Source organism: Ruegeria sp. P8 (assembly GCF_056534665.1).
In genome coordinates this window covers 1-56,541 of the sequence record NZ_JBQERC010000020.1, presented here as the reverse complement: position 1 = coordinate 56,541, position 56,541 = coordinate 1, and the positions used below count along the sequence as shown (strand labels likewise).

Below are 56,541 nucleotides of genomic sequence, written 5' to 3'. Positions count from 1 at the left end.
TCAGGACGAACACGGCCGCCGCCGCAACCAGAGAACCCGCAGCGCCGGAAACCGGAACCCATCCTTCAAACACCGAAGCAATCGCTGCGGCCACGGTGATGGAAAGAGACGTCGCCAACGTCACCACCATTGACGGAACCTGGGGCGACATGCGTCGCGTCACCAGATCGCGAACCGTGATCGAAGCCACTGCTATCAGCGCGTAGATGGAATACAGGCTGAAGCCGTCAGGACCGGGTCTGACGATCAAAACCATGCCACCAAAACCAATGGCAATCGCCAATATGCGCCGCCAGCCGACCTGTTCGGAGAAGACCAGCGCCGCGCCCAGCGTCACGGTCAGGGGCAGCGCCTGCAGAATGGCCGTCACATTGGCAAGCGGCATGTTCTTGAGCGCTGTCAGGAAAAAGAAGGTGGCCGACAGTTCGGCCAGACTGCGCAGCGCAACCAGCCACCGGTCGTGGTTTGAGAAATTGAGGTGCAGCGCGCCCAGATAGCGGGCAAGACCGTAGACAAGGAAAACGGCCAGAACGCCCCGCATGGCCACCAGTTGGAACAATGGCAGATCCCGAAGCGCGACCTTGACCAAAGTGTCGTTCAGGGTGAAGGCCGCCATGCTGCCCATCATCAGCAAGGCACCTTTGGTGTTTGGGTTCATGTCAGATTTGGCCCTGCGCAGAGTGATCGGGCCATTGGCCCAACCGGACAGCCGCCTGTCAACGCATCAAATCAGATCAGCGCAAGAATTACGCTCCGACGCGTTGGGAGCGGGCCGAAAACGCCTTCTGAGCCCCCATCATAGACCAGAGACCCGACCGCCTCCGATACCTTCCACAGCCACCCCGGCGCTGAGCGTGTGCGTTGCGATCAACCCGCCGGACATGTCCAGAACGCCAAGCTGGTTGCCGTTCTGAAGCGCAACATAAAGCTCGCGGCGTTTGGAATTGATGCCAAGGCCAAAGCGTTCGATCTGCACCGCTGCGCCGACCGATGGATTGGTCGCCCGGATTGTCCTAAGCACCGTGCCGTTCAAATCCACCTCGGCGATCAGGCGATTTCGGATGAACAGCACATAAAGCGTGCCGGTCGTTTCGTCAAAGGCCAGCCCGCCAATCGGCCCCTGTGGCTGGCTAAGGGTTATGTTGCGCACGAATTGCCCGTCGCGGGTCAGTTCCGCGATCATCACCCCGTTCGGATGGTCGAGGAACAGATGGCCGTCGCTACCCCGAATGGCCAACCCGCATTCCTTGATGGGAAACTCGTCAGGTGTGATGCCACCGCATCCGGCCGGAACCCGCTGTGCCGCAAAGGTACGCAGGACACGGCCATTTCGGTCCAACTCCTGTAGTTGGGTGCCGGGAAGATTGCGCAGGAAGATTCGCCGTCGCGGCTCATCATATGCCAGCCCGACGATCGAGCCGGATATCGGGATCAGGCGCGTCGTGCCGTTCGGGATCACGATCTCACGCGATGGCTGGCCCGGCGGCATCCCCACATAGGCATAATCCGTGCAGGCGGCCATCAGGCCCAGACCGAAAACCGAAAATACGCGCGACAGCTTTGTGACATTTCTCATCATCCACCCCCGTCACCTGTGTGAATTCAAGGCGGATGGTAGCACAGTTTAGGCTAAATCAGAAAAACCCTGCTGTTATTGAAGGTCTCATACGGCGAGCGCGATATGCCAGTGGTCTGGAACCGCCCTAAGCGTGGTGCGCGTTTCAACCCTGCAAAAACGAAAGGCCCCGCGAAATCGCGGGGCCTTCCTTAACTTGTCAATAGGGCGATTACTCGCGGCTTTCGGGTGTTTCCACCAGAACGTCCAGCTCATCCCCGACCAGATCATCATCCATGATCGGTGCAGCCAGGGCAGCGGCCGCTTCGGCCTCTTCCCGGCGGGCTTCGATCACCACATTGTCGCGCGACTGCGCGATGTGGCGGACGGCCTGTGTGGCCCCACCGGTACCGGCGGGGATCAGGCGACCAACGATGACGTTCTCTTTCAGGCCGACTAGCTTGTCCTTTTTGCCCTGCACGGACGCTTCGGTCAGTACGCGGGTGGTTTCCTGGAACGACGCCGCCGAGATGAACGATCGCGTCTGCAACGAAGCTTTGGTGATCCCCAAGAGGATCGGCTCGCCCTGTGCCGGACGACCACCGCGGGCGATGGTCTTTTCGTTGGCTGCGTCGAACTCCTGCTTGTCGACATGTTCGCCTTTCAGCAGGGTGGTGTCACCTGAATCCAGGATCTCCCACTTCTGCAGCATCTGGCGCACGATGACTTCGATGTGCTTGTCGTTGATCTTCACGCCTTGCAGACGATACACGTCCTGCACTTCGTCGATCATGTAGTTTGCCAGCGCCTCGACACCCATGATGGACAGGATGTCATGCGGGGCCGGGTTACCGTCCATGATGTAGTCGCCCTTCTGTACGAAGTCGCCTTCGACAACAGGGATGTGCTTGCCCTTGGGTACCATGTACTCGATGGGTTCCAGCGACTCGTCAGCCGGTTCGATGCTGATGCGGCGCTTGTTCTTGTAGTCGCGGCCAAAGCGCACGTAACCATCAGCTTCTGCGATGATTGCGTGATCTTTCGGACGGCGGGCTTCGAACAGTTCGGCCACACGCGGCAGACCACCAGTGATGTCCTTGGTCTTGGCACCTTCACGCGGAATACGCGCAACAACGTCACCGGCTTGGATCTTCTGGCCATCTTCGACCGACAGGATCGCATCCACCGACATCGGATAGTGAACCGGGTTGCCCGCATCGTTGCGGACCGGTTCGCCATCGTCACCGACCAGAATGATCTCGGGCTTGAGGTCGCTGCCACGGGGGGCGGCGCGCCAGTCGATCACGATCTTCTGGGTCATGCCGGTTGCTTCGTCGGTCTCGTCACGGACGGCAAGGCCCGAAACCAGATCGACGTATTTGGTGGTACCGGCTTTCTCGGCGATGATCGGCAAGGTGTAGGGATCCCATTCGAACAGCTTGTCGCCGCGGGCCACCTTGGTGCCTTCCTTGACGAACAGCTTGGAGCCATAGCCCAGCTTGTGGCTGGCGCGCTCTTCGCCGTGATCGTCCTTGATCACCAGCTTCATGTTCCGGCCCATGACAAGGCTTTCGCCTGCGGCATTGACCAGGATCTGCGGGTTCTCGAAGGATACGACACCAGCCTGGCTGGCTTCCTGGAACGACTGCTGACCACCTTGCGCAACACCACCGATGTGGAAGGTCCGCATCGTCAGCTGTGTACCGGGTTCACCGATGGACTGGGCGGCGATGATGCCGACAGCCTCACCCGTGTTCACCATGGTACCGCGAGCAAGGTCACGACCGTAGCAGGTGGCACAGACGCCTTCCTCGGACTCGCAGGTCAGAGGTGAGCGGATCCGGGTCGACTGAACGCCCGCTTCGTCGATGGTGTCTGCCATACGTTCGTCGATCAGCTGACCAGCCGCAACAAGCACCTCATCCGTACCCGGACGCAGGATATCGTCAGCCGCCACACGACCCAGGATACGCTCGGCCAGCGAGGCGACAACCTCACCGTCGTTGACTGCGGCTTCGGCCGTGATTGCGCGCTCGGTGCCGCAGTCGATCTCACGAACGATGCAGTCCTGCGCCACGTCCACCAGACGACGGGTCAGGTAACCCGAGTTCGCCGTCTTCAGAGCGGTATCCGACAGACCCTTACGGGCACCGTGGGTCGAGTTGAAGTATTCAAGAACGGTCAGACCTTCCTTGAAGTTCGAGATGATCGGCGTCTCGATGATGTCACCGTTCGGCTTGGCCATCAGGCCGCGCATACCGCCCAGCTGTTTCATCTGAGTGACCGAGCCCCGCGCACCGGAGTGGGCCATCATGTAGACCGAGTTCGGTTCCATGTCAGACCCGTCTTTGGCCTTGGCGACGTTCGAGATGGTGCTCATCATCGCCTCGGTCACACGGTCGTTACACTTCGACCAGGCATCGACAACCTTGTTGTACTTTTCGCCCTGAGTGATCAGGCCGTCCATGTACTGCTGTTCGAAGTCTTTCACCTGATCGCGGGTGTCATCAACGATGCCCCACTTGTCGTCTGGAATGACCATGTCGTCCTTGCCGAACGAGATGCCCGCCCTGAACGCTTCTTTGAAGCCCATCGACATGATCTGGTCACAGAAGATAACCGACTCTTTCTGACCGCAGTAGCGGTAGACGGTGTCGATCACCTGCTGCACTTCTTTCTTCCGCAACAGGCGGTTGACCAGATCGAACGGTGCCTTGTTGTTCATCGGCAGCAGGGCACCCAGACGCAGACGGCCCGGAGTGGTTTCATAGCGCTTCTGAACTTCGTTGCCTTCTTCGTCGATCTGCGTGATCCGCGCGGTGATTTTGGTGTGCAAATGCACCTCACCCGCATCCAGCGCGTGCTGAACTTCGTCGATCGAACCAAAGACCTTGCCTTCGCCCGGCATGCCCGCACGTTCCAGCGACACATAGTACAGACCCAGGATCATGTCCTGCGACGGAACGATAATCGGCGCGCCGTTTGCAGGCGACAGAACGTTGTTCGTCGACATCATCAGAACGCGGGCTTCCAGCTGTGCCTCAAGGCTCAGCGGGACGTGAACGGCCATCTGGTCGCCGTCGAAGTCGGCGTTGAAGGCCGAACAGACCAGGGGGTGCAGCTGAATGGCTTTGCCTTCGATCAGAACCGGTTCGAACGCCTGAATGCCAAGACGGTGCAGCGTCGGCGCACGGTTCAGCATGACAGGGTGTTCACGGATCACCTCGTCGAGGATATCCCAAACTTCGGGACGCTCTTTCTCGACCAGTTTCTTCGCCTGTTTCACGGTCGAAGACAGACCTTTGGCTTCAAGGCGCGAGTAGATGAACGGCTTGAACAGCTCCAGCGCCATCTTCTTGGGCAGACCACACTGGTGCAGCTTAAGCTCCGGACCGGTCACGATGACCGAACGGCCCGAGAAGTCGACGCGTTTCCCCAGAAGGTTCTGACGGAAGCGGCCCTGCTTACCTTTCAGCATGTCTGACAGCGATTTCAGCGGACGCTTGTTGGCGCCGGTGATCACGCGGCCTCGACGGCCGTTGTCGAACAGAGCGTCCACGGATTCCTGCAGCATCCGCTTTTCGTTGCGGACGATGATGTCAGGCGCACGCAGTTCGATCAGGCGCTTCAGACGGTTGTTCCGGTTGATCACGCGGCGATACAGATCGTTCAGATCCGAGGTCGCGAAACGGCCACCATCCAGCGGAACCAGCGGGCGCAGTTCCGGCGGGATGACCGGGATCACGGTCATGACCATCCATTCGGGACGGTTGCCCGACTCGAGGAAGGATTCAACAACCTTCAGACGCTTGATGATCTTCTTGGGCTTCAACTCGCCTGTGGCTTCGGCCAGATCAGCGCGCAGCTGCTCGGCTTCGGCTTCCAGATCGATCTGGGCCAGCATCTCACGGATGGCTTCGGCACCGATATTGGCGGTGAACGCGTCCATGCCAAAGGCATCCTGCGCATCCATGTACTCTTCTTCGGTCAGCATCTGGCCGTAGGTCAGGTCAGTCAGACCGGGCTCGATGACGACATAGTTTTCAAAGTACAGAACGCGTTCCAGATCGCGCAGCGTCATGTCCAGCATCAGACCGATGCGGGACGGGAGCGATTTCAGGAACCAGATATGTGCAACGGGCGCGGCCAGTTCGATGTGGCCCATACGCTCGCGGCGGACTTTCTGCAGGGTGACTTCCACACCGCATTTCTCGCAGACAACGCCGCGATACTTCATCCGCTTATATTTGCCGCACAGGCATTCGTAGTCTTTGATCGGGCCAAAGATTCGCGCGCAGAACAGACCGTCACGCTCGGGCTTGAACGTCCGGTAGTTGATGGTTTCGGGTTTCTTGATCTCGCCATAGGACCAAGACAGAATCCGCTCGGGCGATGCCAGCGAGACCTTGATCTCGTCGAAAACCTTCGGGGGCGTCAGCGGGTTGAACGGGTTGTTGGTGATTTCCTGGTTCATTGGATTTCCTTTCCAAGCTCCGGGCATTCGTAGAATGTTCCACGGCGGTAATTGCGCCACTTGATTTCTTCGTCAGTGACGCGACCCACGCGCGGCTCGTCAAATGTGGGAACGTCTATACGTTTGAGGTTCTTGCGGATTGGAGGAGTTTCCACCGGCTCGCCCCAGTTCCAACCGAAGCCATTTTCGGTCGGGCACCACATGCCGTTTTGGCTTGTGGCATGAGACTCAGCTACAGCGTAATACTTGCCCGTTGAGGCATCATACGCTGCGTACCCGCCAATCACTTGGCAGGCACTCAAAGCAACCGGTGAGATAGCTATTGCTACCATAGCTCTCACTCATCGACCTCCGCATCCAGGAGTTCCATATTCAGGCCGAGGCCGCGGACTTCTTTCACCAGAACGTTGAACGATTCCGGTACGCCCGCTTCAAAGTTATCCTCGCCCTTGACGATCGACTCATAGACCTTGGTCCGGCCGGCGACGTCATCCGATTTCACGGTGAGCATCTCCTGCAGGGTGTAGGCGGCGCCGTAAGCTTCCAGAGCCCAGACTTCCATCTCACCAAAGCGCTGACCACCGAACTGCGCCTTACCACCCAGCGGCTGCTGGGTGACCAGGCTGTACGGCCCGGTCGAACGCGCGTGGATCTTGTCGTCCACCAGGTGGTGCAGTTTCAGCAGGTACTTGATGCCCACGGTCACCGGACGTGCAAATTGCTCACCCGTACGACCGTCGAACAGAACCGACTGACCGCTTTCCGAGAAGCCCGCACGCACCAGCGCGTCGTTGACGTCAGCCTCTTTGGCACCGTCAAAGACCGGGGTTGCGATCGGAACACCGCGGGTCACGTTGCCCGCTGCCTCAATCAGCGTTTCCTCGTCCATGCCAGTGATGCCTTCTTCGTAGACATCTTCGCCATAGGCCAGCTTCATCGCCTCGCGCACCGGGGTCAGGTCGCCGGAACGGCGGTATTCACCCAGTGCCTCATCGATGTTCAGACCCAGACCGCGCGCGGCCCAACCCATGTGGGTTTCAAGGATCTGACCGACGTTCATACGCGAAGGCACACCCAGCGGGTTCAGACAGAAGTCGACCGGGGTCCCATCGGCCAGGAACGGCATGTCTTCCATCGGAACAACCTTGGAGATCACACCTTTGTTCCCGTGACGACCGGCCATCTTGTCGCCCGGCTGCAACTTGCGCTTCACGGCGATGAAGACTTTGACCATCTTCATCACACCCGGCGGCAGGTCGTCGCCACGGCGGACTTTCTCGACCTTATCCTCGAAACGGGCATCCAGAGCGCGCTTTTGCACTTCGTACTGCTCGTTCAGGGCCTCGACGATCTGTGCGTCCTGCTCGTCTTCCAGCGCCAGCTGCCACCATTGACCACGGGTCAGGGTGTCCAGCAGATCCTCGGTGATCACCGACCCTGCCTTGACGCCTTTCGGGCCTTTGACAGCGGTTTTGCCCAGGATCAGACCTTGCAGACGCGCATAGATGTTGCGGTCAAGGATCGCCAGCTCGTCGTCCCGGTCACGGGCCAGACGTTCGACTTCCTCACGCTCGATCTGCAGCGCACGCTCGTCTTTCTCGACGCCGTGACGGTTGAAGACGCGAACCTCGACGACCGTACCGTAGTCGCCCGGCTTCACGCGCAGCGAGGTGTCGCGCACGTCAGATGCTTTTTCACCAAAGATGGCGCGCAGCAGCTTTTCTTCCGGGGTCATCGGGCTTTCGCCCTTCGGAGTGATCTTGCCGACCAGAATATCGCCCGGCTCAACATCCGCGCCGATGTAAACGATGCCCGCCTCGTCGAGGTTGCGCAGCGCTTCTTCACCGACGTTGGGGATGTCGCGGGTGATCTCTTCCGGGCCCAGCTTGGTGTCACGGGCGGCGACTTCGAATTCCTCGATATGGACCGAGGTAAAGACGTCATCACGCGCGATACGTTCCGAGATCAGGATCGAGTCTTCGTAGTTGTAACCGTTCCACGGCATGAACGCGACGACCACGTTCTTACCAAGGGCCAGTTCACCCATATCGGTCGACGGACCGTCGGCAATGACCTCGCCCTTCTGGACGGTGTCACCCACCTTGATCAGCGGACGCTGGTTGATGCAGGTGTTCTGGTTCGAACGCTGGAACTTGCGCAGACGATAGATATCAACGCCAGCGTCACCCAGTTCCAGATCCTCGGTGGCACGGATAACGATACGCTGGGCATCGACCTGGTCGATGATGCCGGCGCGTTTCGCCTGAATCGCAGCACCCGAGTCGATCGCGACCTTCTCCTCGATCCCGGTACCGACCAGCGGTGCCTCGGCCCGCAGCAGCGGAACCGCCTGACGTTGCATGTTCGAGCCCATCAGAGCGCGGTTGGCGTCGTCATTTTCAAGGAACGGGATCAGCGATGCAGCAACCGAAACCAGCTGTTTCGGCGACACGTCGATCAGGTCCACATTCTCGCGCGGGGCAAGGGTGTAGTCGCCTGCCTGACGGGTCGAAACCAGATCGTTGATGAACTTGCCGTTCTTGTCCAGCGTCGCGTTCGCCTGCGCCACGGTGTGACGCATTTCCTCGGTCGCGGACATGTAGTGAACCTCATCGGTCACCTCGGCGTCCTTGACGACGCGGTAAGGTGTTTCGATGAAGCCATACTTGTTCACGCGGGCGAAAGTGGCCAGCGAGTTGATCAGACCGATGTTCGGGCCTTCCGGCGTTTCAATCGGGCACATCCGGCCATAGTGGGTCGGGTGCACGTCGCGTACCTCAAAGCCCGCACGTTCACGCGTCAGACCACCGGGGCCAAGCGCCGAGAGACGGCGTTTGTGGGTGACTTCCGACAGCGGGTTGGTCTGGTCCATGAACTGCGACAGCTGCGACGAGCCGAAGAATTCGCGCACAGCAGCAGCAGCGGGTTTCGCGTTGATCAGGTCCTGCGGCATGACGGTGTCGATCTCGACCGACGACATACGCTCTTTGATCGCGCGCTCCATACGCAGCAGACCGACGCGGTACTGGTTTTCCATCAGTTCGCCGACCGAACGCACACGACGGTTGCCGAGGTGGTCGATATCGTCCACGTCGCCTTTGCCGTCGCGCAGTTCGACCAGAGCCTTGACGCAGGCCACGATGTCTTCGCGACGCAGGGTACGCAGGGTATCCGGCGCGTCCAGAGCCAGGCGCATGTTCATCTTCACGCGGCCAACGGCCGACAGGTCATACCGCTCGCTGTCGAAGAACAGGGTGTCGAACAGGGCCGACGCCGCTTCGACGGTGGGCGGTTCACCCGGACGCATGACGCGGTAGATATCCATGAGCGCGCTTTCGCGGTTCATGTTCTTGTCCTGCGCCATGGTGTTGCGCATGTAGGGACCGACATTGACGTTATCGATGTCGAGAACCGGAATATCGGTGATGCCCGCGTCGATCAGTTCCTTTGCGGTACCGCCGATCAGGTCGCCATCCTTGTCATATTCCAGCGTCAGTTCGTCACCGGCTTCGACATAGATCGCGCCGTTTTCTTCGTTGATGATGTCCTTGGCGACAAACTTGCCAACGATGTGATCGAACGGAACCAGCAGTTCGGTGACGGTGCCCTCGTCGATCAGCTTTTTGACCGCGCGCGGGGTGACTTTCTTGCCTGCCTCGGCAATCACCTCACCTGATTTCGCGTCGATCAGATCATAGGTTGGACGAGTGCCGCGAACACGCTCGGGGAAGAACGGTGTGACCCAGCCCTTCTTCTTGTCCAGCTTGTAGGACACGGTTTTGTAATACGCGTCCATGATCGCTTCCTGATCCAGACCCAGCGCATAAAGCAGGGTTGTCACAGGCAGTTTGCGGCGGCGGTCGATACGGGCGAACACGATATCCTTGGCATCAAACTCGAAGTCCAGCCAGCTGCCGCGATACGGGATGATGCGGCAGGCAAACAGCAGCTTGCCCGAGGAATGGGTTTTACCCTTGTCGTGGTCAAAGAACACACCGGGCGAGCGGTGCATCTGGGAGACGATCACACGCTCGGTGCCGTTGACGACAAAGGTGCCGTTCGGGGTCATCAGGGGCATGTCGCCCATGAAGACATCCTGTTCCTTGATGTCTTTTACCGATTTCGCGCCGGTGTCCTCATCAACATCGAACACGATCAGGCGCAGGGTAACCTTCAGCGGTGCGCTGTAGGTCATGTCGCGCTGCATGCACTCTTCGACGTCGTATTTGGGTTTCTCCAGATCGTATTTCACGAACTCCAAAACAGAGGTTTCGTTGAAATCCTTGATCGGGAAAACCGATTGGAACACGCCTTTGATGCCTTCGCCGTCTGTGGGCTGTTCTGCATCGCCGGAGCGCAGGAAAAGATCATAAGAAGATTTCTGTACCTCAATGAGGTTCGGCATCTCCAGTACTTCGCGGATTTTGCCGTAATATTTACGAAGACGTTTCTGGCCAAGGAACGTTTGAGCCATGTCAGATGTCACCTTTCGATGTTCTCAGCGGGCAAAGACACCGTCGGGCCCCGGCATCTTGCACAATCGAGACAACACGTCCGGATCAATTCGTGGCCACCGTCCCGAAGGCGGCCTCCCGATCCGAAAACCGTGTCTTAGAAAACGCCCCATTCCGTGAGGCCCTTTCTAAGACAGGTTCGGCTGGACCCGGATTTCTCCGGATCCAGCCAAAATTTTCGGCGCATCAGCGATGCGCCTGAGACCAGGCTTAGGCCAGCTCGACTTCGGCGCCAGCTGCTTCCAGCTTGGCTTTGACGTCTTCGGCTTCGTCTTTCGACACGCCTTCTTTGATCTTGCCGCCGGCTTCGACCAGTTCCTTGGCTTCTTTCAGGCCCAGACCGGTGATGCCGCGAACTTCTTTGATCACGTTGATTTTCGAAGCGCCGGCGTTCTTCAGAACGACGTCGAATTCGGTTTTTTCTTCCTCAGCTGCGCCACCGGCGTCGCCACCAGCTGCTGCGACCATTACGGCGCCGCCAGCTGCGGGCTCGATGCCGTATTCGTCTTTGAGGATGGTTTTCAGTTCTTGTGCTTCCAGCAGGGTCAGACCCACGATGCTTTCTGCGAGTGCTTTCAGATCAGCCATTTTATCAGCTCTTTCCGTTTACAATGTGTGTTCCAACGTCAGGGTAGGTACCCTACGCAGATCATTCAGTGCCAACCGCTTACGCAGCTTCCGCCTTCTCTTCGATGGTGGAAAGGATGCTTGCGATATTGCTTGCAGGTGCGCCAATCGCGCCGGCGATGTTCGAAGCAGGTGCGCCAATGCAGCCCACGATCGAAGCAATAAGCTCCTCGCGAGACGGCATTTTCGAAACGGCTTCAACGCCTTTGCGGTCCAGAGCGTTCTCGCCCATTGCACCGCCGAGGATTTCAAATTTCTTGTTATCCTTGGCGAAGTCCTCGGCCACCTTGGCTGCTGCCACGGGGTCCTCGGAATAGGTCAGAACGGTCATCCCTGTCAGCAGGTCGGCCATGCTTGCACACGGCTTACCCTCGAGGGCGATTTTGGCGAGCCTGTTCTTGGCAACACGCACGGAGCCACCCGCGTCACGTGCACGTGCGCGAAGGTCCTGCATCTCGGCAACTGTCAGACCGGCGTAGTGGGCAACCACTACGACGCCAGAGCTTTCGAAGATTTGGCCGAGTTCCTCGACCACTTTCTCTTTCTGGGCTCTATCCACAGTTCTCTCCAAGTTAGGGGTGAGTTCTCACCCCGGCTCATATTTGCCGCGGCTTGCGCCCCGGCGTTCAGGTCCGTTGTTACGGGATTGGCCAAAACTCGCCCGAGGGTGGGACCCTCAGAATTCTTTGGTCTTACCCGTCTCAGGCAGGGAATTAAGGGGCCAGATGGCACCACCCACCGTCTTGGACGAAACAAAATAAAGCGCACGACGAATCGCACGCTTTATTCCGCAGGTCTACTTAGGACAGATGGCCGGGGTTTCCAAGAGGTAAATTGGGATTAATCAGACGCAACAAGGGATGACCAGAACCACAAGATTAAGTGCGGTGACGAGCAATTGATTTGGTCGAATTTCAGGGCTGAGCGCAAAATAGTTCGTGACATTGTTCCAAGTTCAAGACTATAACCCGACAATTTTTCTCAGAAACAAGAAGAATCAGAACAAATGTGCAGAATTGCCGCCTATTGCGGACCAAGTATCCCGCTTGAAAACATCGTCATCCGGCCCCAGCATTCCTTGCTGGAGCAAAGCCAGCACGCGGCCGAAGCTAAACTTGCCGTCAATGGCGATGGCTTTGGTATGGCCTGGTACGCAGACCAGGATCGCCCCGGCCTGTACAGGGATGTCCTGCCCGCGTGGTCGGATGGTAACCTGGTCGATCTTTGCAGGATGATAAAATCCTCGCTGTTTCTGGCCCATGTCCGCGCGTCGACGTTCGGCGAAGTGTCGCGCGCAAACTGCCACCCTTTCACGTTTGGCAAATGGTCCTTCATGCATAATGGCCAGATTGGCGAGTTCGGGCGTTTGCGAAGACGGCTTGAATCCTCACTGCCGGACGAACTTTATGCGGCGCGGCGCGGGTCGACGGATTCAGAGCTTCTGTTTCTGCTCCTGCTGGCAAACGGGCTGGATGATGCGCCGCAGGACGCTGTTGTCGCAACTCTGCGTCAGATCGATGCGCTTGACGGTCATCGGACGCAACCGGATCGCATGGCCGTCGCCTTTTCGGATGGGCAGAACCTGTATGCCTTTCGGTATTCCAGCGATCAGCGCAGCCCGTCCCTGTATTTCGGGGAAGGTCTGGACCACGGCGGCAAGGTCATTGCGTCCGAGCCGCTGGACAAGGGCACAGGAAAATGGACGCCCATTGAAGACCGGAGCTTCTTCACCCTGACCGGAGATACAGCCAGCCACACCGCGTTGCCGTTCAGTTAAACGAAAACGGGCGGTCCGTTTGGACCGCCCGCAACATTGCTTTGACGAAGATCAGACTTATTCGCCCGAAGCTTCTGCCACATCAACGGTCACGCCGGGGCCCATGGTCGAGCTCAGCGCGATTTTCTTCATGTAGGTGCCTTTGGCACCCGACGGCTTGGCCCGGGCAACAGCCGAGACGAAGGCGCGAATGTTTTCGACCAGCTTGGCTTCGTCAAACGACGCTTTACCAACACCTGCGTGTACAACGCCGCCTTTTTCCGCCTTGAACTGAACTTCACCGCCTTTGGCTGCTTCCACGGCTGCTTTCACGTCCATGGTCACGGTGCCAACCTTGGGGTTCGGCATCAGGTTGCGGGGGCCCAGAACCTTACCCAGACGACCGACGATCGGCATCATGTCCGGGGTTGCAATGCAGCGATCAAATTCGATGGTACCGCCCTGAATGGTTTCCATCAGGTCTTCTGCGCCAACGATATCCGCGCCTGCTTCTTTCGCTTCGTCAGCCTTCGCGCCACGTGCGAACACAGCAACGCGCATGTCTTTGCCTGTTCCGTTCGGCAGGCCGACAACGCCGCGCACCATCTGGTCTGCGTGACGGGTGTCAACGCCCAGGTTCATCGCGATTTCGATAGTCTCGTCGAATTTCGAAGTTGCATTGGCTTTGACCAGGGCAACAGCTTCGTCCACCGACAGGTTTTCCTTGCCAGCGACGGCTTCGCGCGCAGCGCGGGTACGTTTACCGAGTTTTGCCATCTTACTTCACCTCGATGCCCATGGAGCGGGCCGAGCCCAGGATGATCTGCATTGCGCCTTCGACGTCGTTGGCGTTCAGATCTTTCATTTTGGCTTCGGCGATTTCACGAACCTGCTTGGAGGTCACGGTTGCCACGGTCTCGCGACCTGGGTTTTCCGCGCCGCGGGGGCGGTTACGCTTACCGACCGGCTTAAGACCAGCAGCTTTTTTCAGGTAATAAGACGCGGGCGGCGTCTTGATGTCCATGGTGAAGGACTTGTCCTGATAGTAGGTGATCACGGTCGGGCACGGCGCGCCGGGCTCCATATCTGCGGTCTTGGCGTTGAACGCCTTGCAGAATTCCATGATGTTGATGCCGCGCTGACCCAGCGCCGGACCAACTGGCGGCGACGGGTTCGCCTGACCTGCAGGAACCTGCAGTTTCATTGTACCAGCAAGCTTCTTGGCCATTTGGTTTTCCTTTCAACTAGGGTGAAACGCGTCTCACCCGGATTTTGTTGCGTGGTCCGGCCCGGGATCGCGACCCCGGTAACCTCCCACGAGAGAATCTCGCCCGAAGACGATAGAGGCGGCGTTTACAGGGGATCATGGGGGTTGGCAAGTGGCCTGACTTTGAATTCACGGCCATCGAATCGAGTTCCAGGGCGACGAACAAAGCCTTTGGCCGCGCGGGCATGTACCTGACTGTTCTTAAGGTCAATCCTAAGAAAAAACTGTTGGTACCCACCTTGACGTATCCCGAAACACTAAAGGCCTAAATCTTTTGGAAAAACCAGCAAGAACCCGCCCGCCCCCGGCCGACGATCAGCCGGGCCTCGACCCGTGTATTGCATAAATCGCCGCTCCGCGCATTGGCTGTGCTATTATTCGGAAGTCCAATCTTGTTTGGAGGTTCGTTATGATTATTCGTTTAATAACTACGTTCGTCGCAGCACTATCTTTTGCGGCGGCCGTTCCCCAGACCGCGCGGGCCGATGCGGGCGACTTTATCGGCGGTGCTGTCGTTGGCGGGGTCGTCGGATACGCGATCGGCAAAGACCAGCAAAAGAAAAAGTCCCGGTCTTCGAGCCAGACCTACCGGTCGGGCATTCCATCGACCTCGCAAGGGGCGCAAACGCAGACCGCGCTCAACTATTTCGGCTATAACGCCGGGCGTGTCGATGGGCAGGTCGGGCATGGAACCCGGTCGGCGATCGAACGCTACCAGGTGTCCATGGGCTATCCTGTGAATGGCTATGACTTCCAGCCCTATCAGTATGACTTTCTGATGCAGGCCTATTACTGGGCGACAAGCGGTGGGCAGGCGGCAACCCAGCTTTCGGGTCAACCGCTCTTGATGGCCTATCGCCAACAGGTGCAAACCGGCTCTGCCTTGGCGGCGGCACCTCAGACCCAGGCACCGGCCATCCCGGTTATCACGCCTCAACAGGCCGAACCCGCAACAAGCGCCACTGAAACCACGACAGCCAGCCTGCCGAGCCTGTTTTCCGGCGGAACCGGAGGCCCGTCGCTGGCCAATCGGTGCAGCGGGGTCATGCTGCAAACGTCGACCAATGGCGGCTATACGACCCTGTCTAACATGTCCGATCCTGACTTTGCGCTCAGCGAGCAGTTCTGCCTTGCCCGCAGCTATGCGATGGCACAGGGCGAAGAGCTGATGCAAGGCATTCAGGGTCTTACACCCGATCAAGTCGCAGACCAGTGCGCCGCCTTTGGCGACATGTTGGCACCGCAAGTTGACGCGCTCTCTATCAACTCGAAATCAGAGGCTGAAGCCCAGGTGCGCAAGCTTGCCTTGGATTCGGGTCTAAGCCCTGCTGATCTTGCCGCAACCAGCAAGGTCTGCCTTGCGATGGGATATCGTCAGGACAACATGGATACCGCAGTTGGGTCTGCGCTGATGCTGGTTGCCATGGGTGAACCCGCATACGGAGAACTGGTCGGTCACCACCTGCGCGAAGGTTTTGGTGTTCAAGCGCGCCGCGACCTTGCGATGCAGTGGTATGATGCAAGCCTTTCGGCGCTGGACGCCGGGTCGCAAGCGGTCTTCCTGCCGTCCCAGACCGACCGCCCGCAGCTTTTGCGCGCAGCCATGGTTCAGTCGCAGTAAGCCCATTTGAAACTGCATAGGCCCGTGCAGGGCTGAAACTGAAAACGCCGCGATGCTTTGACATCGCGGCGTTTCGAATTTCTTTGGAAGCGCGCTTAGCTTTGCTTCGTGACCTGAGTAAAGTCCAGCTCAACTGGCGTTTCGCGGCCGAAGATCGAGACCGATACTTTCAGCTTCTGCGCCTCGTCGTCCACGCCTTCGACCATGCCGTCGAAATCCTCGAACGGGCCGTCGTTGACCTTGACCTTCTCGCCGATCTCGAAGGTGATCATCAGCTTGGGCGCTTCTTCGCCTTCCTGAACGCGGTTGAGGATCTGGTTCACCTCGGCGTCGCGCATCGGCATCGGGCGACCTTGCGGGCCCAGAAAGCCGGTGACGCGGTTGATCGAGTTGATCAGGTGATAGCCCTGATCCGACATTTCCATATGCACCAGCACGTAACCCGGCATAAAGCGGCGTTCGGTGGTGACCTTCTTGCCCCGGCGCACTTCGATCACTTCTTCGGTGGGCACCAGAACTTCGTCGATATCGTTCTCAAGGCCCTGTTCAGCCACCGACGTGCGGATCTGCTCTGCGATCTTTTTTTCGAAATTCGAAAGAACGCTGACCGAGTACCACCGTTTCGCCATGAACCTGTCGTCCTTGTTTGTCTTCGGGGTATCACATCTTGCGGACACACCCGTCATTTAAATCCTATCACGTCATCCGGAATAAAAAGCGGCGCGTGACCCGAATCGCCACACGCCCATTCCGAATATGCGTCACCTACTCTGACATCGCGCGAGGTGCAAGGGGCAGTCGCAATTGCCCCCGCCTGAACCGGCTTAGCCGAAAGCGCCCAGAATCAGCTGAAGGCCGCCCCGGATACCCAGATCGACCAAAGCAAAAAACACAGCTGTCAGCGCCGCCATGATGAAGACCATGACCGTGGTCAACAGCACTTCGCGCCGGGTCGGCCAGACGACCTTGGAAACTTCGGCACGGACTTGCTGAATGAACTGGATCGGGTTGGTGGTGGCCATTTGGCGTGTTCTCTCTGCTTGCGGATGGGCCGGACATAGCCGGGCATTGCGGCAATTTCAAGGGCGCTTGGATGAACTCTGTGCGTATAGGGCGATTGGTCAGGGTTTGGGTTTGTCGTCCCACTCGTCACTCAGGATGCGGCGCGCGTCGCCATCGGGGTCTTCGTACTGATTGGAACGAACGGTATAGACAAAGGCGACCAGACCAACGCCCCCCAGAAACAGGGAAATCGGGATCAGATAGGCAAGCACTTCCATCAGGGTTACCTCAGCCGCAATGCATTCAGCGATACGGTAATCGACGAGGTTGACATCGCCAAGGCCGCGATCAGCGGTGTCGCCAGGCCGATCACGGCCAGCGGAACGGCAATCACGTTGTAAACGGTTGCGATCTGGAAGTTCTCGCGGATGCGACGGGTGGCCTTGATGGCCGTATCGCAGGCATCCGCAATGGGCAGAAGGTCATTGCCCAGAAGCACGATGTCCGAGGCAACCCGCGCCGCATCCAGCGCCGAGGCCGGAGAGATCGACACATGTGCCGCCGCCAAAGCAGCCGTATCGTTCAGGCCGTCCCCCACCATCAGAACTTTGCGGCCCTGGTCCCTGAGGTCCTGAATGCGCTGTGCCTTGTCCTGCGGCAAAGCCTCGGCGACCCAATCCGTTATTCCCAGCTTCTCGGCCAATGCGCGCACGGCACCTTTCGAATCCCCCGAGATCAACAGCACATGCTTGCCCGACGCGCGCAACGCTTCCACCGCCTCGTCCGCGCCCGGGCGCAACGCGTCCGAGAAGCGGAACGCCAAGGGCGCATCGTCGCCAATTGCAAGCCAGGCGGACGTTTCCGCGCCCTGCTGTGCGCCAACCCATGCGGCCCGGCCCAAACGAACGCGTTGACCGCGGTATTCCCCTTGGGTGCCGTATCCCGGCACTTCGGTTATGTCCCGGACGTTAGCAGGTTTGATCCCGGCCTGCCGCGCGGCCTTTGCCAATGACACGGACAAGGGATGCGCGGAGGCCTCGGCCAAGGCCAGCGCGACCTCGACCTGTGCGCGGGCGTGGTCGCCAAGATTGACCAGTTCCGGCGCACCCGAGGTCAGTGTGCCCGTCTTGTCGAAAACCACGGTGTCGGTCTCGGACAACCGTTCGAGCGCGGTTGCGTGCTTGATCAGCATACCCTTGCGGAACAACCGGCCCGAGGCAGCGGTGGTCACTGCCGGAACAGCCAGACCCAAGGCGCAGGGACAGGTGATGATCAGAACCGCTGCGGCAATGTTCAGAGCGGTGCGCAAATCGCCCGAATAGATGTACCACCCCACAAAGCTGAGCGCCGAAAGGATGTGGACACCGGGCGCATAAAGCTTGGCGGCCTTGTCGGCCAGCGAGGTATAGCGGGACCGCCCCGATTCAGCGATGGCCACCAGATCCGCCATCCGGTGCAGCGACGTATCCTGACCCACTGCTGTGGCGCGCAGGGTCAGCGGTCCTGTCAGGTTGACCTCGCCCGCGCTGACCAACTGGCCGGCTTCGGCAAACACCGGCAGGGTTTCCCCCGTCAACAGCGAACGGTCCAGTTCGGACTGACCAGACACGATCTGACCGTCCACCGGCATTCGGCCACCGGGGCGCACAAGGATCAGATCACCGACCTTCAGATCGGCCACCGCAACTTCGGCCTCCACCCCGTCCACGATACGGATCGCGCGCGGCACTTCCAGAGCGGTGAGCTCTTCTGCGGCGGATCGGGCTGCGGCGCGGGTGCGGTAATCAAGATACCGGCCCGCCAGCAGGAAGAAAGTCAGGGTCAGCGCGGCATCGAAATAGGCGTGCTCTCCGCTCAGTGCGGTCTCCCACAGGGATGTGACCAGCGCCAGCAGGATCGCCAGCGTGATCGGCACATCCATGTTCAGCCGCCGCACCCGCAGGGCGCTCCAGGCGTTGGCAAAGAACGGTTGCGCCGAAAAGGCAATGGCGGGCAGCGCGATTGCAGCGGAAATCCAGTGGAACATGTCGCGCGTCGCGTCTGTTGCGCCGGACCAGACCGACACCGACAACAGCATCACGTTCATGGAAGCAAACCCGGCGACGGCCAGTCGCATCAGCAGGTCACGTCCCGCCTTGTCCGCCTGTGTTGCCGACAAAGCGCCGGGGTCAAGCTCGTGCGCTTCGAAACCTGCCCGTTCAAGCACCGGGATCAGATCGGCCGCTCGGGTTTCCGGCGCGGCTTTGATCATCGCCCGTTTCAGAGTCAGGTTGACCCGCGCGTCTTCAACACCGGGATGGGCGTTCAGTTCACGTTCGACCGTCGTGATACAGGCCGAGCAGTGGATGCCCGGCAAGGACAAGGCAATCTGCACATCTTCCGGAATCGGGCGCGCGGGTTCTGCTGGTGCTGCCAGACACCCCGGACAGGCCGCCGTACCGGATGAAAGCTGCGCCGTCATCGGCTACCCTTTCACATACAGCGGAACGCGCTGCGAAAACTCGGCACCATTGCCGTCACGCGCGACCAGCCGGATATTCCAGTTGCCCTTGCCCAGCGTGGCCGGAGTGGCATAGGCCGCGCCGTCAAAGGTGAAATCCGGTGCGAAATCGTCCCGCACATGGGTTGCACGGCCAACCACCGCCTGCAATTCGCTGACCTGAACCGGTGCGCCGGTCGCGTCCGTAATATGCAGGATCAGAAGACCACCTTTGGTTTCTGCCCGAACCGTCCAGCCCAATGCCTGCTGCTCTTTCAGGCGATCGTTGAACTCCTGGCTGGCAACGTAGGAATTCTTGACCTCCAGCCCCGGAAACGTCTTCACCGCATTATAAGCCAGCACGAGGTTCACCGCGATGATCACGCCAAAGGCACCGACAAACACCGCCAGAGCGTGCTTTCCGGTGAATTTACGTTCGGCCATGATCAGTTCCCCCGTCCGTTGAACGTGGTGTCTTTGTAAGCACGTTCGCCGCTGCTGAGGTCTTCGACCCAGATCCGCACTGGCGTCGCTTCTGCTGCCGCCGGACCGCTGTCACGGGACGCCACGATATATACACGGGTCAATTGTGCCGTATCCGCCGTGACATTCACAGTATCTATCTTGGTTCCCTCAATTTCCAATCGCATCGACGGATCGCCCGCCAGAGACAATTTGAACAGGCGGTCCTCACCGTGCTTGTTGCGCAGCCTGACGTCATAGGTGTTTCGAATGGTGCCATCTGACAGGGTGACAAAGGTCGGGTTGCGCACGGGTGCTACGGTCAGATCGATGTCAGAGCGAATGAACAGGGCGAACAGCAGCGCAACCCCCACCAGTGACCACAACGAGGTGTACAGGATCGTACGGGGCCGGAAGATGTGTTTCCAGACATTCTTGGGCGGTTGTCCCGAGCGTTCGCGCGGCTCGTCGCTGAGCGCCATATAATCGATCAGCCCGCGCGGTTTGCCGATCTTGGCCATCATGTCGTCACACGCGTCGATACACAGGGCACAGGTGATACATTCAAGCTGCTGACCATCGCGGATATCGATTCCGACAGGGCAGACATTGACGCAGGCCATGCAGTCGATGCAATCCCCCAACTCGGAATCAGCTGTCCGCTTGCCTTTGCCGCGCGGCTCACCACGCCATTCGCGGTATCCCACGACCAGCGTGTCTTCATCCATCATCGCGGCCTGAATGCGCGGCCAAGGACACGCGTAGATACAAATCTGTTCGCGGGCGAACCCGCCGAAAAAGAAGGTCGTGCCAGTCAGAACCAGCATCGTCGTGTAAGCGACGGGATGCGCGTTGCCCGTCACAAGATCGCGGAGCAACGTCGGCGCATCCGCAAAATAAAACACCCAGGCACCGCCGGTGGCCAGGCCGATCAGGAACCAGGTCACCCATTTCGTCAACCGGAGCCGTGCCTTGCGGAAATCCAGCTTTTCCTGACGATGCAGGCGCAAACGGGCGTTTCTGTCGCCTTCGATCCAGCGCTCGACCAGAATGAAAAGGTCAGTCCAGACCGTTTGCGGGCAGGCATACCCGCACCAGACCCGCCCCAGCGCAGATGTGAATAGAAACAGACCCAGCCCCGCCATGATCAGCAGGCCCGCCACGAAATAGAACTCGTGCGGCCAGATTTCGATCCAGAAGAAATAGAAGCGTCGGTTTGCCAAATCCAGCAGCACGGCCTGATCCGGCAGGCTGGGGCCACGATCCCATCTGATCCAGGGCGTTACATAGTAAATGCCCAGTGTCACGATAAGGATGATCCATTTCAGGTTCCGAAATGGCCCGGAAACGCGTCTTGGAAAGATCGGTTCTCGTGCGGCGTATAGGCTGGGGGTGGGGTTGGAATCGCTCACAGGCTGGCTCCGGTACTGGCTCTTCTGAGTGTGTGTTCTTCCAGATCACGCGCATAGCAACTTTGACATGGGTCAAAACGCGCATCGTACAGACACCTTTTATCACATTTCCCGTGCCTGACGCCTCAACCACGTCACAAATGTCTTTACTGCGGGTCTAAGTGCCGAATTTGGCGTCACAATATGGTAACCGCGCGTATCCGGCTCTGCATAAAGCTCGACAATACGACCGGCCTTGATGTCCGGCTCGACGAAATGTCGCACTGTGACAGTGACCCCCTGCCCGGCCCTCAGTCCGTCCAGTACCAGGTTTCCCGGCAACTCGGTGCGCCCGGCGCCGCGTTCGGGACCAGCACCGTGTTCGGCCAGCCAGGTCGTCGCCTCGGTGGTGCCGATTTCCTCAAGCCAGGGCAGCTGGGCCAGCTCGGTCGGAGTCCATGATGTCTTTTCCCCCAGCAGTTTCGGGGCGGCGACGATGACCACGGGCGACTGCAACAGCATTTCCGATTGCACACCGGTCCAACCGCCGGGGCCGTACCGAATGGCAATATCGATCCCACCCGGTCGCAGTTCGACAATTTCCGCAGTAGGATCGAGGATCAGGTTCACCTCGGGGTGGGTTTCGCGAAAGGCCGGTAGACGCGGCATCAGCCATGAGGCCGCAAAAGAGGATGTCAGCGACACGTGGACCGGGCGATCCTGACCAGACCGCGCCAAATCCCCCACTGCCGCCTCGATCGCGCCAAACCCGAGTTGCAGGGCTCGGGCCAGGTGTTCGCCATCGGCGGTCAGGGTCAGGGCTTTGCCGGTTCGATCCAGCAAGGCAGCACCCAGATGTTTCTCAAGTACGCGCAACTGTTGGCTAATCGCCGCATGGCTTACGTTTAGCGCAGCACCAGCTTCGACCACATTGCGCTTTTCAGAAAATGCCGCAAACGCCCTCAGCGCGGCCAATGGGGGAAGCGACAACCAATTCATATGTAACCCTGACTTACACAATGGAATGGTATTTGAGTCGCATTCAGCACCTCAAAGGTCAATCTTTATTGCAGAGATACCCATGCAGAGGAGACCAACCATGCTGACTGTTTTTGCCAGATCTTTCATGACCGCAACCCGGATCAATGCGCCGCATATTCGCGATGCGCCAAAGCCGGGTCGCCACAAACGCCGTTGGCTGCCGGAAGGTCATTGGTGGATGAAAAACCCGCGCGAGGTGGATCCGCACAACTTTTGACCCAAGGAACAATAAACCTGAATCTGGACCACAGGTTTAAGTGGCCTTATTGTGGGAAAAAAGCACCGGCTGTTCAGGAAACGCGCGAACAGATGGAACAGCCGGTGCCCCAGCCATCGGGCGGCGAACCGCCCGAAGGTGTTCTTTAGATCTTACTGACCGCCGCCCAACTGGTGGACATAGGCAGATACGGCGCGAATCTGCGCCTCGGTCAGGCGGGTATCCCAGTTCGGCATGACACCAAAGCGGCTGTAAGTTACGGTTTCCGTCAGCGCTTCTTCGCTGCCACCGTAAAGCCAGATCGCGTCAGTCAAATTCGGCGCACCCTGGAAGATATCGCCTGTGCCATCCTCGCCGTGGCAGGCCGCACAGTTGTCTTCGAAGACAACTTTACCTGCCTGCGCCGCCGCATCGTCGGTCTGGGCATTGCTCAGCGACATGACGTACTGAACCACCTGCGTGATTTCGTCGTGTTCGAGGATTTCGCCAAATGCCGGCATCTCGGAATAGCGCGCATCGTCGCTTTCTTCGTTCCGCACACCGTAGCTGACGGTGTAGACGATATCGTCCAGTGTTCCGCCCCACAGCCAGGCATCATCCAGCAGATTCGGGAAACCCGGCGCACCCTGCGCACCCGAACCATGGCATTGTGCGCACCAGGTCCGGAACACCGCACTGCCCGAGTTCACGGCATATTGCTGAAGCTCTGCATCCTTGGCGATGTCTTCCAGCGAAGTTTCCACCAGCTTGGCGTTCCAGGGCGCGTTTGCCTCTTCGAAGGCAACCATGTCCTGCTGTACGTTTTCACGGGTTGACCATCCCAGCACACCGGCTGTCGCGCCATGGACCAGGGGCCAGGCCGGAAACATGATCGTATAGATCACGCCCCAGAAGATGGTGGCGTAGAAGGTCCATAGCCACCAGCGCGGCATGGGGTTGTCGAATTCCTCGATCCCGTCCCAGCTGTGCCCGGTTGTATTAGGATCGCCCGGCTGTTTATCAGGTGTCTTGCTCATTGCCGCGCCTCCTTGGGTGTGGCGGGTTTGTCTTGGTGCCGGAAGGGGATGTTGGCGGTGTCCTTGTATTCCTTGCTGGCACCGGGGCGGAAAACCCAGATCACGATGCCAACGAAGAAGACAAACAACACAAGCAGCATCCAGCTATCCGCGAACTGTCGAAGCAGTGTGTATTCTTCCATCACACCCTCCTGTTAACGGCTTGCATCCGGGGTAAAGGTCGAGAAATCGACCAGCGTACCCAGCATCTGCAAATAGGCGATCAGCGCATCGGCTTCGGTCAGTTCAGGCTGACCATCGAAGTTGCGCACGTTGACCTTGTCACCGTACCGCTCGAGCAGACCGTCGTAGTCACTGTCAGGATCGGCCTGCGCGCTGAAATCGGCAACCGCGTTTTCCAGCATCTCGTCGGTATAGGGGGTGCCGACAACCGCATTGGTCGCCATGATGTCACCGATATACTTGCCGTCGATCTTGCGATGTTCGAGGAAGCCGTATTTTGGCATCACCGATTCAGGCACCACAGACTGAGGGTCGCGCAGGTGGTCCATTTGCCACTGATCAGAATAGCGGCCACCGACACGCGCCAGATCAGGTCCGGTACGCTTTGATCCCCACTGGAACGGGTGGTCATACATCGATTCAGCCGCCAGCGAGTAGTGACCGTAACGTTCGACCTCATCCCGCATCGGGCGGATCATCTGGCTGTGGCAGACATAGCAGCCTTCGCGGATGTAGATCTCACGCCCTGCCATTTCGAGAGGGGTGTAAGGGCGCATGCCCTCCACCTTCTCGATGGTGTTCTCAAGATAGAACAGCGGGGTGATCTGCACCAGGCCACCGATGGTCACGACCAGAAAGCTGAAGATCAGCAGGAGGGTCGCGTTGGTCTCGAGGATCTTATGTTTGTCGAGAATTGCCATTGTACCGGCCCTCCCTCTATTCAGCCGGGACCGCGACGGTCAGGCTGGCCTCTTTGGCCGGCGCTTTCCGCACAGTCATCCACAGGTTGTAGCACATGATCAGCGCACCAGCGACGAACATCACGCCACCCAGCGCACGCACCACGTACATCGGGAACTTGGCGGCCACGGTGTCAGCGAACGAGTTCACCAGGAAGCCGTTGGCATCCACTTCACGCCACATCAGGCCTTCCATGATACCGGTGACCCACATCGACGCGGCGTAAAGCACGATGCCGATCGTGGCGAGCCAGAAGTGCCAGCTGACCATTTGCAGCGAGTACAAACGCTCGCGTTTCCACAGGACAGGCACCAGGAAGTACAGTGCACCAAAGGTGATCATGCCGTTCCAGCCCAGCGCGCCAGAATGCACGTGCCCAATGGTCCAGTCGGTGTAGTGGCTGAGGCTGTTCACAGCACGGATCGACATCATCGGACCTTCAAAGGTGGACATGCCGTAGAAGCCGACCGAGATGACCATCATGCGGATGATCGGATCGGTGCGCAGCTTGTCCCAAGCCCCCGACAGGGTCATCAGACCGTTGATCATACCACCCCAGGACGGCATCCACAGGATCACCGAGAACACCATGCCCAGCGTCGACGCCCAGTCAGGCAGCGCGGTATAGTGCAGGTGGTGTGGACCGGCCCAGATATACAGGAAGATCAGCGCCCAGAAGTGGATGATCGACAGCTTGTAGGAAAACACCGGACGTTCGGCCTGTTTCGGGATGAAATAGTACATCATGCCCAGGAAACCCGCGGTCAGGAAGAAGCCCACAGCGTTGTGGCCATACCACCACTGGATCATGGCATCCTGCACGCCTGACCAGACGATGACCGATTTCGAACCCCAGATGCTGACCGGGATGGTCATGTTGTTGACCAGATGCAGCATGGCGACGGTGACGATAAAGGCCAGGTAGAACCAGTTGGCCACATAGATGTGGGGTTCTTTCCGCTTGATGATCGTACCCAGGTAGACAGCCAAATAGGCGACCCAGACAATGGTCAGCCACAGATCGACATACCATTCAGGTTCGGCATATTCCTTGGACTGCGTTCCGCCCAGCACATAGCCGGTCGCGGCCAGCACGATGAACAGCTGATAGCCCCAGAACACGAACCACGCGAGGTTTCCGCCCCAAAGCCGCGCCGCGCTGGTACGCTGAACCACGTAGAACGAGGTTGCGATCAATGCGTTACCGCCAAAGGCAAAAATGACTGCCGAGGTGTGCAACGGACGCAAACGACCAAAGTTCAGATAACCCTGCGCCCATTCGAAGTTCAGTACCGGAAACGCCAGCTGAAACGCGATAAAGGTCCCGGCGAGGAACCCGATCACGCCCCAGAAGGCAGTTGCGATCACGCCATAGCGGATCACGCCATCCATGTATTCGCCCGAGCGGTCGATCTGATTACCTGGCTCGTCAGTGTTTCGAAGCGTCCAGATGAACAGGCCACCGGCGATGAGCATCACCAGCAGCGCATGTACCTGATACGCCAAATCGCGTGCATAATTGGTTCCGATCGCTGCAAACAGCGCGATCAGACCAAGCACGATCAGCTTGATGTAATTCGACATATTGCGTCCCTTTGCCATGCTCCGCGCGCTTTTGATTCTTATGACGCGCGAAACCCATTTGACTGGCTGCCGTTCTGAAGCACGGCCACCCTCATTGCTTTGATCTGTATCAAGACAGCCCAGCGTTTTCTATGACACGCATGGTAGTAGAAAAGGGCTAACAGGTCACATGAGACCAATTGCCCGAAACATGAGGTCAAAATGGCGTACAAATCTCTTCTCACAGTCATGACCGAAACGCAGACTGCACAGGCTGCTTTGGCGCAGATTGTGGCCCTGGCCGAGTCTCAGGACGCCCATGCCGAAGTCCTGTGTCTGGGTGTCGATCGCAGTCAGACAGGTTATTATTATGCGGGTGCCAATGCGTTGATCGTTCAGGAAACGCTGAACCGGGCCAATGCCGAAGCACAGGATTTGCTGACCTTTGCCAATGATTATCTCGGCAAATCCGGCGTACGCTGGTCCGCCGAACACGGCGTTGCACAGATTGCTGATATCGGGCGCCACGTCGCGCACCGGGCCCGGTTTTCCGACCTTGTGATCCTGCCGCATCCGTATGGTGAAGGTCGCGGGGCCGAGGCCGAACCCATTATCGAAGCGGCCATGTTCGAAGGACATTGCCCGGTTCTTGTAGTTCCCGACAGCGGCGCGCCCTTGAAAGCGCCGAGCAACATCATGATCGCCTGGAACGAAAGCGTCGAGGCCATGTGCGCCATCCGGCGGGCCTTGCCCTTCCTCAAACAGGCCGAGATCGTCCGTATTGTGGTCATCGACCCGCCACAGCATGGGCCGGACCGGTCAGACCCGGGTGGGATGCTGTCCCAGATGCTGGCCCGTCATGGTGTCAAATGCGAGATCGACGTGCTCAGCAAGACCATGACCCGCGTCTCGGATATCCTTAATCGCCACGCGACGGATACCGAATCGGACATGATCGTGATGGGCGCTTATGGTCATTCCCGCTTTCGCGAAGCCATTCTGGGCGGGGCGACCCGGAACATGCTGGAACAATCCTCGGTTCCGGTGTTCCTGGCGCACTGACCCAATCAAGTTAAAAAGCCGCCTCGACAGGCGGCTTTTTTCACCCCCGGCGGATGAGGCCGATCAGGAACAACAGGATCACGGCCCCAATTGTCGCGAAAAGGATCGACGACAGCAGGCCCCCTCCAACGGAAAAACCAAGCGCCGGAAAGATCATGCCCGACAGGAACGCGCCTACGATGCCGACGATGATGTTGCCGATCAGGCCGAACCCACGGCCTTCCATGATCTTTCCCGAAAGCCATCCGGCGATTGCGCCAATGAACAGCATTGCCAACAGACTGCTGAACCCCATGCCACACTCCTATGTTAATACGTGAACCGACCGGCTGGTCGCGGTAAGCGAATTCTGCGGAACGAAAGACTGGTCAGACCAGAAACCCGCCATCGGAATCGTCGCCTGCTTCTTCCATGAGCCGCCCAAGATCGGGGATGGTCACGTGACGTTTGCCTTCCAGTAAGATCAAACCGTCCTTTTTCAGAGCTGAAATCTGGCGGCTGACCGTCTCAAGCGTAAGTCCCAGATAATCCGCCATGGCTTCTCGGGTCAGGGGCAGATCGAACACGATCGGTCCCGACAGGCCCTTTTGACCAATCGACGCATCCCGCCGGGCAATGATCGAAATCAGGCTGGCAATCTTTTCGCGCGCTGTCTTGCGACCCAGAACCAGCATCCATTCGCGGGCGGCGTCCAGCTCGTCCAATGTCATCTGCAGCAGGCGATGCGCGATGTGAGGCGTTTCGTCCATCAGCTCTTCGAATGGTTTCTTGCGGAAACAGCACATCACGACATCCGTTGTCGCCTGCACATCGTAAGGCGCAACGTCGCGCCCCGGGCGACCGACGAAATCGCTGGGCAGAAGCAGACCGACCATCTGGGTGCGCCCGTCTTCCATGGTTTGCGTCAGCGATGCGATTCCCGATACGACCGAGCCGACGAAGTTCATCTGGTCGCCCGACCAGATGATGGTCTGACCCGCTTCGAAACTGCGGTAATATTTAATGCCGTCAAGCGCTTCCAGCTCGTCCGCGTCACAGCGGGCGCAGACCGCGCGATGTCGTATCGGGCAGTCTTCGCAATTTGAGTGATCGAACTGTGCTTTTATTGTCATCTGCGTTTCCACTTGATCTCCGTCAAAGCACCTAAGTCGCCTGCCCCCTAAGGGTATCGTCATGATAGTGAAACCACAATTGGCAAAGCTTGGACTTTTTGACGCGAAAGTACCGCGTTACACAAGCTATCCCACAGCGCCCCATTTCAACAATGACGTGGGGGCGGACATGTTTGGCGACTGGATTTCGGGAATCAAACCCGGCAGCGCCATATCCCTTTATATCCACGTCCCGTTCTGCCGCAGGCTGTGCTGGTTTTGCGCCTGCAGAACGCAAGGCACACAAACCGACAATCCGGTGATTGCCTATGTGGATGTTCTGAAAGCCGAGCTGGACCTGCTGGCGGCGCGTCTGCCCGCGGGTGTGGTCCTGTCGCGCCTGCACTGGGGCGGCGGTACGCCAACGTTGCTGAATGCCCAGCTGATGCGCGATCTGGCACAGCACATTCTGGGGGTCGTCCCCATGGGGCCGGATGCCGAATTCTCGGTTGAAATCGATCCGAACGAGATTGACGAGGCACGTCTGGATGCGCTGGCGGAGGCAGGCATGAACCGTGCCTCGATCGGGGTGCAGGATTTCGACGATGAAATCCAGAAAACCATTGGCCGCATTCAAAGCTACGATACCACACGCGACGCTATCGACATGATCCGCGCACGTGGCATTGCCAGCCTGAACGCGGACATCCTTTACGGGCTGCCGCATCAGACCAAAGCCCGGATGACGGAAAGCGTGCAGAAGCTTTTGTCGCTCAGCCCGGATCGCGTGGCGCTTTATGGGTATGCCCATGTGCCGTGGATGGCCAAACGGCAGCAACTGATCCCGTCGGACGCACTGCCAACGCCCGAACAACGGCTGGAACTGTTCGACACCGCCCGCCGCCTGTTCCTGTGGGACAACTACGCCGAGATCGGCATCGACCATTTTGCCACGCAGGATGACGGGCTGACCCATGCCCTGCGCGCGGGTCGTCTGAAGCGGAACTTCCAGGGTTATACCGACGATCAGGCCGATGTGCTGATCGGTGTCGGGGCCAGCTCGATCTCGCGCTTTCCACAAGGCTATGCGCAGAATGCCCCGGCTACGTCTGCTCATACCAAGGCCATTCGCAACGGGCAGTTTTCGACGTCCCGCGGGCACCTGTTCAAAGGTCAGGATATTCTGCGCGCCCGTCTGATCGAAGCGCTGATGTGCGATTTCCGGATCGATTCGGCTGAAATCCTGCGCGATCACGATATCTCGGTCGCAGCGCTGAACGACATGTATCGCGCTGCCAACGCCTCATTCGACGGGCTGCTGCAAATCAGCGACGAGGGGCTGTTTATCCCCCCCGAGGCGCGCGCGCTGACCCGGATGGTTGCCCGCAGCTTTGACGCATACGACCTCAGCAAAGCCGGGCACAGCTCGGCGATCTGACCTCTCTTTTTGCGGGCAACATTCAGCCCGGAAAGCACAAAACACATCGGGGGCTTGACGCACGCCTGCGGTTTTTCCCACACTCAAGCTGTGGGGTGATGTTTCGCCCTGCGGCCTGAGGCGGGCAAATTACAGACAGTCCTAGCTGACGCGACTGCGTCGGATGGCCCTTTTCGTGCAGCCATTCTGCAACCTGAAAGAGGGACAACACTCATGCGCGTATTCACCGTCCTCGGGCCCAGCCAGTCGGGCAAATCTACCTTGGTCGAGGCCATCAGCCGCCTCGACGGGCGCCCGACCACATTCGATGTTTCCGGAACCGTGCACTTGCACGGTTTTTCTTACCTGGACGAGCCCTGGTGCGCAGTCGACGTGGATGGGGGTGGCGATTCCCTCGCTTATGTCGGGCCTGCCATGGCAATCTCGGATGCAGCCGTTATCGTGGTACCGCCCGATCCAAATGCCGCCGTGCTGTGCGCGCCTTATCTTCGGCTGGTGGAAGAGGCGGGCATTCCCTGTTTTCTTTTCATCAACCGCATGGACAACCCCAATGGCCGCATCCGCGACATCATCGCGGCGCTGCAAACCTATTGCACACATCACATCGCCCTGCGTCAGGTCCCGATCCGCGAGGGGGACACGATCATCGGCGCGGTCGATCTGATCTCGGAGCGGGCGTGGAAGTATCAGGAGGGCCAGCCGTCGGCCCTGATCGAGCTGCCCAAATCTGTCGAGGATCGCGAGCAGGAAGCCCGGACCGAGTTGCTTGAAACACTTTCCGATTTCGATGACCACCTGCTGGAACAGCTGATCGAAGACAAACAGCCCCCAAGCGATGAGGTTTATGAGCTGGCCGCTCAGGTTCTGCAGAATCATCAGTTGATCCCCGCCTGTCTGGGCGCCGCAAGCCACGGCAACGGGCTGACGCGCCTGATGAAAGCGCTGCGTCATGAGGCCCCCGAGTTTGATATCGCCGCCGGACGGGACGAGGCCGCCGAAAGTGCCCGTGCCATCGCGGGCTTTGCGGATGTCAAAAAGCATATCGGAAAGATCATCGTTCTGCGCGGCCTTGGGGACGGGGTAAAAGCGCATGAGGCGTTGGGCGGTGAAACGGTCGGCAACCTGACAACTCTGGACGCCAAGACCCAGATCGCCACGCTGGAGGCCGGGCAGATCGGACTGGCGGTCAAATCCGATCACCTCAACCCCGGATACATTTATGACAGTTCTTCTGCGACGGAACTGCCGGAATGGGCGTCGTCTCATCCGGTTGCGCATCGTCAGGTCGTCTCGCCCGCGCATGAGCGGGACGATGTGCGCCTGTCAAACGCCCTGAGCCGTCTGGCCGAAATCGATCCGGGCCTGCACCTGCAACAGGATGAGATGAGCGGCCATTCGATTCTCGGCTCGCAGGGACCGCAACATATGCGCCGCGTGACCGCCAAGCTGGCCGAGGATTTCGGGATCGAGATCGAGGCGGAACAGGTGGAAACCGCCTATCGCGAAACCATTCGCACAACGGTTGAGCATCGCCATCGCCATCGCAAACAGTCCGGCGGCGCGGGGCAATTCGCAGATGTGGTGATTTCGGTTGCGCCATTGCCGCGCGGATCGGGGTTCCAGTTCGATGAGGTGGTCAAGGGCGGTGCCGTTCCCAAGAATTACATCCCGTCGGTGGAACACGGGGCCAAGGACGCATTGGAACAAGGCCCCGAAGGCTTTCCCGTGGTTGATGTCAAAGTGACCCTGAGCGATGGCAAACACCACAATGTGGACAGTTCGGATTATGCCTTCCGGACCGCAGGCAAGAACGCGGTGCGCGAGGCATTGCCACAGGCCAAACCTGTCGTCCTGCAACCGATCCTGAGCGCCGAGATACACCTGCCCTCGGCTTTTGTGGGCGATCTCGTACCAACGATCAGCACCCTTCAGGGGCAGGTTCTGGGATTTGAGGGCAACCCGAATGCGACGGGCTGGGAGATATTCAACGCCCAGTTGCCCGCCGTTGCCGAGGACGAACTGCACCGCACCCTTGCCAGTGCCACGCGCGGGACCGGGTGGGTAAAGCTAACCTTTGATCACTACGAAGAACTGCGCGGACCGGTGCCGAAAGCGGCGACCAAAGAAAAGGCAAGCGCTTAACTTGCCCACGTTTACTCAGTCGGTGTTGAGACTGTCGAAGGCACAAGTGCCTTCGACCCTATCTCGGTACAGTCACCACTTGGACTTGAGCCATTCCCAAAGCGACGCGCCAAACAAAACCGCGAAAACTGCGAGACCTAGACCAACTTGAGCTTTGAAAGAGGTTCGGAACTCTTGGCTGCTGAATGCAACTAAGCAAGAAATCCCGACGAAGAATGCCTTACCGACGTAGTCATTTCTTTGTTTTTTCATGCTATCCCGCCGCTGCAATCAGCTCGCGGGTATAGTCGGTCTGGGCGTTTTCGAACAAATCCTCTGCCGCGCCCATTTCGACCACATCGCCGTTTCGCATGACGATCACGTTGTGCGACATGGCACGGACCACTTTCAGGTCATGGCTGATGAACAGATAGGCCAGCCCGTATTTCTGTTGCAGATTGCGCAGCAGATCGACGATCTGAACCTGAACGGTCATATCCAGCGCGCTGGTTGGCTCGTCCAAGACCAGCAGTTTGGGCCGCAGAACCATCGCGCGGGCAATGGCGATGCGCTGACGCTGACCGCCGGAAAACTCGTGCGGGTATCGATCCATCGTTGCCGGATCAAGCCCCACTTCGGTCATCACCTCGGCCACAAGTTCGCGTGGCGCGCGGTCCGGGTCGACTTTGTGAATGGCCAGACCTTCCGCAATGATCTGCTGACAGGTCATCCGCGGGCTGAGGCTGCCAAACGGGTCCTGAAATACGATCTGCATGTCCTTGCGCAACCGGCGCAGTTCCCGCGTGGACCATTTGCGCACGTCCTGATCGCGAAAGGTGATGCCACCCTCGGACGCAATCAGCCGCATTATGGCCAGTGCCAGTGTGGTCTTGCCCGACCCGCTTTCGCCAACAATCCCCAACGTCTCACCCGCGCGCACGCTGAGGGTCGCGTCGTTCACCGCTTTCACATATCCAACCGTACGCTTCAGAAACCCGCGCTGGATCGGGAACCAGACCTTAAGGTGGTCGGTGCGTGCGACCTCTTCCGCATCTGTGGCAACGGGTTCAGGCTGACCCGACGGTTCTGCCGCCAGTAGTTTGCGGGTATAGGGGTGCTGCGGGTTTTCGAATATCTCGGCCGTCACGCCGGTCTCGACAATCTCGCCGTCTTTCATCACACAGACCCGGTCGGCGATGCGGCGCACGATGCCCAGATCATGAGTGATAAACAGCATCCCCATGTTTTCCGATTTCTGCAATTCAGCCAGCAGCTCGAGGATCTGCGCCTGAATGGTCACATCCAGTGCCGTTGTCGGCTCATCCGCGATCAGGATGTCCGGTTTGTTGGCAAGGGCCATGGCGATCATCACCCGCTGCCGCTGACCGCCTGACAACTGATGCGGATAGCTGTCCAGCCGGTCTTGAGGATCGCGGATACCGACCTTGGTCAGCAATTCGACAATCCTGTCCCGTGCCACATCGCCAGCCACACCCTGATGCAGGGCCAGCGATTCAGCCATCTGTTTCTGGATCGTGTGCAAAGGGTTCAGCGACGTCATCGGCTCTTGAAAGATAAAGCTGATGTCGTTGCCCCGCACATCCATCAGACGCTGTTCCGAGGCGCCAATCATCTCTTGCCCGTCATAGGTGACCGAGCCTTCGACCAACGCGCTGTCGCCCAGCAAAGATACGGTGCTGAGCGCGGTGACCGATTTGCCCGATCCGGATTCACCCACCAGCGCGACGGTTTCACCGCGGTCCACGGTGAAGGACACGCCTTTGACCGCCGCGTTGATCTGCCCATCCTGACGGAACGAGACCTTGAGGTTTTTCACATCCAGCAAGCTCATGAGAAGGTCTTTCTGGGATCAAACGCATCGCGCACGCCTTCGAATATGAAGACCAGCAGCGACAGCATGATGGCAAAGGTGAAGAAGGCGGTGAAGGCCAGCCATGGGGCCTGCAGGTTCTGCTTGGCCTGCAAGGTCAGCTCTCCCAGCGAGGGGGCCGAGGATGGCAGGCCAAAGCCCAGATAATCCAGCGAAGCCAGCCCGCCGATGGTTCCGGTGACGATGAACGGCATGAAGGTCAGCGTGGCCACCATCGCATTGGGCAGCATATGGCGGAACATGATCGTCATGTTGCCCACGCCCAGCGCCCGCGCGGCGCGCACATATTCAAGGTTCCGCGCCCGCAAGAACTCGGCGCGCACCACGCCAACCAGCCCGGTCCAGCTGAACAGGATCATCAGCGCGACCAGCAACCAGAAACTTCGCCCCAGCACCGCAAACATGATGATGATGACATAAAGCGACGGGGTTGCGGACCAGATCTCGATGATCCGCTGAAAGATCAGGTCCAGCCACCCACCAAAGAACCCTTGTATGGCGCCCGCGAAAATCCCGATAAGGCTTGCCGCGCCCGTCACAAGCAGCGTGAACAGGATCGAAAGGCGAAAGCCGTAAATCACGCGGGCCAGCACGTCGCGCTTGGTATCATCGGTACCCAGCAGGTTCTGGCCGTTGGGCGGCAGGGGCGCCGCGCCGGGCCGATCCACCGAGGTATTGAAGGAATAGGGGATCAACGGCCAGAGCGACCAGCCGCGTTCAAAACCCTCGGCCTGGAATGTACCGGCGTCGATCTGTTCGATGATGCCTTCGGGATCGTCGAAACAGTCTTCCAATCCACCGCTGTCGATAAGGCACTGAACCTCGGGGTCGCGATAGATCGCTTCGGTCTGGAAATCACCGCCAAATTCGGTTTCGGCATAGAAGTTGAAAACCGGCGTAAAGTACTCTCCCCGATACTTTACAAGGATGGGTTTGTCGTTGGCGATGAACTCGGCAAACAACGACAGGCCGAACAATACCGCGAAGATGATCAGCGACCAGAAGGCCCGTCTGTTGCGGCGGAAGTTGCTCCAGCGGCGCTGGTTTAGCGGGGACAAAGCCATTTACCCCTCCCGCTTTTCGAAATCGATGCGCGGGTCGACCAGCACATACATCAGGTCGCTGATGATGCCAACGACCAGCCCCATCAGACCGAAGATGAACAGCGTGCCGAAGATCACCGGGTAATCGCGGGCCACGGCGGCCTCGAACCCCAATCGGCCCAGACCATCCAGCGAGAAGATCGTCTCGATAATGATCGACCCGCCAAAAAACACCCCGATGAACACGGCCGGGAACCCTGCAATCACGATCAGCATCGCGTTGCGGAAGACATGACCATAGAGAACCTTGCGCTCGCTCAGCCCTTTGGCACGGGCGGTCATGACATATTGTTTCTTGATCTCATCCAGAAACGAGTTCTTGGTCAGCAGGGTCAGTGTCGCAAAGGCCGAGATTGTCAGCGCAATCGTCGGCAGTGCTATGTGCCAGAAATAATCCGTGATCTTGCCAAAGAAACTCAGGCTATCCCAATTGTCCGACGTCAGGCCGCGCAGCGGGAAGATTTGCCAGTATGACCCGCCAGCAAAAAGCACCAGCAGCAGGATCGCAAACAGAAAGCCCGGAATAGCATAGGCCACAATAATCGCCCCGCTTGTCCAGGTATCGAATTGCGATCCATCCTTGACCGCCTTTCGAATACCCAGCGGGATCGAGACCAGATAGGCAATCAGGGTCGACCACAGCCCCAGCGAGATCGAGACCGGCATCTTTTCTAGCACCAGGTCGATCACACTGATCGAGCGGAAATAACTCTCGCCGAAATCAAACGTCAGATAGTTGCCCATCATGATCACGAACCGTTCAAGCGGGGGCTTGTCGAAGCCGAATTCTTTTTCAAGTTCGGCAATAAACTCGGGCGGAAGGCCGCGTGCGCCGACATATTTGTCGTCGAAGACACCGCCCGCCGGTTCGGAACCCGCTCCTGCGTCGCCCCCACCGGCGAACCCGGCGAACACGTCACCCTGACCTTCGATTTGCGCGATGATCTGTTCGACCGGCCCGCCAGGTACGAACTGGACCAGCGTGAAGTTGACGATCATGATACCCAGAAGGGTCGGAATGATCAGCAATAAGCGTCTTAGTATATAGGCGCCCATGTTATCGCAGCGCGCCTTTCGCTTTCAACGCAGCCTGTTTTTCCGGATTGATCCACCACAGATCAAGATAACCCAGCGAATAGGGCGGCAGGTTTTCCGGGTATTCGTACATATCGTAATATGCTGTCCAGTATTCTGCGATGTACCCCACGGGGATTACGAAAAACTCGTACCGCAAGGCGCGATCCAAAGCCATCAACGCCGTGTCCTGATCGGCCTGATTGTCAGTCTCAAAGGACGCCTCGATGATCGCGTCGACCAAGGGGCTGGCCAGACCTGCCGGATTGAACAGGCTAAAGGCCGCTTCTTCCGATCCGTACATCTGGCTCAGACCGCCCCCGGTAGACAAGAACGATCCGTAGCGCGTGGAATAGACCATGTCATAATCCCGCTCGCGGCTGCGCAACGTGTATTGCGCCGGATCCACTTTCTCGGTCGAGGCATCCACCCCGATGGATTGCAGGTTCTGGACATAGGTTTCGATCATCGTTGCGGTCGAGGTCGGCAGGTTTGAAGGATATGGAATTTTTACCTTCAAAGGCCGACCTTCGGCATTGCGACGAATATTGCCTTCGCCGACGGACCAGCCTGCCTCATCCAATATCCTGGCAGCTTTGCGCAGGTTCTTTCGGTCATTCAGGCGTGCAGGGTTTGATTCGTGCGCCACAACAGCGGGTTCCGTCAGGACATCTTCGGGAACGACGTCGCCAAGCGCCTGCAAGAACGCCAGCTCTGCCCCTTTGGGCAGGCCATGCGCCTCGATCGGGGTTCCTTGCGTGAAAGAATTCCGCGGCGTGTTCAGTCCGAACAACAATGACTCGTTCGTCCATTCGAAATTGAAGGCTAGGGCCAGGGCCTTGCGGACATTCTTGTCGGCAAATTGCGGCTTTCCAAGGTTGAAGACAAAGCCCGAAGGTGTCGGCGGGCTGCCATCCGCGATCTCATCCCGAATAACTGTGCCTTCATCCAGCTTTGGGAAATCATACCCGGTCGCCCAAAGCTTGGGATCACTTTCGATCCGGAATGTGTATTCACCCGCCTTGAAACCCTCGAACGCTGCCGTTTGATCGGCGAAATACTCAACCCGGATTGTATCAAAGTTGTTGCGCCCGACATTGAAAGGCAGGTCCTTGCCCCAATAATCGTCCCGGCGTTTGTAAACGATGCGGCGATTGATGTCGTAGCTGTCGAGCTTGTAGGGGCCAGAGCCTACCGCCACTTCCAGCCGCGGTTCATCCAGTCGCCGTGTCTCATCCGCCTCGAACCATGCTTTTGAGAAAACAGGAGTTGAGCCGACGGTTTCGATCAGGCTGCGGCGGGTGACTTCGGGATTGAAGGTAAATTTTACGGTATGGTCATCCAACGCCTCGGCTCCTGTCACCATACGGCCAACGGCCTGCGCATAAGACGGCAGGCCCTGTTCGATGAACAAACGGTGGCTGTAAACAACATCTTCCGCTGTGACAGGCGTGCCATCCCAAAAGGTTGCTTCGGGGCGCAAATGGAAAATGGCATAGTTGCGCCCTTCGTCATATTCCAGACTTTCCGCAACTACGCCGTAATACTGCCCCACACTGTCTTCGGCACTTTCAAACAGACGGTCATATTGCAATGTGGTCAGCGCACCGGCGCGCCCTTTGCGTGAATAGGGGTTGAGAGAATCGAACGTTCCAGAGGCTGCCAGCGAAAGCTCGCCACCCTTGGGGGCGTTGGGATTCACATAATTCAGATGCGAATAATCCGCCGGGTAATCCAGATTTCCGAAATACGAATACCCGTGACTGCGGGTGACGCCTTCATCCAGCGCCTGTGCTGCATGCGGAGCAATCAGAGCGGCGCAGAGCCCCAAAATGCCAACCCATGGCCTTACCTCAAGATCACGTGCAGCAGGCATCAGGGATATCATATTGCTCATCCTCTCGGTCATTGTCACCGTCAATGTCGTAACCGCTAGCTAAAGTGCCAGCACGTGCAGATTCAAGTTTAGAATGCGTGAGCACTTTGTGAAGGTTTCTTCAGACAAAAAAGCCGCTGCGTTGCGGCAGCGGCTTTGAATGGTTCTGATCGGTCAGGCAATCAGTTGCCGATTGTCTGCAGATAGGCAATCACGTCGGCGCGATCCTGCGGCTTTTTCAGGCCGGCAAAGCTCATCGATGTGCCCGAGATATAGCTGCCGGGCTTGGTCAGGAAGGCATCCAGCGCTTCGGGTGTCCAGTTGCCGCCATGCGCCTGCATACCGGCCGAGTAACCGGTGAAGCCGTTGGCCGAGGCGACGGGGCGATTAACCACACCGTACAGGTAAGGGCCGGTGCCGTTTGCGCCGTCTTCCAGCTTGTGGCACGCGGTGCATTTGCGGAACACTTTTGCGCCGCTCTCGACGTCTGCGGCGGCCAGCAGGTCTTCGAAGACCACTTCTTCGCCGTTCGCGCTTTCGCCCGAGCTTTCGGTTTCGATAATGTAGGCGGCCTCAGCCGAGCCATGGCCACCGGAAGAATAGAGGACATCCGCCCCCCACTTGGCCAGAAGCAGCACCAGGAATGTGCCGAACAGGCCTGCGGCGGCCTTGGTTACTGTCATCGTGTCGAACATTGATCGCGAGTCCATTTCAGCTGTCTGGGCAGCTGTCTAAGGCTTCCCCTTGCGAGAGGCAAGGTATAGACACCGCGACGAAACGACCAAATCGCGAACTTGTTGCATGGAATCGACCAAATGACCAATCGCATTGCTTTTCAGGGGGAACCCGGCGCCTACAGTCACGAGGCCTGCCGCAACGCTCGGCCAGATATGGAAGCCCTGCCCTGCCGCACCTTCGAGGATGTGATCGAATCGGTCCGCTCAGGCGATGCGGATCTGGCAATGCTTCCGGTCGAGAACACGACCTATGGGCGGGTGGCCGATATTCACCGGCTGTTACCCCACAGCGGGCTGCATATCATCGATGAGGCCTTTGTCCGGGTTCATATCAACCTTCTTGCCGTGCCGGGTGCAAAACTGGAAGACATAACCGAGGCGCATTCGCATCTGGTGCTGCTGCCGCAATGTGCGGGTTTCCTTAAGGAACACGGCATCCGCGGCCGCGTCAGCCCCGATAACGCCCGCGCCGCTCGCGAAGTGGCCGAGGAAGGCAATCCGCATTCAGCCGCGCTGGCCAGTGAGCTGGCCGGTGAGATCTATAACCTGAACGTTCTGGCCCGCCATATCGAGGATAATGACGACAATACGACCCGCTTTCTTGTCATGTCGCGCGAAACGGATTTGTCCCGCCGGGGCGATCATGGGATGATCACCAGCTTTGTGTTTCAGGTCCGCAACATCCCTGCTGCGCTTTACAAAGCGATGGGCGGGTTTGCCACCAATGGGATCAACATGACCAAGCTGGAAAGCTATATGGTCGACGGCTCCTTTACCGCGACGCAGTTTTACGCGGATATCGTCGGGCATCCCGAAGACCGCAACGTGCAGCTGGCCATGGACGAGCTTGAGCATTTCACGACAAATGTCGAGGTTCTGGGCGTCTATCCGGCAGCACATCCGCGTGGATAATCACGGTTCACGACGGCATTCCTTTGGGCTTGTTTGGATGTTGCCCGTTTTTCGAAGCTGTTTGCAATGCCGGTGGCTCCCAATGTCCCGCGCCGCTGCGCCTGGAATCGTCGCTCTCTAGCGGTTAATCCGGTAGACCTTTGACACAGACCCATCTTGCGTGCGGTAGGTCCGGAAACCCATGGCTTCGTAGTAGGCCAGACCTTCGGTATTGCCTGCGCCAATTGTTGCATCGATAGCAGGGAGACTATGCGCGCGGGCCGCGTCCAGAGTGTGCGCGAAAAGTGCGCGCCCGATCCCAAGCCGGGCGGCTGATGGTCGGATATGGGTTCCAATCACGCCCCACCCGACTGACACGTCGTAGGGGTGGTTTTCGACCGCATATTTCAGGGATTGGAACCCAAGCACGTGACCATTCGGGTCCGTGGCGATTGTACACCGTATTTGATCCGGGTGGCGAACATAGTGCCTTAGGGCAAAATCGACATCGTGGGCTTTGCGCCGCTTGCCAACCAAGACCAGATCGTGAAGAACGCCAGCGATCCCTTCGGCATCGCATTCGGATGCGGGTTTGAAACTCAGGTGGTCCGGGCCCATCGCACCTGCCGTGCGATCATGTGTCTTACCCGCCATGCAGGTACCTTTGCTCCAACTCGCGTGCGAATTCGCTGAGACGCACCTGGAACTGTTTGCGAAATCTGGATTGCCCCAGCTTCATGGATTGCAACAGCAACCGTGCCGGCAGGGACTTGGCGGCGAGTGACATTTCTACGCTCAGGCGCGTCCGGCGCGGGGACAGGGCCAGAAAATCCACGGTCGTGAACCCGGTAATGCCCTTGCTGGCAGCGTCAAATCGCATTTGCGAAGGCCTGTCGAAATCCGTCATCACCACCGACATCTGACGCGGCTTTCCGCGCAGCTTGAACTCCGTATTCCATTCGGTTCCGGCCGTCACCGCTGTGCCACCGCCCAAACGGCGCACATCGATGCCACGGCGCATTGCCATACGCTCGAATCGTTCAAAATCCGACACCATGTCGAATACCGATTGGATGGGGGCCTCGATATCTTCGCGCGCTGAAAACTGCATAATGACCTTTGCTGTTTTATTGCTGAGCTAATGTTTCCTCAGTCCAGAGTATCTGCAAGCCAGTTCTGAAGCAGAAAATGAGCGATTGCCCCTTTGCGCGCTGGCAATAGCCTAGGATGATCACCGGCAAAGGCCTGCATCATTTCGGATTTGCTGACCCACATCGCCTCTTCTATCTCGACCGGGTCGATCACGATGTCGCGTGACAGCGCCTCACCCGCACATCCAAACATCAATGAGGCCGGGAACGGCCAGGGCTGGCTGGACAGGTACGAAACCGCACCTACCGGCACGCCCGCCTCTTCCATCACTTCGCGGCGCACTGCTGCCTCAAGCGTTTCGCCGGGCTCAACAAATCCCGCCAGCAAGGAGAACATCCCGTCAGGCCAGCCCGGAGACCGGCCCATCAGCACGCTGTCACCATGCGTGATCAACATGATCACAACCGGATCGGTGCGCGGAAAGTGCTGCCCGCCACAGGACCGGCAACTGCGCTGCCATCCCCCCTGCGACACCTCGCTGGCGGCACCACATCGGGCACAGAAGCGATGCGTTTCATGCCAGCCGATTATTGCCTTTGACGTTGCCGCCAGTTCCGCGTCGCGCGCCGACAGCCGTGTCATGATCCGGCGCAGTTCGGCAAACACGTGGCCTTGCGGTAAATCCGGGTGTTGTTGTTCGGACTTGTCCACGAACGCGCCCAGACTGGTCAGATCCAGCCCCTCGGCTGTCCATGCGGAAATATCAACGGCAAACACGGGGGCGCTGTCAGCGCTCAGACCCAAAAACACCGGGGATTCAATGACGCCGCCGGGACCATTGCTGATCAGCGGATGCGTCATTGGGATCATGGCAAGCTGGTCCAGCCCCTCACCCTGTACCAGCAGTTTTCCACGCCACAGCAAGATACAGCGGGCGGCCGGGTTGTGCATCGCCTCGGTCAGCTTGTCCGCATCTCCGCGATACTGCGCCGCCCGATCAAGGCCCGACCCTCCGAAGGTTACCTGCTCTGCGTTTTTCATTGGATTTCCTTTTGATCTTGCGCACAGGGCTGCCACGTCTCGGCTTGTGTTGCAATGGCTATTCAGGCGTAGAAAATCCACCACCCTGCCGCTGAAAAGCCGCATGGTGGCCTCGGAAAAATCATCTAGAGTGAATTTTGATGGATTTAATCAATACACACATTCAATAGCAGAATACTCAAAGTGAAGATCCCCTTCTCGACGCAGGTACAGCCCATTGGTGACAGTGGGAAAATTCGCATTCTGGCCACAACCGACCTGCATATGAACCTGACCGGTTTTGACTATCACACCGACACGCCAGACCAGACGATTGGATTGACAAGCACCGCCAACCTGATCCGCACAGCCCGGCAAGAGGCCAAGGACGCGCTGGTGCTGATGTTTGACAACGGGGATTCGTTGCAGGGAACCCCAATGGGCGATTGGGCAGCAAAAAGTGGCACTGCCCATCCGATGATGAAGGCATTCGAAGCCCTGGATTATGACGCGATCGGGCTGGGCAACCATGATTTCGGGTTCGGACTGGCGACATTGGACAACATCCTGACGCAAGCCCCCTGCCCGGTTATTTGCAGCAACCTGTATCGCACGCGCGGACCTCAGCCCTGGCAGCGGCATATCGTTCTGAACCGCACTGTGTCTTTGAACGGTAAAGACATTCCTGTTCGCATCGGCATCTTCTCGGTTCTTCCGCCGCAAACGGCCTGTTGGGAGGCACATAATCTGGATGACGATATCGTCGTCGAGGATATCCTGGTTGCGGCAAAGTCCCTGACGCAGACATTGCGCGACAAGGGGTGTGATATCATCGTCGCGCTTGCTCATTCCGGCCTTGGGGGCAGCGAACCGGTGGCGGGGATGGAAAACGCCGTGATACCCTTGGCCGCGATCAAAGGCATCGATGCCATTGTGGCCGGGCATACTCACCTGACACTTCCAGGAGAGGGCCATGCCAATACCCCGATGGTCGATCACCTGACGGGGCTGGTACATGGAACACCCGTTGTCATGCCGGGATCAGCGGGCTCTTACCTGGGGGTTATCGATTTGGCCGTGACCGCCGGGCCGGACGGCAAAGTGCAAATCCGGGATTGCTGCGTCGAACTGCGCCCGGTTATCAGCAACGGCACAGCCGTCGGGGAAGACAGTGAAATTGCGGGCTTGTGTGAGGTGGCACATCGTATGACCCGTCAATCCGTTGCCGCACCGGTGGCACATATCCCGGATACATTGCACAGCTATTTCAGTTGCTGTGCGCCGGATCGCGGGCTGACCCTTGTAGCTGCGGCGCAAGCCGCCGCACTGCGCCCGTTTTTGCAGGGACCAGACCTGGCGGATCTGCCGATTTTGTCGGTTGTTTCGCCTGCCAAATCCGGCGGACGCTCAGGCCCGCGCCATTATACCGAGGTACCCGCCGGAGAAATATGTTTGCGCCATGTCGCGGATCTGCATGTGTTTCCCAACGAGTTGCGTGCAATCCGGATCAGCGGCGCGCATTTGCTGGACTGGTTGGAGATGTCGGCCAGCGTATTCAACCAGTTAAAGCCCGGTTCCGAACCCGAGCTGATCAACCCTGAACGGGCCGGATACAATTTCGACATCGTGTTTGGACTGTCTTATCAGATCGATCCCACGCGGCCGCCTCGTTACGATGCGCAGGGGAAAATAATCCGCCCCGACCAAAAGCGGATCAGCGATCTGACATATGCAGGCCGTCCCGTACGACCGGAGCAGATGTTCGTTATGGCGCTGAACAATTACCGCGCCAGCGGAGGCGGGCATTTCCCGCATGCGACAACGTCTGAGCTGATCAGCCTGCCACCGCTGAGCATCAAGGACCTTGTGCAGGTTTACCTGGCGCAGCACCTTCCGCCCGACCCGATCGCCACGCAGCCCTACCCGTTCTCGCTGATGCCGCAACGGGGCGTGACAACAATTCTTCGCACAGGTCCGGGTGCCCTGAAATATCTGGATGAGTTGCACAGGTTCGATCCCGTGTCGCTGGGCTCGGATGGCAGGGGATTTGAACGCATTCGCCTGACGCTCTGATGGGTTGTCTTTTCCCGATGCCTTCCCTATATCTCGGACTCGAGAGGTTGGCGCGGGCGAGCGCCTCGCCAACCTGGTCAGGTCCGGAAGGAAGCAGCCACAACGAGCCCCGCTTGGGTCGATGTCCAACCTCTCACTTCGTGAACCACAGCCGCAGGAGGGCTTTATGATTGTAGTGAAAACCCTTCGGGCAGACTGGTTCTGATTCACCGGAATCACCGGACTGCCTGAACACACGACCTGCGGATGCGCGATTGCCATCCGTTGGCATTGCTGTTTCTGAAAACAGGCAGATAAATGTCTTATACGCTTTCGGACCTGGGATGGTCCTCTCACTTTGCCGCGCAACACGCGGCTTTTCCTTCCGACACGCCCTTTCGCGTTACCTCGGTTCATCGGGACCGTCTGATCGGGCTGAGCCCGAATGGTGAAATCCCTTTGCTGACACCGGATAGTCCGACCGGTTCATATGCCGTCGGGGATTGGATTCTTGCGGACGCCGAATACCGCGTACGTCGCCTTCTGGACCGGCGCAGCCTGCTGCAACGCAGGGCTGCCGGTACAGGTGCCACAACACAACTGATTGCCGCTAATGTCGATGTGTTGTTCATCGTCAGCTCGTGCAACGCCGATTTCAACCTGCCTCGGCTGGAACGTTATCTGGCGCTGGCGCATCAGGCCGGATGTTATCCGGTCGTCGTCCTGACGAAAGCTGACCAGTCGGATGACCCCGGCAGTTTCTCGGGACAAGTGCAATCTCTGGACCCTTTTCTGTCGGTGCTGGCGATCAATGCGCTGGACCCGGCAGATGTCGAAAAGGTTCTGGCATGGTGCCCCAAAGGCCAGACCGGCGCGCTGGTCGGGTCGTCGGGCGTAGGCAAAACGACGCTCAGCAACGCCATGACGGATCAAAACCTCGCCACGTCTGGAATTCGCGAAGACGACGCACGGGGCAGACACACGACAACGGTGCGCGCGTTGCACGGGATGGGTAACGGTGGCTGGCTGATCGACACGCCGGGAATGCGCGCACTGCGTTTGCTGGACGCTCAGGACGGGATCGACAACGTGTTCTCGGACATCACGGAGCTTGGCCAAAGCTGTCGCTTTTCGGATTGTCAGCACGAGACCGAGCCCGGCTGTACCGTGCAGAACGCAATCGACGAAGGCGTTCTTGATCCGGCGCGGCTGGACCGTTGGCGCAAGCTGCGGCGTGAAGATCAGCGAAACTCGGAAACCGTTGCCCAATCGCGGGCGCGGGACAAGGCGTTCGGCAAGATGGTGCGCGGTGTCATGCAGGACAAGAAACTTCGCAAACGGCCATAACTGCAAGGTGTTAGGAAAACCTGCGTCGCGTCTGATCAGGCGATCAGGCGCGGCCAGACCGCTGCATTGCGACGGGCAAATGCTCCGATATGGCCTATTTCCGGCAGTCCGAATTCAGCAGGCTTCAGAAGGTGGCGTCTGGCCTCGGGGCCGTACAGATCGGCAAGGCGCCAAACTGCCTCGGGCGGAGCCATCTGGTCATCTTCGAACGTGAACAGATCCACAGGTGTTCCAGAACTGCCCCAATGCGCATCAGGCAAATTCTGCCCGATCTCGGGAATGTAGCTAAGAGGTGCTGTACACCATTTGCGCCATTGCCAGTAGACCGAGGCGGGCAGGTCCGAACCAAACCCGATCGCTTTGCCGGGCAGATACCCAAGCGCCCGCACCATCAGCGGTGCATGGCCATACCAGAACAGCCCTGCCAACCCCCGATAGGGCCATGGGTGATCTTTCAAAGTCACCAGCCCCGAACACACACCGATCATTCGGTCGATCTGGTCGATATCCGGCTGCACCGGCCCCAGCATCGCACCGACCGAATGGCCGATGGTCCACTGCTGCGCCTTTGGAAACCGCCTGCGCATTTCGGCCCGTGCCGCTGGCATGTCGATCAACGCCCAATCCGCCATTGTTGCAGTTGCGTCTTTCAGGCGGCCGACCAAAGAAAGCCCGTAGTCCCGATAGTCATAGGTCAGGCAAGCTATCCCCCGCTCGGTAGCCAGCCATCGCGCAAAGTGTTGATAATAGTCACGCGGCACACCCGTGGCACTGTTAAATACGACAACGGTTTCCGGCTCACCCACTGGCCGGTACAGCCGCGCCGACAAGGGCACGGACCCTGACGGAAAGCGGAAATCTTCGATCAACACCGTCTGTTCCGTATCCAACATGATCCCCGGCTTTCGCTGAAACAATGGTTTGCCTGCCTTCGATGCCGACGAAACTAAGCCGGAACGTAAACCGCATCCAGCATGACCAAACGTCCGGCCTAAAGATCGGCTTGACTCGGAACGCGATCAGGCGCTAGCGGTTGTGTGATGGTTTCCGGCCCCCACAAGAGGTCGGGATGAAAAGGGAACACGGTGCGGTTTGTCTGGTCACACAGATATCAACCAAGTCCGCGACTGCCCCCGCAACTGTAAGCGGTAAGCAATGCCGAAATACCACTGGCCCATGGGCTGGGAAGGTCGGCAGAGCAATGACCCGCAAGTCAGGAGACCTGCCATCGGAACTGAAACCGAAACTCGGGCGGGGTGTCCGGGCAGGTCCTGACAGCCAGATGCTGTCCCACCTGCCCCAATATCCAGCCCACCACGCGCGGAGGGCGCAGGATGATCTGGAAGACAAAATCACACGAATACAGCGCAACTGTGTGCCAGCGGACGGGCAAAACCTGCCCGGCTTTGGCGCGACTGGCCCGCTCGATTTCCGAAGCCATGGCGCAGGCGGTTTCGGCCACCAGCGAGGATTTCGAATTTGAAGGCAACAGCGCGCTGTCACATTGCGCAGAAGGGTGCATGGCAACGATCCGAGCGCGATCCGACAGCGTTCGCGTTTTCTGCGGGGCGCACCCTGATACAGCAATTCGGGGCCTGGATGCCTATGCCGATTTGATCTTCGGACCTAAATTCAGAACGCTGCCCGCGGGCATTGTCGCGAACCCGCCTTGCGCCATGATCGAGGTTTCAACGATCCGACCCCCGAAATCCGGTTACGCACCCCAGCAGCTTTCAGCTTGATCCCACTTCCACCTGTGCCGGCGTGATCCGGGACGCCCAGGCCAGCTGCGCATCGGTTTCGACAACGCACGGGCGTACGGCCCGCAGGCGGTTCAGTGCGTCACTGGCGCGTTCACCGCATTCAACCATCAGTCGCAGAACAATCATCCCGGACCTGCCGCACCCCCCACGGCAGTGCACTAGGACCCGGCCACCACCCGACAGTGCATGTCGGGCCGTGGCGCTGACCTCTGGCCAGGCCTTCTGAACCGCTTGCGTTGGCGCTCCAAAATCTTCGATCGGCAGGTGAACCCACCGGCTGGCCCGGCTTTGGATGTCGCTGCCAAAGTGCTGCGCGCCATCCTGAAGCATTTCGACATCCGTCGTCATTGAAATCACAAGGCCCGGTTTCCACGCCGCAATCGTATCCAGATCGGTGGCGTAATCCCCGCCACGACCGGGCATTGAAGTAAGGGCAAGCGTCCCGCCTCCGACCTGCAGAGCAAAGATGACCAACTGCGACATGAAGTGCGTCCTCCCCCAAGGTACTCTTTAAGAAATGAGTCATTAAATCCGCTGGTCCAGTTTAGTTGGAAACCAGCCCGTTCCTGAAACAAAAAATCATCGCGCCCCACAGTGGACGCGGACTGCCGCCGCCACTACGCTGTGCCGAAGCACCGAATCCGAGCGAGAAGACATGACAGACACGCCCAGCCCCGCCTATCAGGTTCTCGCCCGCAAATACCGCCCGGAAACCTTTGCCGACCTGGTGGGTCAAGATGCTATGGTGCGCACCCTAAAAAACGCCTTCGAGGCCGACCGGATTGCGCAGGCCTTTATCATGACCGGCATTCGCGGAACGGGAAAAACCACCACGGCGCGGATCATCGCCAAAGGCATGAACTGCATCGGGCCGGATGGAACCGGAGGGCCGACAACCGAGCCTTGCGGTCAGTGCGAGCATTGCGTCGCAATCATGGAAGGTCGCCATGTCGATGTGATGGAAATGGATGCGGCCAGCCGTACCGGCGTCAACGATATCCGCGAGATCATCGACAGTGTCCGCTATCGCGCCGCCAGTGCACGCTACAAGATCTACATCATCGACGAGGTTCACATGCTCTCGACCAGCGCATTCAACGCGCTGCTCAAGACGCTCGAGGAACCGCCCGCACATGTGAAATTCATCTTCGCGACCACCGAGATTCGCAAAGTGCCGGTCACGGTTCTGTCGCGGTGTCAGCGCTTTGACCTGCGCCGGATCGAGCCCGAAGACATGATCGGTCTGCTGCGCAAGATCGCCGGGGCCGAGGGCGCGCAGATCGCCGACGACGCACTGGCGCTGATCACCCGCGCTGCAGAAGGGTCGGCCCGCGACGCGACCTCACTGCTGGATCAGGCAATTTCACACGGGGCTGGCGAGACGACCGCCGATCAGGTCCGTGCGATGCTGGGTCTGGCGGATCGTGGTCGCGTTCTGGACCTGATGGACATGATCCTGCGCGGTGACGCGGCAGGGGCGCTTACTGAACTGAGCGGGCAATATGCGGAAGGCGCGGACCCTCTGGCCGTGCTGCGCGATCTGGCCGAAATCACGCATTGGGTGTCCGTCGTAAAGATCACACCTGACGCGGCCGAAGACCCGACGGTTTCCCCCGACGAACGCACACGGGGCCAGCACATGGCCGAGGCTTTGCCGATGCGGGTTCTGACCCGGATGTGGCAGATGCTGCTGAAGGCGCTGGAAGAAGTCTCTGCGGCGCCCAACGCGATGATGGCCGCCGAGATGGCCGTTATCCGGCTGACGCATGTCGCTGATTTGCCCAGCCCCGAAGAGCTGATCAAACGGCTGCAAGACACCCCGCCTCCGCCTCCCGGCGGGCCGGGCGGAGGCATGTCAATATCCCGACAGGCCCCGGTGGCAACGCAATCCAACGGGGCCCCGCCTGCCTATACATCGCCCCCGCGCGGAGCGGGTGGCGCACCGGTTGCCGCACTGTCGCAGGATGCACAGACGGCCCTGGCCCGCTATCCAACCTTCGGGCATGTGGTGGAACTGATCCGCACAAACCGCGATGTGAAACTGCTTGTCGAGGTGGAAAGCGGCGTGCGCCTTGTGTCGTATCAGCCCGGCCGGATCGAATTCACCCCGACGCCTCAGGCACCGTCGGATTTGGCGTCGCGATTGGGCTCTGCCCTGCAACGATGGACCGGCAATCGGTGGGCCGTCTCCATTGTCTCGGACGGAGATGCGGCGACCATTGCGGAAGTGCGGGACCGGGCCGAACTTGCCCTGAAAGCCGAGGCCGAAGAACACCCGCTGGTTCAGGCCGTGCTGACGCAATTCCCCAAGGCAAAGATCATTCGGATCGAAACACCGGAGCAGCGCGCCGCCAAGGTTGAGACCGAGGCCCTTCCCGAGGTCGAAGATGAATGGGACCCCTTCGAAGAGGACTAACCCCTCAGCCCGCAGGTCCACGCCTCAAGAAACCGGCATACTCACGCCCCTCCACCATGCAACTGAGGGAGGGAATGCGGGCGGATAAATGATCAGTCCGCGACGCTCTGATCTGGACAGGCGGGAGACCTCTTGTGCCGCCTGCCTGCGGTCCGTATTTAGAACCAAACAGAAACACAGGAGACGACTGATGCTGAAAGGACTCGGCGGGCTTGGCGGTCTGGGCGACATGGCCAAGATGATGAAATCCGCACAAGACCTGCAAACCAAGATGACCGAAATGCAGGAAGAACTGAACAACATGATGGTTGTCGGCGAATCCGGTGCAGGACTGGTCAAGGCAACAGCTACAGCCAAGGGTGAACTCAAGGGGCTGGACATTGATCCGTCGATCTTCAACGGCGACGACAAGGAAGTGGTCGAAGACCTGATCCTGGCCGCGATCAAGGACGCTCAGGCCAAAGCTGCCGAACGTTCACAGGAAGAGATGGGCAAGCTGACCGAAAGCATGGGCCTGCCCAAAGACATCAAGCTACCGTTCTAAGCTTCATCTTTTCCCAAATACTCCCGCCGGAGGCTCCCTCCGGCGCAAAGCAGGACAGGCCATGGGAACGAACAGCGAAATCGACAATCTGATCGACCTGATGGCCAAACTGCCGGGGCTGGGCCCGCGCTCGGCCCGCCGCGCGGTGCTGCACCTGATCCGCAAACGCGCCTTGCTGCTGACGCCCCTGTCAGACGCCATGCAGCAAGTGGCCGTCACCGCCCGCGAATGCCTGAATTGCGGCAACGTAGGCACCACCGATATCTGTGACATCTGCAATAGTGAGGCCCGAGCGACCGGAGAGCTGTGCGTGGTCGAGGACGTCGCCGACCTCTGGGCGATGGAGCGGTCAGGCGTCTTCAAAGGCCGCTATCACGTGCTGGGTGGCACGCTGTCTGCACTGGACGGGGTCGGCCCGGACGAGCTGCGCATTCCCCGCCTCAAGGATCGGGTCTTGGCCGAAGGGATCACCGAAGTGATCCTTGCCCTGAACGCCACCGTCGACGGCCAGACCACCGCCCATTACATCGCCGATCAGCTGGAAGGACAGGTGCGCCTGACCTCACTGGCGCAAGGCGTGCCCATCGGCGGAGAGTTGGATTATCTGGATGACGGAACGATCACGGCGGCGCTCAGGGCGCGTAAGGAACTTTAGGTCAGCATCTGTAAATCAACGTCCTTAATAAAAAGTCAGCAAGAACGGCATCTCCAACGGTATTCAATTCAGGTACACATCTTGAACAAGTATCCAGATCTTTTTGTACTGCGACACGGCGAAACCGAATGGAACACACTGGGGAGGTTCCAAGGGCGCAAGAATTCCCCGTTGACGGAAATCGGCAAGTCTCAGGCCCTAAAGCAAAATGAGATACTCAGGCGAATACCGAATGCACCGTCGCGCGTTTTTGTCAGCCCGCAAGAGAGAGCAATGCATACCGCCCGCTTGGCAACAACGCCTCATCATGAGTTGATACATGATGAACGGCTTATGGAAATCGCGTTTGGGCAATGGGAAGGCGCAACGCGTGATTTCATCCGAGAGCAAATCGATTGTTCCTATGAAAGCTTTCATTGGTTCTTCCGCAGCCCGGGTGGAGAAAGCTTCGATGATATCTGCGGTAGAGTAGACTCATTTCTGAAGGAACAAGATGAACCTGCGATCATAGTAACCCACGGCGTCACGTCTTTGGTGCTAAGAGGGCTTTGGTTGGGTCTCGATCTGGACAAATTGCTACAGCTACCGCGAACTCAGGGTTGCGTGTTTCATCTTTCAAACGGAGTTGAAACCATAGTGACCTGAACAAATTGTTTGGGTTCGGAACTCATGCTGTACTCATCATCGTTGTCAGAACAGTCACGTTGATAAAAAAGCGACTTTGGATGACCATGGAACTACTCTAAGGATAGGTAAATTCAGCGATTATTTTGGAGCCGCCTATGACCCGCCTTCTCGCCTTCACCCTCGCCGCCTTCACTGCAACCGCTGCCCTGTCGCAGGACCTTGTGGACAAGGGCTTCGTCGAAGGCTGGAACATCATGATGGACCCCGCGCTTGGGAACGGGTGTCTGATCCAGACGGTGTATCAGGATCTCTCGGTGGTCAGGCTGGGTTACGACGCGTTGGGCAATCGCGGGTATTTCGCCGTGTACAACAAAGCCTGGGGCGACATTAAGCAAGGTGAGAGCTATCCCATCCGGTTCGAACTGGACGGCAAGAGCTTTGATGCCACCGCTATCGGGTTCAATGAACGCAAAGTGCCCGGTGCGACGGTGTTTTTTACCGACCGGAATTTCGTCACCGCGATTGCCCAGAACAAGACGATGACAGTTTACAATCCCGCAGGCGAGGTGGTGATGGCGATTGATCTGAAAGGCACCGCCAAGGCGCTGGACTATGCGCGGGACTGCCAGAACAAAAAGCTTTAACGAATCGGATCGAACAGCGCGTCCTTGGCGGTGCAGTCGCGAATTACATCGCGGCCGCATGGCACCGGATCAAGGTCGCGCGACAGGCATAGGCGGACCTCTTCGATATAGCCCTGTTTGCAGGTGACCGTGATCATATCGCGCTCCAGCTCTGGATTGGCTTTCAAAAACGCATCCTCGACCACCGAAGCCGGCAGTTTGACGGATGCGTCCAGTTTGCGGAAGACCTGCGGGCGTTCGACAGCATCATAGGCACGCCGGGACAGGGCGAAATAGTCGGGCGCAGATAGCCCCGAACAGGTGCCGTGTTTCTTCCACTGATGCCATGCAAGGCCCGCACTGCCCTGAATATCTTCCATTTCCCGCGTCATGCGGCGTGTCGGCGGTGCCTCGGGCGAGCGGCAGAAGGATGGCCAGCCCTGATGAAATTGCGGCCAGAGCCCGTGCAGGATCCATCCGTGGTCGTGCCGGTCGTCGCATTGGTCTGACCCGCGTGCGTCCCCTTCGCGGGCGCACCAATTGGGCGACCAGCTAAGCGACAGGACGTAATAGTCGAACTCACCTGCTTTTTCACCTTCGGCCAGCGCTGCCATCGCGCTGAAGACCCACAATACGACCCAGCGCATTCGCCTCTTCCCTTCTTGCTGCGTGGCGACTATATACGGGCCAAGTTCCCCGACAACGGAAACCTGCCCCAAGACCAAGGGGCCGCCGAATTCCGGCGACGGGAAAGATGTATGTATAGGAGACGGGCTGATGGCAAAACCGCTTATGGCCAAGGCAACCGCCGTATGGCTGGTGGACAACACCACGATCAGCTTCAAGCAGATCGCGGATTTCGTAGGGATGCACGAACTGGAAGTGCAGGGTATCGCTGATGGCGATGTGGCCACAGGCGTAAAGGGCTTTGACCCGATCGCAAACAACCAGCTGACCCAGGATGAGATCGACGCCGCGCAGAACAACCCGCTGCACAAGCTGAAGCTCAAGTTCAACCCGGCGGCATCCGGCGAAGAAAAGCGCCGTGGCCCGCGTTATACCCCGCTGTCCAAGCGTCAGGACCGTCCGAACTCGATCCTGTGGCTGGTCAAGTTCCACCCCGAACTCAGCGATGGCCAGATCGCCAAGCTGGTTGGCACCACCAAGCCGACCATCCAGTCGATCCGCGAGCGCACCCACTGGAATATCTCGAACATGCAGCCGATCGACCCGGTTGCGCTGGGCCTGTGCAAACAGTCCGAACTGGATGCGATCGTGCAGAAGGCCGCAGCCAAGAAAGCGGCCGAAGGCGGCGTGATGAGCGATGACGAGCGTCGCAAGCTGGTTTCGACCGAGCAGTCGCTCGAAATGGATGCCGCGCCGAAAATCCCGACCGCGATCGAAGGTCTGGAGACCTTCTCGCTGTCCGAGGATCGGTCGGATGAAAAAGACGACGAGCCTGTTATCGACGCCGACAGTTTCTTCAACCTGCCCAAAGGCGGGGCGGATGATGAAGACGAGGATGATCCTCGTCTGTAACAGACAATCAGCCCCGGTCGGAACGGCTGGGGCTTTTTTGACGGACTTGTCATGCTGAGCATTCTTTCTGCGATTTTCGGCCCGCACCGCGCCGTAACGATCTACGCCTTTCTCAGGACATGGGGGCTGGGTCTGGCGGGTGGTGTTGTCATGATCGCCATCGTCACCACCTTGTTTCTGCTGGGGGACGAAGGCGAACACGAGCACGAGGCTTTCCTGATCGTACCGGTTCTGTCCGCAACCCCGGTGAACGGGGACCTGAAGAACGGCGTCGTAGCCTCGGTTCGCTTGCCCGATGGATCGGCCACGTCGATTACGTCGACCGAGTCGCAGATTTCACAAACCGTTGGAACGACGGCCTGCGTGGAAAAACGCATCTACGTCAAAAGCGGCGAAGCCCGGTATCGGTTCAAACTGCCCCGTCTCTGCGAATCCGGTTGATCGAAATTTCAGACAAAACAAGGCCGCCCGATGCTGACACCGGGCGGCTTTTTCGTTCATACCACCTGAAAGATGATGCCTGCGACTATTGCGCCCCCCACACCAAGGCTCAGGTAGGCGGCAAACACGCGCGGTTTGACCAATGACCAGACTGCGGCCATCGCCGGTATGGAACTGACGGCACCCGCAACCATGAACGACATCGCAGCTCCCGCGGTCATGCCCTGATCGATCAGACCCGCCAGCAGCGGCGGCGCGACGTAAGAGTTCAGATAGGCCGGCATCCCCACCAGCGCGGCGACAATGATCGGCAGCACGCCTTCTCCGCCAACGACGCCAGCGATCAGGTCCGCAGGCACATAGTTGACCAACAAAGCTTCGAGCACATAGGCCAGCGCCAGCCACTTCAGCAGGAACAGCCCGTTGTGCACGAATTCCGAACGGAACCGAACGCGACGCTCGGGCTCTTGCCAGAACTTCCAGACCGGCGTGTCATCCGCTTTCGGACCACATCCACAACACCCGGCAGGTTTGTATTCGCGCAAGGGCTGCGCAAACGCCCCCTGCCGCATCAGTAACCGAACCGCGAACCCGCCGAACAGGCCAAGCGCAACGGCGGCAACCGCCTTACCGATGGCAAAGGGCCATCCCAGCGCGGCAGCCGTAATCAAAAGCGTCGGCGGGTCGATCAACGGCGAGCTGAGCCAGAACGCCATCACGGCCGACAGCGGCGCTCCGAGTGCAAGCAAGCCCGCAATAAAGGGAATGACTTCGCAAGAACAAAATGGTGCAAGTCCGCCGAACAGGGCGGCCAGAAAGATCATCCGGGTCTCGCGCCCTTCAAATGCGCGCGCCACCATCACCTCAGCCCCGGTTGCCTTGAGATATGACAACAGAAGCACGGCAAACAGGATGTATTGTCCTGTATGCGCCAAGGCCCTGACTGCAAAACTCGCAACCTCACGCAGGTTGCCGGGGTCGAGAACGGCCACCGCCACAAGAATGGCGACAATCAATGCCCAGGGTGTCTTGATCATCTCAAGCGCACCTTTGGCGGTCAGTCGGGGCGATTGCGTCAATTCAGCCATCGTTGGCCGCCTTTCCAACCGCGTCAGCGCAGCATTCGCTAAGAATGAACTGCGCCAGCGTCTTCAATTCGTCATAACAGGCCCGGTTGATCGTGGTGCGACCGATCTTTTCCTGCTCGACCACACCTCCGGCTGCAAGAAACCGCAGGTGGTGCGCCAAAGTCGACGGGGCAATCCCCGTCCGGTTCTGGATTTCGCCAACGGTCAGACCGGCATCACCAGCCCGCACTAGCGTCTTGAGGACTTTCAACCGGGCTTCCGAGCCCATGGCGGAAAATCCGGCAGCAGCAGTTTCCCACATGAGCTGCCTCCATTAAACTAGATTTATAGTTTTGTAGTTTCACAAAGGACCCTGGTCAACCCACCTTGGGAAAATTTTCAATGACACTGTAAGTCCAGATTGCCCCTGCCTTAAGTCCAACCTATAAGCAGGCATGGGGATATCGGTCGAAACATTCTTTCTTGAGCTCAACGGTCAGGGCACGTTGCAGGCCCAGATCCAGCAGATGATTGCCGAGGGCATTCTGTCCGGTCGCTTTCACGTGGGGGAAAAACTGCCATCCTCGCGAAAGCTGGCCGCACATCTGGGTGTCAGCCGCATAACGGTGACGCTTGCCTATACCGAGTTGCTGGCCAATGATTATCTGATGGCAAAGGGCCGGTCAGGATATTACGTCTCGCAAAACGCACCGGTTCCGCCCAAATACTCGCCCGTGCAGCGCGGCACGGAATCTGTCGACTGGGACAGGGCATTGGCGCGCCGCTTTCTGGACAGCGACGTCCTGCCGAAACCCAGCAATTGGCGCGAATACCGCTATCCGTTCATCTACGGTCAGGCCGACCGAACCCTGTTTGATCACGCCAACTGGAGATTATGCGCGGTTCGCGCATTGGGGCACAAAGACTTCGATTCGCTGACAGGGGATTACGTGGATCAGGATGATCCGTTGCTAATCGAATTCATCGCGCGCCACACCCTGCCGCGCCGTGGTATCGCCGCCCGCCCCGAAGAGATCTTGATCACCCTGGGCGCGCAGAACGCGCTTTGGCTGGCCTCACGCATCTTGCTGACACACAAACGCACGGCCGTAATCGAAGATCCCTGCTACTACGCGCTGCGAAGCCTTTTGAACCACTGGGACTGCGCTGTGACCCCCCTGAGCGTCGATCGCGACGGCTTGCCACCAGAAGCGATCCCCGACGAAGCAGATGTCATCTTTACCACCCCCAGCCATCAAAGCCCGACAACCGCGACGATGCCGATCGACCGCCGCAACAAGCTACTGGATCGGGCACGCGATCTGGATGCAATGGTTGTCGAGGACGACTATGAATTCGAAATGGCCTTTCGCAGCGCACCTTCGCCTGCACTCAAGTCCATGGATCGGGATGGGCGCGTGATTTACGTCGGCAGTTTTTCCAAGTCGCTGTTTCCGGGATTGCGGCTTGGATACATGGTCGGATCCGAGCCTTTCATCCGCGAAGCTCGTGCTCTTCGCTCGTTGGTCCTGCGCCACCCTCCGGGTCATATTCAGCGCACGGCAGCGTATTTTCTGTCATTGGGCCATTACGACGCGCAGATCCGACGTATGTCGAAAGCCCTGCAAGAGCGGCGCGATGCGATGGACAAAGCCATCGAAGAAAGCGGGCTCACAGTGGCTGGACGGGGCGTAATGGGTGGCTCATCAATGTGGATGTCGGCCCCCGAGCACGTCAACACAACGCAGCTTGCGCTAAAGCTGCAGAACCAGGGTGTTCATATCGAACCGGGTGCTCCGTTTTTCTCGGGGCCCGACAGGCCGCAGAATTTCTACCGCCTCGGGTACTCTTCTATTTCGACCAACCGCATAGGCCCCGGCGTCGAACTGATCGCGGATGCCATCCGGTCTGCCTGAGATCGCACTGGACATATTCCGCAGACGCGTCTGGCCCTAACGCAGGTCGCACCCTTACGCCAAAACCATATCAACCCCCGGGTCCCGGTGCCCGGTTTTCTCACTCTTGCTTGGAGAACACCCCTATGAAGATGACGACGGAAGAGGCCTTTGTTAAGGTTTTGCAGATGCATGGTATTGAGCATGCGTTTGGGATCATTGGCTCTG

Annotated in this window: 53 protein-coding genes, 1 other RNA gene and 1 riboswitch (1 of these 55 only partly in view); of the genes, 19 read left to right on the top strand and 35 right to left on the bottom strand. The window is 58.7% G+C overall.

All coding sequences use genetic code 11. The features are described from left to right. The 7 genes from ACR0BZ_RS17665 to rplJ form a co-directional block, all read right to left on the bottom strand. Positions 1-658, bottom strand: the 5' portion of a protein-coding gene (locus tag ACR0BZ_RS17665; protein WP_209598266.1) for a DMT family transporter. It extends 212 nt beyond the left edge of the window; 658 of the gene's 870 nt are visible here — the first part of the coding sequence; the start codon lies at positions 656-658; its stop codon lies off the left edge, out of view. A 138-nt stretch (positions 659-796) separates the two neighbouring features. Beyond that, a complete protein-coding gene (locus ACR0BZ_RS17660) occupies positions 797-1,576 on the bottom strand; it encodes a hypothetical protein (RefSeq protein WP_480920890.1) in 780 nt (259 codons plus the stop codon). Between the two features lie 211 nt (positions 1,577-1,787). Continuing rightward, positions 1,788-6,029, bottom strand: coding sequence for a DNA-directed RNA polymerase subunit beta' (gene rpoC, locus ACR0BZ_RS17655; RefSeq protein ID WP_480920889.1), 4,242 nt, complete (start codon positions 6,027-6,029; stop codon positions 1,788-1,790). Next, positions 6,026-6,370: a hypothetical protein gene (locus ACR0BZ_RS17650; protein WP_480920888.1), complete on the bottom strand. Its 345-nt coding sequence runs from the start codon at positions 6,368-6,370 to the stop codon at positions 6,026-6,028. Before ACR0BZ_RS17650 ends, rpoC begins: the two co-directional genes overlap by 4 nt. Further along, entirely contained in the window at positions 6,367-10,503 is a 4,137-nt protein-coding gene (gene rpoB / locus ACR0BZ_RS17645; RefSeq protein ID WP_267365333.1) for a DNA-directed RNA polymerase subunit beta, read from the bottom strand. The genes ACR0BZ_RS17650 and rpoB overlap by 4 nt, the downstream gene beginning before the upstream one ends. A 250-nt stretch (positions 10,504-10,753) precedes the next feature. Further along, positions 10,754-11,131, bottom strand: coding sequence for a 50S ribosomal protein L7/L12 (gene rplL / locus ACR0BZ_RS17640; RefSeq protein WP_209507787.1), 378 nt, complete (start codon positions 11,129-11,131; stop codon positions 10,754-10,756). 79 nt (positions 11,132-11,210) lie between these two features. Beyond that, a complete protein-coding gene (gene rplJ, locus ACR0BZ_RS17635; RefSeq protein WP_209507785.1) occupies positions 11,211-11,729 on the bottom strand; it encodes a 50S ribosomal protein L10 in 519 nt (172 codons plus the stop codon). 447 nt (positions 11,730-12,176) lie between these two features. Here rplJ and ACR0BZ_RS17630 point away from each other — a divergent pair, with 447 nt between their 5' ends. After that, on the top strand, positions 12,177-12,947 hold the full coding sequence (locus ACR0BZ_RS17630; protein ID WP_480488896.1) for a class II glutamine amidotransferase: 771 nt from the start codon (positions 12,177-12,179) through the stop codon (positions 12,945-12,947). A 57-nt stretch (positions 12,948-13,004) separates the two neighbouring features. Here the strand turns inward: ACR0BZ_RS17630 and rplA are convergent, their stop codons facing one another. Further along, positions 13,005-13,703, bottom strand: a complete 699-nt coding sequence (gene rplA, locus ACR0BZ_RS17625; RefSeq protein WP_209507781.1) for a 50S ribosomal protein L1 — start codon at positions 13,701-13,703, stop codon at positions 13,005-13,007. Position 13,704: 1 nt separating this feature from the next. Beyond that, positions 13,705-14,154, bottom strand: coding sequence for a 50S ribosomal protein L11 (rplK, locus tag ACR0BZ_RS17620; RefSeq protein ID WP_010440985.1), 450 nt, complete (start codon positions 14,152-14,154; stop codon positions 13,705-13,707). Between the two features lie 448 nt (positions 14,155-14,602). Here rplK and ACR0BZ_RS17615 point away from each other — a divergent pair, with 448 nt between their 5' ends. Next, a complete protein-coding gene (locus ACR0BZ_RS17615) occupies positions 14,603-15,814 on the top strand; it encodes a peptidoglycan-binding domain-containing protein (protein ID WP_480920887.1) in 1,212 nt (403 codons plus the stop codon). A 95-nt stretch (positions 15,815-15,909) separates the two neighbouring features. Here the strand turns inward: ACR0BZ_RS17615 and nusG are convergent, their stop codons facing one another. From nusG to ACR0BZ_RS17580, 7 genes are all read right to left on the bottom strand, one after another. Continuing rightward, complete coding sequence (gene nusG, locus ACR0BZ_RS17610) at positions 15,910-16,443, bottom strand: transcription termination/antitermination protein NusG (RefSeq protein WP_209507773.1); 534 nt, start codon at positions 16,441-16,443, stop codon at positions 15,910-15,912. Between the two features lie 195 nt (positions 16,444-16,638). Continuing rightward, on the bottom strand, positions 16,639-16,836 hold the full coding sequence (secE, locus tag ACR0BZ_RS17605; protein ID WP_170427365.1) for a preprotein translocase subunit SecE: 198 nt from the start codon (positions 16,834-16,836) through the stop codon (positions 16,639-16,641). Positions 16,837-16,935: 99 nt separating this feature from the next. Continuing rightward, positions 16,936-17,094: a cbb3-type cytochrome oxidase assembly protein CcoS gene (gene ccoS / locus ACR0BZ_RS17600; RefSeq protein ID WP_480920886.1), complete on the bottom strand. Its 159-nt coding sequence runs from the start codon at positions 17,092-17,094 to the stop codon at positions 16,936-16,938. Between the two features lie 5 nt (positions 17,095-17,099). Next, a complete protein-coding gene (locus ACR0BZ_RS17595) occupies positions 17,100-19,277 on the bottom strand; it encodes a heavy metal translocating P-type ATPase (RefSeq protein ID WP_480920885.1) in 2,178 nt (725 codons plus the stop codon). 3 nt (positions 19,278-19,280) lie between these two features. After that, positions 19,281-19,739 carry a FixH family protein gene (locus ACR0BZ_RS17590; protein ID WP_480520916.1) on the bottom strand — a complete coding sequence of 153 codons (459 nt, stop codon included), beginning with the start codon at positions 19,737-19,739 and terminating at the stop codon, positions 19,281-19,283. 2 nt (positions 19,740-19,741) lie between these two features. Beyond that, positions 19,742-21,169, bottom strand: coding sequence for a cytochrome c oxidase accessory protein CcoG (ccoG, locus tag ACR0BZ_RS17585; protein ID WP_480474074.1), 1,428 nt, complete (start codon positions 21,167-21,169; stop codon positions 19,742-19,744). Between the two features lie 102 nt (positions 21,170-21,271). Further along, positions 21,272-22,147 (bottom strand): LysR family transcriptional regulator, encoded by an 876-nt coding sequence (locus ACR0BZ_RS17580; RefSeq protein ID WP_480920884.1) that lies wholly within the window; start codon positions 22,145-22,147, stop codon positions 21,272-21,274. Between the two features lie 100 nt (positions 22,148-22,247). Here ACR0BZ_RS17580 and ACR0BZ_RS17575 point away from each other — a divergent pair, with 100 nt between their 5' ends. Next, positions 22,248-22,406 carry a hypothetical protein gene (locus ACR0BZ_RS17575; protein ID WP_480920883.1) on the top strand — a complete coding sequence of 53 codons (159 nt, stop codon included), beginning with the start codon at positions 22,248-22,250 and terminating at the stop codon, positions 22,404-22,406. Between the two features lie 152 nt (positions 22,407-22,558). Here the strand turns inward: ACR0BZ_RS17575 and ccoP are convergent, their stop codons facing one another. From ccoP to ccoN, 4 genes are read right to left on the bottom strand one after another with little or no spacing between them, the layout of a single operon-like run. Further along, positions 22,559-23,422 carry a cytochrome-c oxidase, cbb3-type subunit III gene (gene ccoP / locus ACR0BZ_RS17570; protein ID WP_480920882.1) on the bottom strand — a complete coding sequence of 288 codons (864 nt, stop codon included), beginning with the start codon at positions 23,420-23,422 and terminating at the stop codon, positions 22,559-22,561. Beyond that, a complete protein-coding gene (locus ACR0BZ_RS17565; RefSeq protein WP_267363526.1) occupies positions 23,419-23,604 on the bottom strand; it encodes a cbb3-type cytochrome c oxidase subunit 3 in 186 nt (61 codons plus the stop codon). Before ACR0BZ_RS17565 ends, ccoP begins: the two co-directional genes overlap by 4 nt. Before the next feature lie 12 nt (positions 23,605-23,616). Beyond that, positions 23,617-24,345, bottom strand: a complete 729-nt coding sequence (gene ccoO, locus ACR0BZ_RS17560) for a cytochrome-c oxidase, cbb3-type subunit II (protein WP_480474079.1) — start codon at positions 24,343-24,345, stop codon at positions 23,617-23,619. Between the two features lie 16 nt (positions 24,346-24,361). After that, positions 24,362-25,969 (bottom strand): cytochrome-c oxidase, cbb3-type subunit I, encoded by a 1,608-nt coding sequence (ccoN, locus tag ACR0BZ_RS17555; protein WP_480488886.1) that lies wholly within the window; start codon positions 25,967-25,969, stop codon positions 24,362-24,364. 201 nt (positions 25,970-26,170) lie between these two features. On the opposite strand from ccoN, the gene ACR0BZ_RS17550 reads away from it, so the two are divergent. Continuing rightward, positions 26,171-27,010: a universal stress protein gene (locus tag ACR0BZ_RS17550; protein ID WP_480920881.1), complete on the top strand. Its 840-nt coding sequence runs from the start codon at positions 26,171-26,173 to the stop codon at positions 27,008-27,010. Between the two features lie 40 nt (positions 27,011-27,050). Here the strand turns inward: ACR0BZ_RS17550 and ACR0BZ_RS17545 are convergent, their stop codons facing one another. Beyond that, on the bottom strand, positions 27,051-27,305 hold the full coding sequence (locus tag ACR0BZ_RS17545) for a GlsB/YeaQ/YmgE family stress response membrane protein (RefSeq protein WP_209507747.1): 255 nt from the start codon (positions 27,303-27,305) through the stop codon (positions 27,051-27,053). A 73-nt stretch (positions 27,306-27,378) separates the two neighbouring features. Then, positions 27,379-28,122: a transcriptional regulator FnrL gene (gene fnrL, locus ACR0BZ_RS17540; protein WP_267363531.1), complete on the bottom strand. Its 744-nt coding sequence runs from the start codon at positions 28,120-28,122 to the stop codon at positions 27,379-27,381. A gap of 61 nt (positions 28,123-28,183) precedes the next feature. On the opposite strand from fnrL, the gene hemN reads away from it, so the two are divergent. Both hemN and ACR0BZ_RS17530 read left to right on the top strand, forming a co-directional pair. Beyond that, entirely contained in the window at positions 28,184-29,539 is a 1,356-nt protein-coding gene (gene hemN / locus ACR0BZ_RS17535; RefSeq protein WP_480920880.1) for an oxygen-independent coproporphyrinogen III oxidase, read from the top strand. A 213-nt stretch (positions 29,540-29,752) separates the two neighbouring features. Further along, on the top strand, positions 29,753-31,681 hold the full coding sequence (locus ACR0BZ_RS17530; protein WP_480920879.1) for an elongation factor G: 1,929 nt from the start codon (positions 29,753-29,755) through the stop codon (positions 31,679-31,681). Positions 31,682-31,934: 253 nt separating this feature from the next. On the opposite strand, the gene ACR0BZ_RS17525 is transcribed toward ACR0BZ_RS17530, so the two are convergent. The 5 genes from ACR0BZ_RS17525 to ACR0BZ_RS17505 form a co-directional block, all read right to left on the bottom strand. After that, on the bottom strand, positions 31,935-33,512 hold the full coding sequence (locus tag ACR0BZ_RS17525) for an ABC transporter ATP-binding protein (protein ID WP_480508570.1): 1,578 nt from the start codon (positions 33,510-33,512) through the stop codon (positions 31,935-31,937). Then, positions 33,509-34,615: an ABC transporter permease gene (locus ACR0BZ_RS17520; RefSeq protein WP_267363535.1), complete on the bottom strand. Its 1,107-nt coding sequence runs from the start codon at positions 34,613-34,615 to the stop codon at positions 33,509-33,511. The genes ACR0BZ_RS17525 and ACR0BZ_RS17520 overlap by 4 nt, the downstream gene beginning before the upstream one ends. After that, positions 34,616-35,710: a microcin C ABC transporter permease YejB gene (locus tag ACR0BZ_RS17515; RefSeq protein ID WP_267363536.1), complete on the bottom strand. Its 1,095-nt coding sequence runs from the start codon at positions 35,708-35,710 to the stop codon at positions 34,616-34,618. A 1-nt stretch (position 35,711) separates the two neighbouring features. Continuing rightward, positions 35,712-37,616: an extracellular solute-binding protein gene (locus ACR0BZ_RS17510; RefSeq protein ID WP_480920878.1), complete on the bottom strand. Its 1,905-nt coding sequence runs from the start codon at positions 37,614-37,616 to the stop codon at positions 35,712-35,714. A gap of 170 nt (positions 37,617-37,786) precedes the next feature. Further along, positions 37,787-38,299: a c-type cytochrome gene (locus tag ACR0BZ_RS17505; protein ID WP_480920891.1), complete on the bottom strand. Its 513-nt coding sequence runs from the start codon at positions 38,297-38,299 to the stop codon at positions 37,787-37,789. 120 nt (positions 38,300-38,419) lie between these two features. Here ACR0BZ_RS17505 and ACR0BZ_RS17500 point away from each other — a divergent pair, with 120 nt between their 5' ends. Continuing rightward, the gene (locus ACR0BZ_RS17500; RefSeq protein ID WP_209507731.1) at positions 38,420-39,253 is read left to right on the top strand and encodes a prephenate dehydratase; all 834 of its coding nucleotides are present in this window, start codon (positions 38,420-38,422) and stop codon (positions 39,251-39,253) included. 117 nt (positions 39,254-39,370) lie between these two features. Here the strand turns inward: ACR0BZ_RS17500 and ACR0BZ_RS17495 are convergent, their stop codons facing one another. From ACR0BZ_RS17495 to nudC, 3 genes are read right to left on the bottom strand one after another with little or no spacing between them, the layout of a single operon-like run. Further along, entirely contained in the window at positions 39,371-39,886 is a 516-nt protein-coding gene (locus ACR0BZ_RS17495) for an N-acetyltransferase family protein (RefSeq protein WP_480920877.1), read from the bottom strand. Then, the gene (locus ACR0BZ_RS17490; protein WP_480484680.1) at positions 39,876-40,343 is read right to left on the bottom strand and encodes an SRPBCC family protein; all 468 of its coding nucleotides are present in this window, start codon (positions 40,341-40,343) and stop codon (positions 39,876-39,878) included. Before ACR0BZ_RS17490 ends, ACR0BZ_RS17495 begins: the two co-directional genes overlap by 11 nt. A 38-nt stretch (positions 40,344-40,381) precedes the next feature. Continuing rightward, positions 40,382-41,365 (bottom strand): NAD(+) diphosphatase, encoded by a 984-nt coding sequence (gene nudC, locus ACR0BZ_RS17485; protein WP_480920876.1) that lies wholly within the window; start codon positions 41,363-41,365, stop codon positions 40,382-40,384. 183 nt (positions 41,366-41,548) lie between these two features. Between nudC and ACR0BZ_RS17480 the strand changes: the two genes are divergently transcribed. From ACR0BZ_RS17480 to rsgA, 3 genes are all read left to right on the top strand, one after another. After that, positions 41,549-43,417 carry a bifunctional 2',3'-cyclic-nucleotide 2'-phosphodiesterase/3'-nucleotidase gene (locus ACR0BZ_RS17480; protein ID WP_480920875.1) on the top strand — a complete coding sequence of 623 codons (1,869 nt, stop codon included), beginning with the start codon at positions 41,549-41,551 and terminating at the stop codon, positions 43,415-43,417. A 40-nt stretch (positions 43,418-43,457) separates the two neighbouring features. Continuing rightward, positions 43,458-43,556: signal recognition particle sRNA small type (ffs, locus tag ACR0BZ_RS17475), an RNA gene on the top strand. A 158-nt stretch (positions 43,557-43,714) separates the two neighbouring features. Continuing rightward, a complete protein-coding gene (gene rsgA / locus ACR0BZ_RS17470) occupies positions 43,715-44,743 on the top strand; it encodes a ribosome small subunit-dependent GTPase A (protein ID WP_480488868.1) in 1,029 nt (342 codons plus the stop codon). Positions 44,744-44,778: 35 nt separating this feature from the next. On the opposite strand, the gene ACR0BZ_RS17465 is transcribed toward rsgA, so the two are convergent. Then, positions 44,779-45,636, bottom strand: coding sequence for an alpha/beta hydrolase family protein (locus ACR0BZ_RS17465; protein WP_480920874.1), 858 nt, complete (start codon positions 45,634-45,636; stop codon positions 44,779-44,781). Positions 45,637-45,768: 132 nt separating this feature from the next. Next, a riboswitch (cobalamin riboswitch) is annotated at positions 45,769-45,987 on the top strand. 90 nt (positions 45,988-46,077) lie between these two features. Here ACR0BZ_RS17465 and ACR0BZ_RS17460 point away from each other — a divergent pair. Beyond that, on the top strand, positions 46,078-46,485 hold the full coding sequence (locus ACR0BZ_RS17460) for a hypothetical protein (protein ID WP_480920873.1): 408 nt from the start codon (positions 46,078-46,080) through the stop codon (positions 46,483-46,485). On the opposite strand, the gene ACR0BZ_RS17455 is transcribed toward ACR0BZ_RS17460, so the two are convergent. Beyond that, entirely contained in the window at positions 46,477-46,989 is a 513-nt protein-coding gene (locus ACR0BZ_RS17455; RefSeq protein ID WP_480920872.1) for a protein-tyrosine phosphatase family protein, read from the bottom strand. The genes ACR0BZ_RS17460 and ACR0BZ_RS17455 overlap by 9 nt on opposite strands. A 172-nt stretch (positions 46,990-47,161) precedes the next feature. On the opposite strand from ACR0BZ_RS17455, the gene ACR0BZ_RS17450 reads away from it, so the two are divergent. The 5 genes from ACR0BZ_RS17450 to ACR0BZ_RS17430 all read left to right on the top strand — a co-directional run bounded on the left by ACR0BZ_RS17450 (position 47,162) and on the right by ACR0BZ_RS17430 (position 51,392). Next, positions 47,162-48,922: a DNA polymerase III subunit gamma/tau gene (locus ACR0BZ_RS17450; RefSeq protein ID WP_480920871.1), complete on the top strand. Its 1,761-nt coding sequence runs from the start codon at positions 47,162-47,164 to the stop codon at positions 48,920-48,922. Between the two features lie 190 nt (positions 48,923-49,112). Next, positions 49,113-49,466: a YbaB/EbfC family nucleoid-associated protein gene (locus ACR0BZ_RS17445; protein WP_209507712.1), complete on the top strand. Its 354-nt coding sequence runs from the start codon at positions 49,113-49,115 to the stop codon at positions 49,464-49,466. Positions 49,467-49,527: 61 nt separating this feature from the next. Further along, complete coding sequence (recR, locus tag ACR0BZ_RS17440; protein WP_480920870.1) at positions 49,528-50,121, top strand: recombination mediator RecR; 594 nt, start codon at positions 49,528-49,530, stop codon at positions 50,119-50,121. An 81-nt stretch (positions 50,122-50,202) separates the two neighbouring features. After that, positions 50,203-50,766 (top strand): histidine phosphatase family protein, encoded by a 564-nt coding sequence (locus ACR0BZ_RS17435; RefSeq protein WP_480920869.1) that lies wholly within the window; start codon positions 50,203-50,205, stop codon positions 50,764-50,766. A 137-nt stretch (positions 50,767-50,903) separates the two neighbouring features. Further along, positions 50,904-51,392, top strand: a complete 489-nt coding sequence (locus ACR0BZ_RS17430; RefSeq protein ID WP_267363615.1) for a hypothetical protein — start codon at positions 50,904-50,906, stop codon at positions 51,390-51,392. On the opposite strand, the gene ACR0BZ_RS17425 is transcribed toward ACR0BZ_RS17430, so the two are convergent. Continuing rightward, on the bottom strand, positions 51,389-52,018 hold the full coding sequence (locus tag ACR0BZ_RS17425; RefSeq protein WP_480920868.1) for a ribonuclease T2 family protein: 630 nt from the start codon (positions 52,016-52,018) through the stop codon (positions 51,389-51,391). The two genes, ACR0BZ_RS17430 and ACR0BZ_RS17425, sit on opposite strands and share 4 nt — an antisense overlap. 130 nt (positions 52,019-52,148) lie before the next feature. On the opposite strand from ACR0BZ_RS17425, the gene ACR0BZ_RS17420 reads away from it, so the two are divergent. Next, positions 52,149-52,910 carry a DUF1013 domain-containing protein gene (locus ACR0BZ_RS17420; RefSeq protein ID WP_209507702.1) on the top strand — a complete coding sequence of 254 codons (762 nt, stop codon included), beginning with the start codon at positions 52,149-52,151 and terminating at the stop codon, positions 52,908-52,910. A gap of 51 nt (positions 52,911-52,961) precedes the next feature. Then, complete coding sequence (locus ACR0BZ_RS17415) at positions 52,962-53,351, top strand: hypothetical protein (protein WP_267363610.1); 390 nt, start codon at positions 52,962-52,964, stop codon at positions 53,349-53,351. A 56-nt stretch (positions 53,352-53,407) separates the two neighbouring features. On the opposite strand, the gene ACR0BZ_RS17410 is transcribed toward ACR0BZ_RS17415, so the two are convergent. Both ACR0BZ_RS17410 and ACR0BZ_RS17405 read right to left on the bottom strand, forming a co-directional pair. After that, positions 53,408-54,439, bottom strand: coding sequence for a permease (locus ACR0BZ_RS17410; protein WP_480920867.1), 1,032 nt, complete (start codon positions 54,437-54,439; stop codon positions 53,408-53,410). Continuing rightward, complete coding sequence (locus ACR0BZ_RS17405; protein ID WP_480920866.1) at positions 54,432-54,740, bottom strand: ArsR/SmtB family transcription factor; 309 nt, start codon at positions 54,738-54,740, stop codon at positions 54,432-54,434. The genes ACR0BZ_RS17410 and ACR0BZ_RS17405 overlap by 8 nt, the downstream gene beginning before the upstream one ends. A gap of 133 nt (positions 54,741-54,873) precedes the next feature. Between ACR0BZ_RS17405 and pdxR the strand changes: the two genes are divergently transcribed. Then, on the top strand, positions 54,874-56,334 hold the full coding sequence (gene pdxR / locus ACR0BZ_RS17400; protein WP_480920865.1) for a MocR-like pyridoxine biosynthesis transcription factor PdxR: 1,461 nt from the start codon (positions 54,874-54,876) through the stop codon (positions 56,332-56,334). Positions 56,335-56,541 lie beyond the last annotated feature (207 nt).

Excerpts from the sequence above, each read along its gene's own strand:
- ACR0BZ_RS17660 (WP_480920890.1), bottom strand. The coding sequence starts at position 1,576 with ATGAGAAATGTCACAAAGCTGTCGCGCGTATTTTCGGTTTTCGGTCTG.
- rpoC (WP_480920889.1), bottom strand. The coding sequence starts at position 6,029 with ATGAACCAGGAAATCACCAACAACCCGTTCAACCCGCTGACGCCCCCG.
- rpoB (WP_267365333.1), bottom strand. The coding sequence starts at position 10,503 with ATGGCTCAAACGTTCCTTGGCCAGAAACGTCTTCGTAAATATTACGGC.
- rplL (WP_209507787.1), bottom strand. The coding sequence starts at position 11,131 with ATGGCTGATCTGAAAGCACTCGCAGAAAGCATCGTGGGTCTGACCCTG.
- ACR0BZ_RS17630 (WP_480488896.1), top strand. The coding sequence starts at position 12,177 with ATGTGCAGAATTGCCGCCTATTGCGGACCAAGTATCCCGCTTGAAAAC.
- rplA (WP_209507781.1), bottom strand. The coding sequence starts at position 13,703 with ATGGCAAAACTCGGTAAACGTACCCGCGCTGCGCGCGAAGCCGTCGCT.
- rplK (WP_010440985.1), bottom strand. The coding sequence starts at position 14,154 with ATGGCCAAGAAGCTTGCTGGTACAATGAAACTGCAGGTTCCTGCAGGT.
- ACR0BZ_RS17615 (WP_480920887.1), top strand. The coding sequence starts at position 14,603 with ATGATTATTCGTTTAATAACTACGTTCGTCGCAGCACTATCTTTTGCG.
- nusG (WP_209507773.1), bottom strand. The coding sequence starts at position 16,443 with ATGGCGAAACGGTGGTACTCGGTCAGCGTTCTTTCGAATTTCGAAAAA.
- secE (WP_170427365.1), bottom strand. The coding sequence starts at position 16,836 with ATGGCCACCACCAACCCGATCCAGTTCATTCAGCAAGTCCGTGCCGAA.
- ccoS (WP_480920886.1), bottom strand. The coding sequence starts at position 17,094 with ATGGAAGTGCTTGCCTATCTGATCCCGATTTCCCTGTTTCTGGGGGGC.
- ACR0BZ_RS17595 (WP_480920885.1), bottom strand. The coding sequence starts at position 19,277 with ATGACGGCGCAGCTTTCATCCGGTACGGCGGCCTGTCCGGGGTGTCTG.
- ACR0BZ_RS17590 (WP_480520916.1), bottom strand. The coding sequence starts at position 19,739 with ATGGCCGAACGTAAATTCACCGGAAAGCACGCTCTGGCGGTGTTTGTC.
- ACR0BZ_RS17580 (WP_480920884.1), bottom strand. The coding sequence starts at position 22,147 with ATGAATTGGTTGTCGCTTCCCCCATTGGCCGCGCTGAGGGCGTTTGCG.
- ACR0BZ_RS17575 (WP_480920883.1), top strand. The coding sequence starts at position 22,248 with ATGCTGACTGTTTTTGCCAGATCTTTCATGACCGCAACCCGGATCAAT.
- ccoP (WP_480920882.1), bottom strand. The coding sequence starts at position 23,422 with ATGAGCAAGACACCTGATAAACAGCCGGGCGATCCTAATACAACCGGG.
- ACR0BZ_RS17565 (WP_267363526.1), bottom strand. The coding sequence starts at position 23,604 with ATGGAAGAATACACACTGCTTCGACAGTTCGCGGATAGCTGGATGCTG.
- ccoO (WP_480474079.1), bottom strand. The coding sequence starts at position 24,345 with ATGGCAATTCTCGACAAACATAAGATCCTCGAGACCAACGCGACCCTC.
- ccoN (WP_480488886.1), bottom strand. The coding sequence starts at position 25,969 with ATGTCGAATTACATCAAGCTGATCGTGCTTGGTCTGATCGCGCTGTTT.
- ACR0BZ_RS17550 (WP_480920881.1), top strand. The coding sequence starts at position 26,171 with ATGGCGTACAAATCTCTTCTCACAGTCATGACCGAAACGCAGACTGCA.
- ACR0BZ_RS17545 (WP_209507747.1), bottom strand. The coding sequence starts at position 27,305 with ATGGGGTTCAGCAGTCTGTTGGCAATGCTGTTCATTGGCGCAATCGCC.
- fnrL (WP_267363531.1), bottom strand. The coding sequence starts at position 28,122 with ATGACAATAAAAGCACAGTTCGATCACTCAAATTGCGAAGACTGCCCG.
- hemN (WP_480920880.1), top strand. The coding sequence starts at position 28,184 with ATGATAGTGAAACCACAATTGGCAAAGCTTGGACTTTTTGACGCGAAA.
- ACR0BZ_RS17530 (WP_480920879.1), top strand. The coding sequence starts at position 29,753 with ATGCGCGTATTCACCGTCCTCGGGCCCAGCCAGTCGGGCAAATCTACC.
- ACR0BZ_RS17525 (WP_480508570.1), bottom strand. The coding sequence starts at position 33,512 with ATGAGCTTGCTGGATGTGAAAAACCTCAAGGTCTCGTTCCGTCAGGAT.
- ACR0BZ_RS17520 (WP_267363535.1), bottom strand. The coding sequence starts at position 34,615 with ATGGCTTTGTCCCCGCTAAACCAGCGCCGCTGGAGCAACTTCCGCCGC.
- ACR0BZ_RS17515 (WP_267363536.1), bottom strand. The coding sequence starts at position 35,710 with ATGGGCGCCTATATACTAAGACGCTTATTGCTGATCATTCCGACCCTT.
- ACR0BZ_RS17510 (WP_480920878.1), bottom strand. The coding sequence starts at position 37,616 with ATGATATCCCTGATGCCTGCTGCACGTGATCTTGAGGTAAGGCCATGG.
- ACR0BZ_RS17505 (WP_480920891.1), bottom strand. The coding sequence starts at position 38,299 with ATGTTCGACACGATGACAGTAACCAAGGCCGCCGCAGGCCTGTTCGGC.
- ACR0BZ_RS17500 (WP_209507731.1), top strand. The coding sequence starts at position 38,420 with ATGACCAATCGCATTGCTTTTCAGGGGGAACCCGGCGCCTACAGTCAC.
- ACR0BZ_RS17495 (WP_480920877.1), bottom strand. The coding sequence starts at position 39,886 with ATGGCGGGTAAGACACATGATCGCACGGCAGGTGCGATGGGCCCGGAC.
- ACR0BZ_RS17490 (WP_480484680.1), bottom strand. The coding sequence starts at position 40,343 with ATGCAGTTTTCAGCGCGCGAAGATATCGAGGCCCCCATCCAATCGGTA.
- nudC (WP_480920876.1), bottom strand. The coding sequence starts at position 41,365 with ATGAAAAACGCAGAGCAGGTAACCTTCGGAGGGTCGGGCCTTGATCGG.
- rsgA (WP_480488868.1), top strand. The coding sequence starts at position 43,715 with ATGTCTTATACGCTTTCGGACCTGGGATGGTCCTCTCACTTTGCCGCG.
- ACR0BZ_RS17465 (WP_480920874.1), bottom strand. The coding sequence starts at position 45,636 with ATGTTGGATACGGAACAGACGGTGTTGATCGAAGATTTCCGCTTTCCG.
- ACR0BZ_RS17460 (WP_480920873.1), top strand. The coding sequence starts at position 46,078 with ATGATCTGGAAGACAAAATCACACGAATACAGCGCAACTGTGTGCCAG.
- ACR0BZ_RS17455 (WP_480920872.1), bottom strand. The coding sequence starts at position 46,989 with ATGTCGCAGTTGGTCATCTTTGCTCTGCAGGTCGGAGGCGGGACGCTT.
- ACR0BZ_RS17450 (WP_480920871.1), top strand. The coding sequence starts at position 47,162 with ATGACAGACACGCCCAGCCCCGCCTATCAGGTTCTCGCCCGCAAATAC.
- ACR0BZ_RS17445 (WP_209507712.1), top strand. The coding sequence starts at position 49,113 with ATGCTGAAAGGACTCGGCGGGCTTGGCGGTCTGGGCGACATGGCCAAG.
- recR (WP_480920870.1), top strand. The coding sequence starts at position 49,528 with ATGGGAACGAACAGCGAAATCGACAATCTGATCGACCTGATGGCCAAA.
- ACR0BZ_RS17430 (WP_267363615.1), top strand. The coding sequence starts at position 50,904 with ATGACCCGCCTTCTCGCCTTCACCCTCGCCGCCTTCACTGCAACCGCT.
- ACR0BZ_RS17425 (WP_480920868.1), bottom strand. The coding sequence starts at position 52,018 with ATGCGCTGGGTCGTATTGTGGGTCTTCAGCGCGATGGCAGCGCTGGCC.
- ACR0BZ_RS17420 (WP_209507702.1), top strand. The coding sequence starts at position 52,149 with ATGGCAAAACCGCTTATGGCCAAGGCAACCGCCGTATGGCTGGTGGAC.
- ACR0BZ_RS17415 (WP_267363610.1), top strand. The coding sequence starts at position 52,962 with ATGCTGAGCATTCTTTCTGCGATTTTCGGCCCGCACCGCGCCGTAACG.
- ACR0BZ_RS17410 (WP_480920867.1), bottom strand. The coding sequence starts at position 54,439 with ATGGCTGAATTGACGCAATCGCCCCGACTGACCGCCAAAGGTGCGCTT.
- ACR0BZ_RS17405 (WP_480920866.1), bottom strand. The coding sequence starts at position 54,740 with ATGTGGGAAACTGCTGCTGCCGGATTTTCCGCCATGGGCTCGGAAGCC.
- pdxR (WP_480920865.1), top strand. The coding sequence starts at position 54,874 with ATGGGGATATCGGTCGAAACATTCTTTCTTGAGCTCAACGGTCAGGGC.